This is a genomic window from Lysinibacillus sp. FSL M8-0134 (assembly GCF_038069745.1).
GTDB classification, from domain to species: Bacteria; Bacillota; Bacilli; order Bacillales_A; family Planococcaceae; genus Lysinibacillus; species Lysinibacillus irui.
On the sequence record NZ_JBBPAJ010000001.1, the window covers coordinates 3,224,303 to 3,281,973 of the forward strand.

50 protein-coding genes, 1 riboswitch and 1 other annotated feature (2 of these 52 running past the window's edge) are annotated in these 57,671 nt (G+C 37.7%); of the genes, 18 read left to right on the forward strand and 32 right to left on the reverse strand.

Annotated features, from left to right (window positions below; all coding sequences use genetic code 11):
• A protein-coding gene (citZ, locus tag MKY49_RS16430; protein WP_274794067.1) for a citrate synthase crosses the window boundary here: on the reverse strand, window positions 1-195 show its 5' end (the start). The gene continues 921 nt to the left of window position 1, outside the view; only the first 195 of its 1,116 coding nucleotides appear in the window; it begins with the start codon at window positions 193-195; the stop codon falls past the left edge of the window.
• 249 nt (window positions 196-444) lie between these two features.
• Between citZ and MKY49_RS16435 the strand changes: the two genes are divergently transcribed.
• A complete protein-coding gene (locus MKY49_RS16435; protein WP_274797366.1) occupies window positions 445-1,410 on the forward strand; it encodes an AI-2E family transporter in 966 nt (321 codons plus the stop codon).
• Here MKY49_RS16435 and MKY49_RS16440 read toward each other — a convergent pair.
• The 8 genes from MKY49_RS16440 to MKY49_RS16475 all read right to left on the reverse strand — a co-directional run bounded on the left by MKY49_RS16440 (window position 1,394) and on the right by MKY49_RS16475 (window position 11,722).
• The gene (locus tag MKY49_RS16440; protein ID WP_274794068.1) at window positions 1,394-1,783 is read right to left on the reverse strand and encodes an FxsA family protein; all 390 of its coding nucleotides are present in this window, start codon (window positions 1,781-1,783) and stop codon (window positions 1,394-1,396) included. The genes MKY49_RS16435 and MKY49_RS16440 overlap by 17 nt on opposite strands.
• A gap of 216 nt (window positions 1,784-1,999) precedes the next feature.
• The gene (gene pyk / locus MKY49_RS16445) at window positions 2,000-3,760 is read right to left on the reverse strand and encodes a pyruvate kinase (protein WP_274794069.1); all 1,761 of its coding nucleotides are present in this window, start codon (window positions 3,758-3,760) and stop codon (window positions 2,000-2,002) included.
• A 26-nt stretch (window positions 3,761-3,786) separates the two neighbouring features.
• Window positions 3,787-4,746, reverse strand: a complete 960-nt coding sequence (gene pfkA / locus MKY49_RS16450) for a 6-phosphofructokinase (RefSeq protein WP_312506602.1) — start codon at window positions 4,744-4,746, stop codon at window positions 3,787-3,789.
• 322 nt (window positions 4,747-5,068) lie between these two features.
• The gene (locus MKY49_RS16455; protein WP_274794071.1) at window positions 5,069-6,025 is read right to left on the reverse strand and encodes an acetyl-CoA carboxylase carboxyltransferase subunit alpha; all 957 of its coding nucleotides are present in this window, start codon (window positions 6,023-6,025) and stop codon (window positions 5,069-5,071) included.
• Complete coding sequence (gene accD / locus MKY49_RS16460) at window positions 6,018-6,875, reverse strand: acetyl-CoA carboxylase, carboxyltransferase subunit beta (protein ID WP_274794072.1); 858 nt, start codon at window positions 6,873-6,875, stop codon at window positions 6,018-6,020. The genes MKY49_RS16455 and accD overlap by 8 nt, the downstream gene beginning before the upstream one ends.
• 24 nt (window positions 6,876-6,899) lie before the next feature.
• The gene (locus tag MKY49_RS16465) at window positions 6,900-7,541 is read right to left on the reverse strand and encodes a FadR/GntR family transcriptional regulator (RefSeq protein ID WP_274794073.1); all 642 of its coding nucleotides are present in this window, start codon (window positions 7,539-7,541) and stop codon (window positions 6,900-6,902) included.
• A gap of 130 nt (window positions 7,542-7,671) precedes the next feature.
• On the reverse strand, window positions 7,672-10,755 hold the full coding sequence (gene dnaE / locus MKY49_RS16470; RefSeq protein ID WP_341386688.1) for a DNA polymerase III subunit alpha: 3,084 nt from the start codon (window positions 10,753-10,755) through the stop codon (window positions 7,672-7,674).
• Between the two features lie 22 nt (window positions 10,756-10,777).
• Complete coding sequence (locus tag MKY49_RS16475) at window positions 10,778-11,722, reverse strand: DHH family phosphoesterase (RefSeq protein WP_274797367.1); 945 nt, start codon at window positions 11,720-11,722, stop codon at window positions 10,778-10,780.
• 90 nt (window positions 11,723-11,812) lie between these two features.
• Here MKY49_RS16475 and MKY49_RS16480 point away from each other — a divergent pair, with 90 nt between their 5' ends.
• Entirely contained in the window at window positions 11,813-12,118 is a 306-nt protein-coding gene (locus MKY49_RS16480; RefSeq protein WP_274794075.1) for a YtpI family protein, read from the forward strand.
• Window positions 12,119-12,172: 54 nt separating this feature from the next.
• Here the strand turns inward: MKY49_RS16480 and MKY49_RS16485 are convergent, their stop codons facing one another.
• Complete coding sequence (locus tag MKY49_RS16485) at window positions 12,173-13,480, reverse strand: DRTGG domain-containing protein (RefSeq protein WP_274794076.1); 1,308 nt, start codon at window positions 13,478-13,480, stop codon at window positions 12,173-12,175.
• A 150-nt stretch (window positions 13,481-13,630) separates the two neighbouring features.
• Window positions 13,631-14,314 carry a metal-dependent hydrolase gene (locus MKY49_RS16490; protein WP_274794077.1) on the reverse strand — a complete coding sequence of 228 codons (684 nt, stop codon included), beginning with the start codon at window positions 14,312-14,314 and terminating at the stop codon, window positions 13,631-13,633.
• Between the two features lie 226 nt (window positions 14,315-14,540).
• Here MKY49_RS16490 and MKY49_RS16495 point away from each other — a divergent pair, with 226 nt between their 5' ends.
• A complete protein-coding gene (locus MKY49_RS16495; protein ID WP_341386689.1) occupies window positions 14,541-15,629 on the forward strand; it encodes a M24 family metallopeptidase in 1,089 nt (362 codons plus the stop codon).
• 46 nt (window positions 15,630-15,675) lie between these two features.
• On the opposite strand, the gene ald is transcribed toward MKY49_RS16495, so the two are convergent.
• Window positions 15,676-16,791 carry an alanine dehydrogenase gene (gene ald / locus MKY49_RS16500; RefSeq protein ID WP_274794079.1) on the reverse strand — a complete coding sequence of 372 codons (1,116 nt, stop codon included), beginning with the start codon at window positions 16,789-16,791 and terminating at the stop codon, window positions 15,676-15,678.
• A 423-nt stretch (window positions 16,792-17,214) separates the two neighbouring features.
• Between ald and MKY49_RS16505 the strand changes: the two genes are divergently transcribed.
• The gene (locus tag MKY49_RS16505) at window positions 17,215-17,664 is read left to right on the forward strand and encodes a universal stress protein (RefSeq protein ID WP_274794080.1); all 450 of its coding nucleotides are present in this window, start codon (window positions 17,215-17,217) and stop codon (window positions 17,662-17,664) included.
• A gap of 65 nt (window positions 17,665-17,729) precedes the next feature.
• Here the strand turns inward: MKY49_RS16505 and MKY49_RS16510 are convergent, their stop codons facing one another.
• The 5 genes from MKY49_RS16510 to mbcS all read right to left on the reverse strand — a co-directional run bounded on the left by MKY49_RS16510 (window position 17,730) and on the right by mbcS (window position 22,811).
• Window positions 17,730-18,659, reverse strand: a complete 930-nt coding sequence (locus tag MKY49_RS16510) for a class I SAM-dependent methyltransferase (protein WP_322611809.1) — start codon at window positions 18,657-18,659, stop codon at window positions 17,730-17,732.
• 88 nt (window positions 18,660-18,747) lie between these two features.
• Window positions 18,748-19,251, reverse strand: a complete 504-nt coding sequence (tpx, locus tag MKY49_RS16515) for a thiol peroxidase (RefSeq protein ID WP_274794082.1) — start codon at window positions 19,249-19,251, stop codon at window positions 18,748-18,750.
• A gap of 142 nt (window positions 19,252-19,393) precedes the next feature.
• Window positions 19,394-20,017 carry an RDD family protein gene (locus MKY49_RS16520; RefSeq protein WP_274794083.1) on the reverse strand — a complete coding sequence of 208 codons (624 nt, stop codon included), beginning with the start codon at window positions 20,015-20,017 and terminating at the stop codon, window positions 19,394-19,396.
• 12 nt (window positions 20,018-20,029) lie between these two features.
• On the reverse strand, window positions 20,030-21,043 hold the full coding sequence (gene sppA, locus MKY49_RS16525) for a signal peptide peptidase SppA (RefSeq protein ID WP_341386690.1): 1,014 nt from the start codon (window positions 21,041-21,043) through the stop codon (window positions 20,030-20,032).
• 187 nt (window positions 21,044-21,230) lie between these two features.
• Window positions 21,231-22,811, reverse strand: a complete 1,581-nt coding sequence (mbcS, locus tag MKY49_RS16530) for an acyl-CoA synthetase MbcS (RefSeq protein WP_322611807.1) — start codon at window positions 22,809-22,811, stop codon at window positions 21,231-21,233.
• Window positions 22,812-23,001: 190 nt separating this feature from the next.
• A riboswitch (TPP riboswitch) is annotated at window positions 23,002-23,100 on the forward strand.
• A gap of 81 nt (window positions 23,101-23,181) precedes the next feature.
• On the opposite strand from mbcS, the gene thiM reads away from it, so the two are divergent.
• The 3 genes from thiM to thiE are packed head-to-tail and all read left to right on the forward strand — an operon-like array spanning window position 23,182 to window position 25,392.
• Window positions 23,182-23,949, forward strand: coding sequence for a hydroxyethylthiazole kinase (gene thiM, locus MKY49_RS16535; RefSeq protein WP_312506607.1), 768 nt, complete (start codon window positions 23,182-23,184; stop codon window positions 23,947-23,949).
• A complete protein-coding gene (gene thiD, locus MKY49_RS16540) occupies window positions 23,937-24,761 on the forward strand; it encodes a bifunctional hydroxymethylpyrimidine kinase/phosphomethylpyrimidine kinase (RefSeq protein ID WP_274794087.1) in 825 nt (274 codons plus the stop codon). Before thiM ends, thiD begins: the two co-directional genes overlap by 13 nt.
• Window positions 24,751-25,392 carry a thiamine phosphate synthase gene (gene thiE / locus MKY49_RS16545; RefSeq protein ID WP_274794088.1) on the forward strand — a complete coding sequence of 214 codons (642 nt, stop codon included), beginning with the start codon at window positions 24,751-24,753 and terminating at the stop codon, window positions 25,390-25,392. The genes thiD and thiE overlap by 11 nt, the downstream gene beginning before the upstream one ends.
• A 71-nt stretch (window positions 25,393-25,463) precedes the next feature.
• Here thiE and MKY49_RS16550 read toward each other — a convergent pair whose 3' ends face one another.
• The 5 genes from MKY49_RS16550 to ezrA form a co-directional block, all read right to left on the reverse strand.
• Entirely contained in the window at window positions 25,464-25,682 is a 219-nt protein-coding gene (locus tag MKY49_RS16550) for an alpha/beta-type small acid-soluble spore protein (RefSeq protein WP_274794089.1), read from the reverse strand.
• Between the two features lie 145 nt (window positions 25,683-25,827).
• Entirely contained in the window at window positions 25,828-27,039 is a 1,212-nt protein-coding gene (thiI, locus tag MKY49_RS16555; protein WP_341386692.1) for a tRNA uracil 4-sulfurtransferase ThiI, read from the reverse strand.
• Complete coding sequence (locus MKY49_RS16560; protein WP_274794091.1) at window positions 27,039-28,193, reverse strand: cysteine desulfurase family protein; 1,155 nt, start codon at window positions 28,191-28,193, stop codon at window positions 27,039-27,041. Before MKY49_RS16560 ends, thiI begins: the two co-directional genes overlap by 1 nt.
• A gap of 106 nt (window positions 28,194-28,299) precedes the next feature.
• Entirely contained in the window at window positions 28,300-28,761 is a 462-nt protein-coding gene (locus MKY49_RS16565) for a GNAT family N-acetyltransferase (RefSeq protein ID WP_322606032.1), read from the reverse strand.
• Between the two features lie 89 nt (window positions 28,762-28,850).
• Window positions 28,851-30,551 carry a septation ring formation regulator EzrA gene (gene ezrA, locus MKY49_RS16570; protein WP_274794093.1) on the reverse strand — a complete coding sequence of 567 codons (1,701 nt, stop codon included), beginning with the start codon at window positions 30,549-30,551 and terminating at the stop codon, window positions 28,851-28,853.
• A gap of 163 nt (window positions 30,552-30,714) precedes the next feature.
• Between ezrA and hisJ the strand changes: the two genes are divergently transcribed.
• Window positions 30,715-31,509: a histidinol-phosphatase HisJ gene (hisJ, locus tag MKY49_RS16575; protein WP_274794094.1), complete on the forward strand. Its 795-nt coding sequence runs from the start codon at window positions 30,715-30,717 to the stop codon at window positions 31,507-31,509.
• A gap of 24 nt (window positions 31,510-31,533) precedes the next feature.
• A complete protein-coding gene (locus MKY49_RS16580) occupies window positions 31,534-32,013 on the forward strand; it encodes a GAF domain-containing protein (RefSeq protein ID WP_274794095.1) in 480 nt (159 codons plus the stop codon).
• Window positions 32,014-32,097: 84 nt separating this feature from the next.
• Here MKY49_RS16580 and MKY49_RS16585 read toward each other — a convergent pair whose 3' ends face one another.
• Window positions 32,098-33,981, reverse strand: coding sequence for a sensor domain-containing diguanylate cyclase (locus MKY49_RS16585; protein ID WP_274794096.1), 1,884 nt, complete (start codon window positions 33,979-33,981; stop codon window positions 32,098-32,100).
• A gap of 473 nt (window positions 33,982-34,454) precedes the next feature.
• Between MKY49_RS16585 and rpsD the strand changes: the two genes are divergently transcribed.
• On the forward strand, window positions 34,455-35,057 hold the full coding sequence (rpsD, locus tag MKY49_RS16590) for a 30S ribosomal protein S4 (RefSeq protein ID WP_274794097.1): 603 nt from the start codon (window positions 34,455-34,457) through the stop codon (window positions 35,055-35,057).
• 282 nt (window positions 35,058-35,339) lie between these two features.
• Here rpsD and MKY49_RS16595 read toward each other — a convergent pair whose 3' ends face one another.
• Window positions 35,340-35,513, reverse strand: a complete 174-nt coding sequence (locus MKY49_RS16595; RefSeq protein ID WP_274794098.1) for a hypothetical protein — start codon at window positions 35,511-35,513, stop codon at window positions 35,340-35,342.
• Window positions 35,514-36,340: 827 nt separating this feature from the next.
• On the opposite strand from MKY49_RS16595, the gene MKY49_RS16600 reads away from it, so the two are divergent.
• Window positions 36,341-37,546 carry an iron-containing alcohol dehydrogenase gene (locus MKY49_RS16600; RefSeq protein WP_274794099.1) on the forward strand — a complete coding sequence of 402 codons (1,206 nt, stop codon included), beginning with the start codon at window positions 36,341-36,343 and terminating at the stop codon, window positions 37,544-37,546.
• A 122-nt stretch (window positions 37,547-37,668) separates the two neighbouring features.
• The gene (locus MKY49_RS16605) at window positions 37,669-38,472 is read left to right on the forward strand and encodes a cobalamin-binding protein (protein WP_274794100.1); all 804 of its coding nucleotides are present in this window, start codon (window positions 37,669-37,671) and stop codon (window positions 38,470-38,472) included.
• Window positions 38,473-38,526: 54 nt separating this feature from the next.
• On the opposite strand, the gene tyrS is transcribed toward MKY49_RS16605, so the two are convergent.
• The gene (tyrS, locus tag MKY49_RS16610) at window positions 38,527-39,795 is read right to left on the reverse strand and encodes a tyrosine--tRNA ligase (RefSeq protein WP_274794101.1); all 1,269 of its coding nucleotides are present in this window, start codon (window positions 39,793-39,795) and stop codon (window positions 38,527-38,529) included.
• An 84-nt stretch (window positions 39,796-39,879) separates the two neighbouring features.
• Window positions 39,880-40,088, reverse strand: a binding site (T-box leader).
• A 102-nt stretch (window positions 40,089-40,190) separates the two neighbouring features.
• Here tyrS and MKY49_RS16615 point away from each other — a divergent pair.
• Both MKY49_RS16615 and MKY49_RS16620 read left to right on the forward strand, forming a co-directional pair.
• Window positions 40,191-43,232 carry a transglycosylase domain-containing protein gene (locus MKY49_RS16615; RefSeq protein ID WP_274794102.1) on the forward strand — a complete coding sequence of 1,014 codons (3,042 nt, stop codon included), beginning with the start codon at window positions 40,191-40,193 and terminating at the stop codon, window positions 43,230-43,232.
• 153 nt (window positions 43,233-43,385) lie between these two features.
• The gene (locus MKY49_RS16620; RefSeq protein WP_274794103.1) at window positions 43,386-44,267 is read left to right on the forward strand and encodes an NAD-dependent epimerase/dehydratase family protein; all 882 of its coding nucleotides are present in this window, start codon (window positions 43,386-43,388) and stop codon (window positions 44,265-44,267) included.
• 47 nt (window positions 44,268-44,314) lie between these two features.
• On the opposite strand, the gene MKY49_RS16625 is transcribed toward MKY49_RS16620, so the two are convergent.
• From MKY49_RS16625 to acsA, 5 genes are all read right to left on the reverse strand, one after another.
• Entirely contained in the window at window positions 44,315-45,445 is a 1,131-nt protein-coding gene (locus tag MKY49_RS16625) for an acetylornithine transaminase (protein WP_274794104.1), read from the reverse strand.
• Between the two features lie 73 nt (window positions 45,446-45,518).
• The gene (gene argB / locus MKY49_RS16630) at window positions 45,519-46,304 is read right to left on the reverse strand and encodes an acetylglutamate kinase (protein ID WP_274794105.1); all 786 of its coding nucleotides are present in this window, start codon (window positions 46,302-46,304) and stop codon (window positions 45,519-45,521) included.
• Complete coding sequence (gene argJ / locus MKY49_RS16635) at window positions 46,267-47,499, reverse strand: bifunctional glutamate N-acetyltransferase/amino-acid acetyltransferase ArgJ (protein ID WP_322606028.1); 1,233 nt, start codon at window positions 47,497-47,499, stop codon at window positions 46,267-46,269. The genes argB and argJ overlap by 38 nt, the downstream gene beginning before the upstream one ends.
• Before the next feature lie 39 nt (window positions 47,500-47,538).
• Entirely contained in the window at window positions 47,539-48,573 is a 1,035-nt protein-coding gene (gene argC, locus MKY49_RS16640; RefSeq protein ID WP_322606027.1) for an N-acetyl-gamma-glutamyl-phosphate reductase, read from the reverse strand.
• Between the two features lie 238 nt (window positions 48,574-48,811).
• The gene (gene acsA / locus MKY49_RS16645) at window positions 48,812-50,539 is read right to left on the reverse strand and encodes an acetate--CoA ligase (RefSeq protein ID WP_445928407.1); all 1,728 of its coding nucleotides are present in this window, start codon (window positions 50,537-50,539) and stop codon (window positions 48,812-48,814) included.
• A gap of 323 nt (window positions 50,540-50,862) precedes the next feature.
• Between acsA and MKY49_RS16650 the strand changes: the two genes are divergently transcribed.
• From MKY49_RS16650 to MKY49_RS16660, 3 genes are read left to right on the forward strand one after another with little or no spacing between them, the layout of a single operon-like run.
• Entirely contained in the window at window positions 50,863-51,495 is a 633-nt protein-coding gene (locus MKY49_RS16650; RefSeq protein ID WP_274794108.1) for a GNAT family N-acetyltransferase, read from the forward strand.
• Window positions 51,496-51,519: 24 nt separating this feature from the next.
• On the forward strand, window positions 51,520-52,167 hold the full coding sequence (locus tag MKY49_RS16655) for an acetoin utilization AcuB family protein (protein WP_274794109.1): 648 nt from the start codon (window positions 51,520-51,522) through the stop codon (window positions 52,165-52,167).
• A complete protein-coding gene (locus tag MKY49_RS16660; RefSeq protein ID WP_274794110.1) occupies window positions 52,167-53,327 on the forward strand; it encodes an acetoin utilization protein AcuC in 1,161 nt (386 codons plus the stop codon). Before MKY49_RS16655 ends, MKY49_RS16660 begins: the two co-directional genes overlap by 1 nt.
• Window positions 53,328-53,464: 137 nt before the next feature.
• On the opposite strand, the gene ccpA is transcribed toward MKY49_RS16660, so the two are convergent.
• Both ccpA and MKY49_RS16670 read right to left on the reverse strand, forming a co-directional pair.
• Window positions 53,465-54,469 carry a catabolite control protein A gene (gene ccpA / locus MKY49_RS16665; RefSeq protein ID WP_274794111.1) on the reverse strand — a complete coding sequence of 335 codons (1,005 nt, stop codon included), beginning with the start codon at window positions 54,467-54,469 and terminating at the stop codon, window positions 53,465-53,467.
• A gap of 173 nt (window positions 54,470-54,642) precedes the next feature.
• Window positions 54,643-55,728: a bifunctional 3-deoxy-7-phosphoheptulonate synthase/chorismate mutase gene (locus MKY49_RS16670; protein WP_274794112.1), complete on the reverse strand. Its 1,086-nt coding sequence runs from the start codon at window positions 55,726-55,728 to the stop codon at window positions 54,643-54,645.
• A gap of 174 nt (window positions 55,729-55,902) precedes the next feature.
• Between MKY49_RS16670 and pilM the strand changes: the two genes are divergently transcribed.
• A protein-coding gene (gene pilM / locus MKY49_RS16675) for a pilus assembly protein PilM (protein ID WP_341386693.1) crosses the window boundary here: on the forward strand, window positions 55,903-57,671 show its 5' portion. The gene runs 385 nt beyond the window's last position; only the first 1,769 of its 2,154 coding nucleotides appear in the window; the start codon lies at window positions 55,903-55,905; its stop codon lies off the right edge, out of view.

Consider the following 57,671-nt stretch of genomic DNA (forward strand, 5'->3'; position numbering starts at 1 on the left):
TTGTTGTTTTAATTCAGCTAGCTCGTCCTCTTTTGGTAAACGAGTATGCCATAACAAGTAAATTACCTCTTCGAATGACGCATTTTCTGCTAAATCATCAATGTTGTAACCAACATATGTAAGTGTGTCATCGATAATTGAACTGATTTTAGATTCCGCTGCTACGATACCTTCTAAACCTTTAGTTGCTGACATAAATTATCGCTCCCTCATATTTATATTTTGTTGCAAATGCGTTTTTTATCTTGCATTTGCGGATTTTGCTCATATGAACCATTAAGTAAATCGCTTACATTGCTATTATAATCATTTTTGACAGCTTTGTGAATGAAAATCCTCCAAATAAAGAAAAAGACGTCCGAACGACTATATATTTGTCCTAAAGAGGTTGTTTTGTATATTTTGACATTAATTTATCATTTAGTTTGGGGTGAATATGTAAAAATGAGGAATTTAAAGTATTTTTCATACGAAAGAACTACAAGTATTTTGCTTTTTATTTTTTATTTAGTAATACTTTGGTTTGTGTTACCTGTTTCTCTTGCTATTTTTTTATCATTTTCGACGTATCCTATTATAAAATTTCTGCATAAATATTGTAAGGTTGCCTATTGGATGGCAGCAATTATTGTGGAAGTATTAATATTAACTTGTATTTTTCTACTTGTCGTCATATCCATCAACAGTATTATTGTAATATTTCCTGAAATTAGAGAAACATTACTTAATTTCCCGCTTTTTAGTGAATATGAATCCATGTTTGTACAAGTGTTAAAGGAAAAATCACTGTCGATTTTTGATTCGATCATCGTCTACACAGCAGATCTTTTCCAATTATTGATGAAGCACGTCATTGAGGTATTTATCTTTTTAGTTGCTTATTATTTCGCTTTACTAGAAACACGTAAATCACGGTACTGGTTTTTCCGATATGTGCCCAAAAAATATCGTCAAGAATGGCAATCTCACTTCGCAAAAATGATGCAACTTTTTCATTACTTCTTATTTGTGGAGTTTCAATTATTCACAATTACTTTATTTATTCTTTGTGCTGGATTTATGATCCTTCAGTTTGAACAAGCCATCATTAAAGCTTTCATTGTAGCATTTGCAGATGTACTACCATTTTTCGGAATTGGTGTTTTCCTTGTACCAATGAGTATTTATTTTTATTTCAACGGCAATACATTTTTATGTGTAGCCATTTTACTATTATATTTATTTGTACAATTAACAAGGCAGCTAGCCGATTCAATGCTTTGGTCCAATACACTTCAACTACGTACGTTCCATACATTTTTCATCAGTGCTGCCTCTATTCTATTGTTTGGCTTTTATGGAATATTGCTTAGTCCTATCTTTTTATTCTTAGCCGTAAAGCTAAAGGAAAACTCTATCTTTGAACGATAATAAATTGACCTTTTTTCATTTTTTTACGCATCCAGTAATAGACAATTGGTTGGAACATTTTTCGTGAAAAAGGCATGAGAAGTAGTAATCCAACAAGATCTGTTAAAAACCCTGGTAGCGCTAAGAACAAACCACCACCAAATGTTAATAGTGTATCAACCAAAGCAGCTCCTGGTGCCTCTCCTCTGGCCATTGTATTTTTTACATTTTGAATAGAATTCATACCTTTATTTTTCATTACATATATTCCAATAACGCTTGTTGCAACAATCAGCATCAATGTACTAAATACACCAATATTTTGTCCAATGACTATTAATAACGCCAATTCGGCTAATGCGTAGACAACGACACCAAGAAAAATTTTTCGCATATTTTTCCCCTCTCTACTTGAAAAAGCTATACCTTTTATACGTTATTATAGCCCAATTAGTTTCATAAAAAAATGAATGCCCTCACTTAAATAGAAAACCTGCCGTAGTTAGTAAGAGAAAAATAGAAGTTTACGGTATAGAGTAAAAATAGAGAGTGTACAACCCTTAGAAAAAGCTCTAGTACAACAAATCGCACTAGAGCTTTTTGTTAACTGTTAAAGAACACTTGCATGTCCTTTGTAAATAACACCTGTTTCAGCGTCCATTGTAATTTCTTGGCCATGACGAATTAATGTTGTAGCTTCTTTAACGCCAACTATTACTGGAATACCAAGGCTTAGTCCAACCACTGCTGCGTGACTAGTTAGACCACCTTCTTCAGTAATCAAACCAATGCAATTCTCTAATGCAGGCATCATATCACGATCTGAACCAACTGTTACGAGAATGCATCCTTCCGTATCGTAGGCAAGTGCCTCAGCGGCATTTTTAGCAACAACCGTTTTACCTACGACAGATGCTTTTCCGATCCCTTGACCTCGAGCGAGTAAATCTCCAATAATGTGTACCTTCATTAAGTTAGTTGTACCCGCTTCACCTACTGGCACACCTGCTGTAATGACAACAGCGTCACCATGTGTAACGAAACCATGCTTCAAGCTTTCATCAACAGCTAGTTCTAAAATTTCATCTGTTGTTGACACTCGTTGACAAACAATTGGGTATACGCCCCATACTAATGTTAATGTATTGGCTGTATTTGTAGAGCCTGTTACGGCAACAATTTGCACACCTGGTCGATATTTTGCGATCATTCTTGCTGTATTACCACTTTCAGTTGGTGCTAATACGGCTTTCACACCTAAATTGATAGATGTATAAGCTACCGCTTGTGAAATAGCCTCTGTCATATTAGCCTCTTTTTCACGACTACGTGTTGAAACAATAGAGCGATAATCTAATGAATTTTCTGTACGCTGAGCGATTTTATTCATCGTTTGTACAGATTCTACTGGATAAAGACCCGCAGCAGTTTCACCAGATAACATGATAGCATCTGTTCCATCAATAATTGCGTTCGCTACGTCACTTGCTTCTGCACGTGTTGGACGTGGGTTACGCTGCATTGAATCTAACATTTGTGTTGCGGTAATAACAGGTTTCCCTACTTGGTTACATTTCAAGATTAATTTCTTTTGTACAAGTGGTACTTCTTCCGCTGGAATTTCTACACCAAGATCTCCACGCGCAACCATTAATCCATCAGACACTAGGATAATTTCGTCGATATTATCGACACCCTCTTGGTTTTCAATTTTAGGGATAATTTGAATATGACTACCACCGTTTTGTTCAAGCAATTCACGAATCTCTAGAACATCCTTTGCACGACGAACAAATGAAGCTGCAATAAAATCAACGCCTTGCTCTATACCAAACAAAATATCTTGCGCGTCTTTTTCTGTTATACCTGGTAGCTGTACAGAAACACCTGGAACGTTAACACCTTTTTTATTTTTTAGAACCCCAGCATTTTCAACAATCGTATGAATTAATCCTTTTTCCATATCTGTTGCTAATACACGTAATTGAATAAGACCATCATCAAGTAAAATAATTGAATTTTGTTCAACATCTTCAATTAAGCGCTCATACGTGACAGAAAAGCTTGTCTCAGTACCTTCTACTTCAGTCATTGAAATATCAATCACTTGACCTGCTGTTAAATGAAGCTCTCCATTTTTCATATTATGTGTACGAATTTCAGGACCTTTAGTATCAAGTAAAATCCCTACTGGTTTATTTAACTTTTGTGCTACTTCACGAATTAACTGAATACGTCCCGCATGTTCCTCATGTGATCCGTGTGAAAAATTCAAGCGGGCTACATTCATACCTGCTTCGATTAATTTTTCTAAAGTTTCTGGTGACTCACTTGCAGGTCCAATTGTACATACGATTTTTGTTTTTCTCATTTTTGCCCACTCCGTTTTATAACAAATTATATTGATAGTTCTTTCATTAGTGTATAAAGGCTTACATCTGCCTCATGATTCTTTTCGAAAGCCTCTGGCATATCATAGTCAATAACTTGATGATTGCGAATGCCTACTGCTCGGCCAGCCTTACCTTCCATTAGTAACTCAACTGCATGTGCTCCAAATTGACTTGCCAAGACGCGATCTCGAGCTGTAGGTGAACCACCACGCTGAATGTGACCTAATACTGAAACGCGTGTTTCCTTTCCAGTTTTTTCTTTCAACAGCTTTGCTAGCTCACTTCCAGACATAACACCTTCTGCAACAATAATAATACTGTGCTTTTTACCACGTGCTGCTCCACGATCTAAGCGTGCTACAATCTCATCTAAATTATAATCTTCTTCAGGAATTAACACTGTTTCAGCGCCAGCAGCAAGACCTGCCCATAAGGCAATATCACCTGCATCACGGCCCATGACTTCTACAATGAAGGAATTTTCATGAGATGTAGCTGTATCACGGATTTTATCAATGGATTCAACAACCGTATTGAGAGCCGTATCAAAGCCAATTGTATATTCCGTTCCTGGAATATCATTATCGATTGTCCCTGGCACACCCACAACAGGGAAGCCCTTTTTCACTAAATCCATAGCACCTCGATAAGACCCATCACCACCAATGACAACAAGTCCTTCAATACCAGCAGCTCGTAAATTTTCAATGCCCCGTTGCTGGACAGCATCTTCTTTAAATTCTGGGCATCTTGCAGAATTTAAATGTGTACCACCTCGCTGGATAATACCACCAACTGCACCTAAATCAAGGTCTTCCATATTCCCTTTTACTAAGCCTTCATAACCATGCTTAATTCCGACAACATCAACTCCATGAAATGCTGCCTTACGAACAACCGCGCGAATAGCTGCGTTCATTCCAGGCGCATCTCCACCACTTGTTAATACAGCAATTTTTTTCATTGTCGAACCTCCTGCAGTTACTATTATTATTCACATTAACATGAAAAAACAAACTATGTAAGGGTTCTGGGGATACAAAAACATAACTTTTACATAAAAAATGAAAAGAATGCGCTTTCACACACTCTTTCCATTCCAAAACATCCTAAATCTAACATTTTTTCAAGAAGTCTGGCGTTTATTTTGCGCTGCTATCTTCTTTCATCTTTATAGCTTTTTAATATGTTGAGATACAAATTCTGTCTCTTTACGAGCAAATTTATGCCCTTCGTTTTTTTATACACAATCAGATAAAACATTCATTTGTTCATCATAAACAAGATTACGCTTCTGTATATTGTCCAATTTTTTTAAATTTTTCATAGCGATCTTCAATTAATTGTTCTCCATTTAGAGAATTTAATGCATGAAGAGTCTCACTAATGCATTCTTTAATAGCGAGAGCCTGTTTTGCAACATTGCGATGTGCTCCACCAATAATTTCAGGAATAATACCATCAATTACACCAAGCTCTTTTAAATCAGGCGCTGTAATACGCATTGCTTCAGCTGCCTGCTTAGCAAGACTACCATCACGCCATAAAATAGATGCTGCACCTTCAGGAGAAATAACCGAATATGTTGAATTCTCTAGCATAAAGACACGATTTGCTACACCTAATGCTAGAGCACCACCACTTCCACCTTCACCAATAACGATACTAATAACCGGTACTGTTAAGCCTGCCATTTCAACAAGGTTTCTAGCAATCGCTTCACTTTGTCCTCTTTCTTCTGCAGCTTTACCAGGGTAAGCACCCTTTGTATCAATAAAACAAATAATTGGCCGTTTAAATTTTTCGGCTTGCTTCATCAAACGTAAAGCTTTTCGGTAGCCCTCTGGATGAGGCATACCAAAATTACGACGGATATTTTCCTTAGTAGATTTACCACGCTGATGTCCTATAATAGTTACAGGCTGCCCTTCAAAAGTGGCAATTCCACCAAGAATCGCAGCATCATCACCAAACGTACGGTCACCATGTAATTCAATAAAGTTTTCGCACATTGCTTCAATGTATTGTAACGTTGTAGGTCGCTCTGGATGTCTTGCAACTTGCACACGATCCCAAGGCTTCATATTTGCATAAATTGATTGCTCAAGCTGCGATAAGCGCGTTTCCAGCTTTTCAATTTCACCTGACATATCTACATCTGCTTCTGCAGCAATTGTTTTTAGTTCATCAATTTTCTCTCGTAATTGTACGACTGGTTCTTCAAATGCTAAATTTTTAGACATGTTGCACGCCGCCTTTCGTATGCATTTTTACAAGTAAGGAAACTTGTTTGCGTAAATCTTTGCGATGGAAGATTGCATCAAGCTGACCATGCTCTAATAAAAATTCTGCAGTTTGGAAATCGCTTGGCAGTTTTTCTCTTACAGTTTCTTCAATAACCCGACGTCCTGCAAAACCAATTAATGCTTGCGGCTCTGCAATATTTATATCACCAACGGAAGCAAAGCTTGCAGAAACTCCACCTGTTGTTGGATGCGTTAAAATAGAAATGAATAATAAACCTTGATCACTATGGCGTTTTAAGGCTACGCTCGTTTTCGCCATTTGCATTAATGATAGTACACCCTCTTGCATACGTGCCCCGCCACTAGCAGTAAAGATAATAAACGGCACACCTAGTTCTGTTGCTTTTTCCACAGCGCGTGTAATTTTTTCACCTACAACTGATCCCATTGAACCCATACGGAAATGTGAATCCATTATCGCTACGACAATTTCTTCTCCATCTAACGTACCGACTCCTGTTAGGACAGCCTCATTCAAGCCAGTTTTCTCTTGATCAGCAGAAATTTTTTCTACATACGCTGGGAAATTAAGGGGATTACTTGTTTGTAAATGATCATCCATAGATTCGAATGAACCTTCGTCTAAGAAATAGTCCACACGTTCTTGAGCAGTCATTTTGAAATGGTGACTACATTTTGTACATACTTTATGATTTTTTTCTAATTCCTTTGTTAGTTGAATGTGACGACATTCAGGACATTTCGTCATTAATCCTTCTGGAAATGAATTTTCTTGTCCGTCCTCTTTCTTTTTTCGATTACCACTAAATAAGCTGCGTATTGCCATGTTTGACTCCCCCTTTGTTGTTGTCTAAATGCTTTGTACAGTATTCATCCACTGCTCATAAGCTTTTAATGCTTCTTTTTCATAACCAAGCTGCATCGATTTCAACATTGTTTGAATGATTAATTTTTCATCTTCTGTTGAGTTTCGATCTAATCGGTCGCCATCATATGCTGCTAATTGAAACCAGATTTTTAATGAAAGACGATTACCTGACGTAATTAATAATTCTCTTAAAATATCTCGACAATTAACAGTTCCTTCAATTTCTAGTTTCACAAAAAAACTATCCCACACAGGTAGTGTGCGAAGAATCTCTGTACAACTTATTACGCGAATTGCTTCCATTTCATGAATTTGTCGCGTTAATTCGACATCCTTTTTGGATTTTTCATCTTCTAGTATAAACATCGACAGTATCTCTACTAACTGATGCTTATGTGTAGACGCAAGAAATGTTCCACCACCATGTCTCGTTTCTATTAGCCCCAGCAATTCTAAGCTTCGCAAAGCCTCTCTCACAGAGGATCGCCCGACACCTAGACGCTCTGATAGAACGCGCTCGGATGGTAACTTTTCACCTGCTTGTATTTTTTCCATTTTAATGAGTTGACGTAGTTGTTGGACGATTTCTAAAAACACTTTTTTTTGTTCGGTTTTTTGATCCATACGACTAACTCCCCTTATCAAAAAGTGGTCTGACCACTTTTAACGTTGCTTCTAGCTTACAAAATAACTGTTCAAAAGTAAAGAAAAAACTGCATAAAATTGAATGCAGTTTCTAATTTTTTGTTTTATTTCATACCTTTTTTGTCGTTTGCGCATGTTTTACTTTGATTTGCGGCTTACCAAAGCGTCTCTCGATTACACCTTCAACCCATAACATTTCGTCTTCCACTAACAATTCCTGAACAACTTGAAAAACTTGCGGGAATAAGGTAATCGAAACAGTACCATATTCGTCCTGTAGATGAACAAAAGCCATTTGCTCACCTTTTTTTGTGCGGATTTTTTTCACTTCTTCAATTATACCAATGATTTTTACTAAAGTTCCATCACGCATCTGCTTCAGCTCTCGGCAAGTACAGGTAATATCATTCCAAAAATGCCTTTCTTGTGCTACAGGATGTGTTGAAATGTAAAAGCCTAAGCTTTCCTTCTCATGCATTAATTTTTCCTTTTGAGGCATTTCATCTGCCTGCATATATTTTGGTTTACCAAAGTTAAACGCCATTGCCGTTGCCATGTCGATATCTTCAGTCGGCCGTAACAGTTCAGCATGTTTTAAGGCGGCATCTATGGTATTGACTAGAATAGCACGGTCTTTGTCGAGGTAATCTAGCGCACCAGCAAAAATGAGTGATTCCATGACTTTCGGTTTAAAATGCTGTGCACTTAAGGCAACAGCTAAATCAAAAAGATTATTCAACGCCTCTGGATTTGATTGACGTAAAGCAGTCACTTTTTCTATCAAAGTATGCGGTACTCCCTTAATTCCTGATAAGCTATAGCGAATACCTTCATTTTCTACAGTAAAATATTTCGTACTGTTTTTTAATGAGGGTGGATAAAAAAGGATACCTTTATCTTTTGCCTCAAGGACAAAATGTTGAATCTTCTCTATATTTCCTGTTGCATTTGATAATAACGCTGCATAAAAGCTTAAAGGAAAATGAGCTTTTAAATAGGCCATTTGATAAGAAATTATACTATAGGCCACAGCATGACTTTTAGGGAACCCATAATCCGCAAAGCGAACAATGAGTTCGTATACTTCTTCTGCTACATGTTGATCAAATCCTTGCTTTAATGCACCATTAACAAATGAAGCACGTTGCTCCTCTAAAACTTGACGATTTTTTTTACTTACTGCACGGCGTAGCAAATCTGCTTGTCCCATTGTAAAGCCCGCCAGAACAGATGCAATTTTTATAATTTGTTCTTGATAAACAATAACGCCAAATGTCTCTTGTAAGATAGGCTCTAATACAGGGTGGGGCATAACAACCATTTCTTTCCCAGCTTTTCGTCTAGCATAGACTGGGATAAAATCCATCGGACCTGGACGATAAAGTGCGTTTACCGCGACAATATCTGAAAAGCTCGAAGGTTGAATATCCCGTAAAGCTTGTTTCATTCCATCTGATTCTAATTGAAAGATACCTGATGTATCTCCACGTTGTAAAAGTTGAAACGTTGTTTCATCATGCATAGGGATGCGTTCAAATTCTATCCAGGGTCCTCCCGCTTTATAGATTGACCAACGTATTTGCTCTAAAATCGTAAGATTGCGCAAGCCTAAAAAGTCCATTTTAATGAGACCACACGCTTCAATATCCCCCATCGGCCATTGTGTACTATATATACCATCATGTCCTTCTTCAATAGGTACAGTGTTTACTAACGGAGATGGAGCGATGACAATACCCGCTGCATGTGTGGAGGAATTTCTCGGCAGTCCTTCTAATTTAAGTGCTACATCCAACCACTGCTGATGCTTTTCATTCTCCGCTAACCAGACTTGAAAGTCTTGTGATTCTGCCACAGCCCTTTGTAAAGTAATACCTGGCTTATTAGGAATCATTTTCGAGATTTTTTCTAACGTCTCTGCCTCAAAGCTAAAAACCCTCGCCACATCTCTAGCTACTGCTTTTGCAGACAATGTCCCAAATGTAATAATTTGCGCAACATTCGCTTTGCCATATTTTTGTGCAACATACTGAATAACCTGGTGCCTTTTACTATCGACAAAATCGATATCAATATCAGGTAAAGAAATTCTTTCAGGATTTAAAAATCGTTCAAATAATAAACCATAGGCTAGTGGATCTACTTGTGTTATGAATAGGCTATAGGCCACAAGCGAACCCGCGGAGGAACCACGACCAGGTCCAGTCAAAATACGATTTTCTTTCGCATAACGCATAAAGTCTGCAACAACTAAAAAATAGTCAGCAAAGCCCATTGAACAAATAACTTCCAGTTCATGTTGTAACCTTTCCTGATAGACAGTCGGAATTGCCATTTGATTCAAGCGTTTTTCCAATCCTGAAAATGCTTCACTAACCAAGAAACTTTCAGCTGTTTCACCTACAGGCAAAGGATATTTAGGCATTTGCACAGGCATTTCAGGGATACTAGCTGTGCAACTAGCAAGCATGTTTACGCTAGACTCCAACCACTCTGGTCGATCAGCAAACCAATTTTGCCATTCATATGCCGTAGGAGCAAAATAGCCTTGTAAGTCAGCCGTTAACAATGTACCACCCAGTTTTTCTCCCGTATCAATCGCTCTAGCCACCTCATAAGCAAAGTGATCTTCTGGACGTAAAAAATAACAACTTTGAGTGGCAACAAGTGGAATTGTCTGTTCCTCGCACCAAACAACTATATCTCCTTCATTAGGTGCTTTTACCCCTCCAGGTCGTGCAATTCCCATATAAAAATGATGGTTAAATAGCTGGACAAAAGCAGTAATTATTTCCTGCCAGTCCGTTAAGTCCACAAAATCACTTGTAGAAAGCATGGCGATACATCCTGCTGCATATCCCTCAAGCCACTTCCATGGCAATACTTCATCATGTCTAATTGAAATAGCACTACTAATCTTTAAAAGATGCTGATAGCCTTCTTGAGTCTGTGCATACAGTACAACGGGTATACGATGATCCTGCCACTGTACGATAACCGAAAGCCCTATGACCGCATGGATATTTGCTTGCTGCAACGCTTTACAAAAAGGCAAAAGCCCGTACAACTTCGTATTTACGATTGCACAGGCCTGTGTTTTTTGCTCTTGTAAAAAAGGAATCAATTGTTCAAGCCGAATTGTGCTTTTCAATAAATCCGCGCTCGTATGCATCTTTGTATATACATGTGTCAAATGAATCCCTTCCTTTTCTCTCTTAATGATATGCTTTACAAATTTCTTGTAATCTTGAAATAACGGCGTCTGCCTCCTCCCATGAATAAGCAGTAGCTCCAGAGGCTAGTGGATGCCCACCCCCGTTAAATTCCTTCGCTAATGTATTAATAATTGGACCCTTTGAACGTAGTCGTACTCGAATTTGATCTTCTTCTTCAATGAACACTACCCATGAGCATATTCCTTTTACACTGCCCAGACAGCCTACTAGTAAAGAAGCCTCTGATGGAACTGTCTCATACTGTGCTAGCAAATCCTTTGACAGCTTCACATAGGCAGCTCCATGCTCATCCATTACAAAATTTTGATAAATATAGCCTTGTAAATTAAGTAGCTTCTGATCCATTTCATACATGCCATCAAAAATTTCATTTCGATTAAAATCATATGTAATCAAATCTGCAGCAACTTTAAATGTTTTAGAGGTTGTACTTGGGAATTGAAATCTGCCTGTATCCCCTACAATACCTGCAAATAGTAATCGTGCTGCGGCATCTGATAATTTCCAGTCTGCAACTACCTTACCTTCTTCATACAATTCATAAATCATTTCACTGCAAGAGCTTGCTGTTGTGTCAACCCATAAAAGATCACCATAAGCATCATCATTTGGATGATGATCAATTTTAATTACCATTTTCCCTTTGGTATAGCGCTGGTCGTCGACGCGCTCTGTATTGGCAGTGTCTGTCACGATGACTAAGGCATTTTCATAAACATCATCTGCTATTTGATCAGGCTGTGCCATAAATGATAAAGAAGCATCATGGTCTCCTACAGCATAAACCTTTTTCTCAGGATAATTTGCTAAAATAATCTCTTTTAATCCTTGTTGTGAGCCGTAAGCATCCGGATCTGGACGTACATGACGATGAATTATGATTGTTTCATTGGCCTTAATTGTGTCGATGATTTGTCTTTTCACCATAAATTCCTCCAAAATGATAGTAAGAACCGTTAGCATTTTTCCAAAATAATCGTTACAATAATGTCTAGTTATGCTAGGAGGTTTACTATGCTCAATTTAATATTTGTGTTCACGATAATCATATCATTTGTCTTCTATTTTTATTTTAAAACAAAACAGTTTCGTTCTCCATTACCGATTGCCAAGAATTGGTACAAGAGTAAAGCGAATATAGGCTTTGGTTCCTTCCTAGTGTTTTTTGGATTAAATCAAGCCTATCTATTCCCTACCTTGTATACATTTATTATTGTAGCAATTCTAGTCGTGCTCGGCATCTTTGTCATTTTAGAAAATACAAAAAAAGCACGCCATTATGGGCAATTTGTTGAAGAGGAATTTCGTATAAATCAATAATTATGTAACAAAGGGATGACCAAGCAATTGCTCTAGGCCATCCCTTTTTAATCGTTAACGTTCCAATAATTGGAACATCATCATTGCCTTACCGACAAGCATTTGTTGATTATACACTTCAAAATCCATTTTCACAAACTTACGACTCATATCTAATATTCGAGGCTTAACTGTAAGTGTACTTTCCATCTGTACGGGTTTAATGAAATAAATCGTCATATTCTCGGCCACCGCATCTCCACGTTTGCGACGTTTTAATGCAAAAGAACCTACCTCAGCTAATAACGTTGTAAAAGCACCATATGAGATTGCTCCGTATTGATTGGTCATTTGTGGCGTGACTTTAAATTCGACAATAAGTTCCTCATCACCTAATACCTTCATTTCATTTTTCACTAAATCATCAATTGTTTCACCATGCTGCGGCTGTCTTTGTGCTAGTTGTAGTGCCTTTAGTACATCCTGACGACTAATGACACCTTGCAGAATATTATCATCATCCACAATAGGTAAGAGGTCAATCCCCTCCCAAATCATCCTATGCCCTGCAGAAGCAACACTCATTTTCATGGAGCCAGCAATCGGATTTTTCGTCATAACTTTTTCAATAAGCTCGTTTTCTTCACGTCCAATGACGTCTTTTACAGTAATCATCCCGACAAGTTTATTTTGATGAGTGACAACTGGAAATGCACCGTGTGTTGTACGTTCATTCAGCTTCTGGAAATGATGAATTGTTTCATCATTCTTTAACGCAGCCGTGTCAGTCATTGGTACATAAATGTCTTCGATAAACAAAATATCTTTTTTGATTAATTGGTCATAGATTGCTCGGTTAATCATCGTTGCAACTGTAAAGGTATCGTAACTTGTTGAAATAATTGGTAAATCTAATGAGTCTGCAAGCATCTTATTATCTTCTGTTGTATCAAAACCGCCAGTGATTAAAACCGCTGCACCTGCTCGTAGTGCATTTTCATGTGCTTTAATACGGTTCCCTACAATCAATAAGCTACCTGCATCTGTATAGCGCATCATGTCCTCTAGCTGCATTGCACCAATGACAAATTTCGTTAGCGTTTTATGTAGACCTGATTTTCCACCTAAAACTTGGCCATCGATAATATTGACAATTTCTGCAAAAGTCAAACGCTCAATATTTTCTTTCTTTTTTTTCTCAATACGAATTGTTCCAACACGTTCTATCGAACTTACTAAGCGGCGATTTTCCGCTTCTTTTATGGCGCGGTAAGCAGTCCCTTCGCTCACTTGCATTTCCTTCGCAATTTGACGTACTGAAATTTTATCGCCCACGGGTAGTGATTCGATGTATTGTAAAATTTTCTCATGTTTTGTAGACAAAATATCACCTATTTCCTAAGCTTCAATTCTGCTCTTAGTGTACCATATTTTTTATAAAAATATTTAATATAAAGTGAGAAAAAGTTTAATATTGCCCATCATTTCAACTACCGTCGTGGTGTCAATTTATTAGTACAGCAACCTCAAGGATTAGAAACAGTTTACTTTTTCACCCGCTTTTAAAATCTGAACCTCAGAATTTTGCACTAAATCTGCAAAAATTTGTGGATCTTGCTCGATTGGTGGGAATGTATTGTAATGAATCGGTACAACTATTTTCGGCTTCAAGAATGAAACTGCACAAGCTGCATCCTCTGGTCCCATTGTAAAATTATCTCCAATTGGTAAGAAGGCAATATCGATTGGATGTCGTTCACCGATTAACTTCATATCTCCAAATAGGGCCGTATCGCCTGCATGATAGATTGTTAATCCTTCAATAAATAATAAAATCCCCGCTGGCATGCCCATATAAATAATTTCATTATTATCTGTTACATAAGATGATCCATGAAAGGCTTGAGTAAACTTCACTTTACCAAAGTCAAATTCTTTAGCACCCCCGATATGCATTGGGTGTACTTTAACACCTTGCCAAGATAGCCAATTCGCTAATTCATTTGGAGCAATGACTAACGCATCTTTTTTCTTCGCTAGTTCCACCGTGTCTCCAACATGATCATTATGTCCATGTGTCAGTAAAATAATATCTGGTGTCTCCTCAGCAACGTTTAAATCTGTTTGTCCATTGCCATTAATGAAAGGGTCAATTAAAATTGTTTTCCCATTTGTTTGAATTTTGACAACTGAATGTCCATGATAACTGATTTCCATTTTTAAAATCCTCCCCGAATTATAAATTACAGTCCATCATTTTAATTCGCTACTCATGCGTATTTTCCCTTTTTTTGATATGCTTGTACAGAGAATAATCGTAGACTTCTCTAATAGACTTATACCCTGTTAGAGCACCATTATTCAGTACTAAGAAAGGCATCGACATTTTTTGTCGAAACCTTTTAACGTATCATTTCCCATGTAATAAAAGGAGGACATATTTATGTCAAAGGTTAAAGAAATCCAAAGTTATTTGCAGCAAAATCACATTGATGCAGCATTCGTAACAACACCTGACAATGTTTTTTACGTATCAGGCTTTAAAAGTAATCCACATGAAAGATTACTAGGGGTTATGATTTTTAAAAATGCTGAGCCTTTTCTAATTTGTCCACAAATGGAGATTCCAGATGCGAAGGCTGCAGGTTGGAATTACGAGGTTATTGGTCATCAAGATACAGAAAATTCGATGGACGTTCTTGCCCAAGCTATCACATCACGTCAAGTTAACCCAACTACGTTTGCCATTGAAAAAGCGCAACTAATCGTGGAACGTTTAGAAGCTTTACAACAATCATTCCCTCAAGCTAATTTTGTGCGCCTTGATGAAAAGATTAATGCCATGCGTGTAATCAAGGATGAAAGTGAATTAGAAAAATTACGTAAGGCTGCAGAATTAGCTGATTATGCAATTGAAGTTGGTTGCAAGGAAATCGCTGAAGGCAAAACAGAAATGGAAATTCTAACTGCGATTGAAAGTGCTATTCAAGATAAAGGGTGCAAAATGTCCTTTGAAACAATGGTATTAAGCGGTCCAAAAACTGCATCTCCACACGGGAAACCAGGAGCACGTAAAATTGAAAAAGGTGATATGGTACTATTTGACCTTGGGGTAATTTACGATGGCTATTGCTCAGATATTACGCGCACAGTTGCCTTCGGTGAACCTACTGAAGCACAAAAAGAAATTTATAATACTGTTTTAGCTGCCAACCAAAATGCAGTGGCAGCCGTCAAGCCTGGTATTCGTGCTATGGACTTAGATAAAATTGCTCGTGATACAATTACTGAAGCAGGTTATGGTGAATATTTCACACATCGCCTTGGGCATGGTCTCGGCATTTCTGTACACGAATTCCCATCCGTTACAGGCGCTAATGAAATGACAATGGAAGAGGGCATGGTCTTTACAATTGAGCCTGGCATTTATAAATCAGATGTAACAGGCGTACGTGTCGAGGATGACGTTGTCGTAACAAAAGATGGCGTGGAGGTACTAACAAAGTTTCCGAAAGATTTAATCATTCTATAAGGAATACAAAAAAGGAAGCAACCTGTGTGCTTCCTTTTTCAATGATTTATTGAATTAATTCATCTACATTTACAAATGGCAGTCCTTGTGAATCTGCTACTGCTTTATACACAAGTTGTCCATCTAATGTATTGACACCTTTTTTAAGTGCCTCATTATCGAGACAAGCCTGCTTATAGCCTTTATTGGCAATTTGAAGTGCGTATGGAATAGTATTATTCGTTAAGGCAATAGTTGATGTACGAGGTACTGCACCTGGCATATTGGCTACTGCATAGTGTACTACACCATGTTTTACATATGTTGGATCATCATGCGTTGTCACACGATCAGATGTTGCAAAAATACCACCTTGGTCAATCGCGATATCTACCACTACTGAACCAGCTTGCATTGACTGAATCATTTCTTCAGATACAAGCTTAGGTGCTTTTGCTCCTGGAATTAAAACTGCACCAATGACTAAATCTGAATTTTTCACTGATTCTGCAATATTATAAGGATTTGAGATTAGTGTTTGAACCTCGCGACCAAACAAATCTTCTAATTGGCGTAGGCGTTCTGGGCTTAAATCAATAACTGTCACATCTGCCCCCATACCAACAGCGATTTTTGCAGCATTTGTTCCTGCGATACCCCCACCAATTACTGTCACTTTACCGCGTTGTACACCTGATACGCCTCCAAGTAAAATACCTTTACCAGCATGGTTTCTTTCCAAGAACTGCGCACCGATTTGCGTAGCCATTTTACCAGCTACTTCACTCATTGGTGTTAACAAAGGTAATGAGCCATTTGCTAATTGCACAGTTTCATAGGCAATCCCTACAACCTTTTTATTTAAAAGTGCCTGAGTTAATTCAACCTCTGGCGCTAAGTGTAAATACGTGAATAAAATTTGACCTTCATAAAAATAATCATACTCTGAAGCAACAGGTTCTTTCACCTTCATGATCATTTCTTGTGACCATGCTTCTTTAGCTGTTTGAACGATATGAGCACCAGCTGCAATGTAATCAGCATCCGTAAAGCTTGATCCTAAACCTGCTCCTGTTTCAATGTACACCTCATGACCTGCATGTGTTAAAGTAACAACTCCCGCAGGTGTCATTGCTACACGATTTTCATTGTTTTTAATTTCCTTTGGAATACCAATCTTCATTGTTTCCTATCCCCTTCCATAACTTAAGAAATAAGCATCATATATGTAACTATGAATTGATGCACCCCTTGCAATTCCATATTACCAAACAAATGCAAAAAAAGCTTTAACTAAAGCAAATACAAATAAAATTTATAACATTTCCAAAATACAAAATATTTAAACGATGAATTGGTTGAAAAACATTATATTTAGATAGCAAATTAATGAAACGAAAGGAACGTTAAAGAAGGCTATAGCTAATGCAAATTTAACTAGCAAAAAGACGTTTACACGCTGTAAATAGTGGGAATTAAGTAAGTAAATTTATTTGACATTTCTTCATGAAATGCCTTCACTTTTTCATAATTTTATTCCGGAAAGTATTTCCTTTAGAAAATCATTTGGTATAATCAACATATACAAATCAGGGAGGTTTTTCAAATGGCTAATCATTATAAAAGCATTGTTGTTGCAGTAGACGGTTCAAAAGAAGCTGAATACGCATTTCGTAAATCAATTGATGTTGCAAAACGAAACGAAGGTGCTGTATTAAATCTAGTAAATGTAATCGACACTCGTTCATTCGCTGCTATTGAGGCATATGATCGTTCTATTGCGGAACGTGCTCAAGCATTTTCTGAAGAACTATTAAATGGTTACAAAAAGCAAGCTGAAGATGAAGGCTTAACAAATGTGAATCTTATCATTGAGTATGGCTCACCAAAAAATATCATTACAAAAGAACTTTCTAAAATTGTAGATGCAGATTTAATTATTTGTGGTGCAACTGGTTTAAATGCCGTTGAACGTTTCTTAATTGGCTCTGTATCCGAAGCCATTGTACGTTCAGCTAAATGTGACGTACTTGTTATCCGTACACCAGAAAACTAATTCGCAATACATAAAAAGGTATCCTTCTAAAGGATACCTTTTTACTTCTATTGGAATCGTCAGGCTTACTTGCCCTCTTTCCACATTTTCACTTTTTCAAAGAATAATGCCAGAGCCTGTTTATTCTGCATATTTGGTACTTTTGCTAGTAGGACTTCTTTTGGCGCTTTTAATTCTTTCGCTTGCTTTTGTAAAATCACAATGCTTTTTTCTAATGTTTTATTGGCAAACATAGAGTCAGGTAATTGAATGATCGCCTGAATCCAAGCATGCTTTTGAATATATTTGTGTAGTTGCTTAGATTGTTCCGAATCGAAAAGATGAGAGGGCGCAAGGAAAAATAAATAGCCACCATCTTTTGTATAATTCATCGATTGTTCAATAAATAAATGGTGTGCATAACTCATTCCCTCAGACGGACATAGTTCATAGTTGAGTGCCACTTCTTCATTTGGATAATAGCCTACAGGTAAATCACAAACAACTGCATCAACTGGGTTTACCAATAAATCCTCTAAGGCATCTTGACGGTATAAAGAAATAGGCTGCTCTATTAAGTCAGCAGTGGCCGCAGCAAGGCGAATAAGTAGTTCGTCCACTTCAACACCAGTCGCTTCCACTTTGCCATCTAATAGATTCATGACCGTCAGTAGTAAATTACCTGTACCTACTGCTGGATCCATGATTGAAATCTTTTCATTTTCAAGACGCTCTACAAAAATTTGTTCCACAAAATAGCCAACGAGTAAACCTAATGTATCTGGTGTCATTTGATGATTTGGCTGCGAACCTTTACGCATTCCTTTTAAAATGGCGATTTGAATAGCTTTACGAATATCCTCTTTTGTCGCACCCTGTTGTGAAAAATCAACTTCACCATCGAGCCATGCTTCTAGACCATCTAGTAACCCCTCTAACAGTGTTATATTGTGTTCTTTTTCGATTTTTTCGGCATGCTCATTAAGCAAACCAAATAATTTCTCGATATTTTCCATAGATAACTTCCTTTCACACAGAAAAGAGCCGTGACAAAACACGTCACAGCCCATTTGTCTAGTATTATCTTAGCCTAAAAGCAGCTCATTATGCTAGTGCTTTAACAGCTGCAACGGCCGCTTCATAGTTTGGATGATCTGTAGCTTCAGGTACATACTCAACATATGTCACTTTATTATTTGCATCCACAACGAAAACTGCACGTGTCAGAAGACGTAATTCTTGAATGTACACGCCATATGCTTCACCAAATGAAAGGTCGCGGTGATCAGAAACAGTTTGAACTGCATCAATACCTGCTGCCCCACACCAACGCTTCTGAGCAAATGGAAGATCTACGGATACTGTATAAATGACTACATTATCGCCTAAATTAGCTGCTTCTTCATTGAAACGGCGTGTTTGCGCATCACATACACCAGTATCTAATGATGGTACAACACTAAATAAACGAATTTTTCCTTCTGAATCTTTTAATGTTACAGGTGATAGGTCATTCGCTAATACTGTAAAATCAGGAGCTTGATCGCCCACCTTTACTTCATTTCCTACTAGTGTTACAGGACCATTTTTAAATGTTACTTGTGCCATATAAACGCCTCCTAATCATCATATGTACATAATATTACTAAATGAAGGGAATTAATTGCAACTAAGTTAGCTTACTTTATTAGAATGTGCTATTTAATAGGAAAGACTGCCTCACTATTATTTCGAGACAGCCTCTTGCTTACTATTCATTTTTTTCTTCTAGCTTGGCTAGTTCAGGTTTTTCCTCTTGCACTTGATTTTCTATCATCTCTTCTTGATTCAAAGAAGCTATAGGTACGACATCCTTTTCAATAAAGACTTTTTCGTGTACCACGGTTGTATCTGCAAAATAATCATGTAAACCCTGGTTTTCTGGTAGAATGACGACCAAAATATAAAGTGGCATAAAAACATTATTAATAATGCGGCCAATCCAATCACGGAATAACACATCTGACCATGTTAGCTTATCATGTTTTAATGAAATAACACGTAATCCAAAAACCATTTTCCCTAATGTTTGCCCAAAGAACTTTGTCATTAGCACAAAATAGCTATAATAGAGAATTGCCGTGATGAGAGAAATCGGCGCATACCAAACGGTGTCTGATAAGGACCAATCCATTAGATAAAAGATAGGATTGAAGAGTATTCCACCTACAGCAGATATTATGAAACCATCTAATAAAAATGCCCAAAATCGAATCCAAAAGCCAGCGGTTTTTAACGCATAGTTTGTAGGCTTTGCCGATTTTTCTGAGGTGTTGATAAGAAAGCCATTTTCCATAGAGGGTGAGCCCTGCATAACAATTTCATTGTTTGTCATTGTACTTCCCCCTTAGTATTCCCCATATAAATACATCATTTTAGGCGCACTGTAGTCCGTCATAATTTTCATTAGCATCTTTTCTTCCGCAGAGGGACCAAATATGGAGCCTATTTTCATACCAACATACGATTGCCAGCCTCCCATATCATATGCATACTCAAATAATGCAGCATCTTCAAGGCCATAATCTGCTCTTAACGCTGCGATAGCTGCTTCTTCATCCCCAATTTCATCAATTAAGCCTGCCTCAAGCGCTTTTGTACCACCAAGAATACGACCATCTGCCACTTTCTTCACGTCTGCTTCAGACATATTACGACCTTGCTCTACTATGTCCACAAATTCTTCATATGTTTCATTAATCATATCTTGCATCATGGCACGTTCCTCTGCTGTCACTTCACGCATTGGACTTAGCATATCCTTATGTTCACCTGATTTAAACGTTTCAAATTTCACACCAACTTTTTCAGCTAATGCTTGGTAGTTAATAGATTGCATAATAACACCAATCGATCCTGTAATTGTATCACGATGCGCAAATATTTTATCTGCAGGTGCTGAAATATAATATCCACCTGATGCAGCCATAGAATCCATAGATACATAAATTGGAATTTGACGTTCTTCTTTAATCTTTAAGAGCTTTTTATAAATATCTGCTGATTCTTTGACGCCACCACCTGGTGAATTGACACTTAAAACAATGCCTTGTACTGAATCATCATACAAAATATTATCCAATTGCTCTAGGAAAAATTGATGATCATAGGCAACTGGTTGCCATAATGTACTTGAGCCGATATCTTGAATTGTTCCATCTACCTTTAAATAAGCGATCCGCTTATCAAAATTATCTCCTTCAATTACATTTTCATATACATCTAAATTATTTCCTGCCATTAAACTATCAAAATTACCTAGGAAATCTGCTTTAAATAGAGCAAAAATGGTGTTAATCCCCAATGAAAATAATAAAAGAACACCTGCGATTACTAAAGCAACCCACCTTTTAACATTCATGTCTTTCCGCCTCCTTAACACGTAATACGAATGACTAGCTTTTTTGTTTCATTTTTTTGCAATCATATGCAAAAAGATTTATACTATTTATTTCCTCATAATACCTTACCTAAAAAAACAAAAAAAATCAAAGTCCATTGCCATTCTTGAACTTTGATTTTCGACATTATTTCCTAGGAAATGATAATTAGTGTAGTTGTTTTGCTTCTTGCTGTCTTAATTCAACACGTCGAATTTTCCCCGAGGATGTTTTCGGTAGCTCTTCCACAAATTCAATAGCACGCGGATATTTATAAGGTGCTGTCAATAGTTTCACATGATCTTGAAGAGTTCGAATAAGTGCTTCATCACCATTTTCAGCATTTCGAAGTACAACAAAAGCTTTAACAATATTTCCCCGAACTTTATCTGGGCTCGCAATAACAGCCGCTTCTTTTACAGCTGGGTGCTTCATCAAAGCATCTTCTACCTCAAATGGCCCAATTGTGTAGCCAGAGGATATAATGACATCATCTCCACGACCCTCAAACCAAAAGTAACCATCTTGATCTTTATAAGCACGATCACCTGTAATATACCACTCTCCACGGAATTGTAAATTTGTTCGTTCCGGGTCATTTAAATATTTTTTAAACAGTGCGGGAGTGGTGCGATGAACAGCAATATCGCCAACTTCTCCAACAGCAACAGGGTTACCGAAATCGTCTATAATTTCAACCTTATTGCCAGGAGTTGGTTTTCCCATAGAACCAATTCTAGCTTCCATTCCAACCATTGTGCCAACAAGTAATGTGTTTTCCGTCTGACCGTAGCCATCTCGGACTTGCAAATCGAAAGTCTTCGAAAATACGTTAATGACCTCGCTATTCAAAGGCTCTCCTGCTGATACAGCTTGACGAAGTGCCGTTAAATCGAATTCATGTAAATGTTCTAGTGCTGCCATAAAACGATATTCTGTAGGTGTGCAACATAAAACATTTATTTTAAATTTTTCGAGTAACCTTAGATAGGTAGATGCATCAAATTTCCCCTTATATACAAATGCAGTAGCACCACTCCCTAATGTTGCTAGAAACGGACTCCAAATCCATTTTTGCCAACCTGGTGCTGCTGTCGCCCAAACAATATCATCTTCTTGCACACCTAACCAGTGTGGTGCTGTTGTTCGTAAATGTGCATAGCCCCAGCTATGAGTATGTACAGCTGCTTTTGGGTTTCCTGTTGTACCACTTGTATAAGCTAAGAATGCAGTATCTGTACTTTTTGTTGGAGAAGAACTTATGTAAGTTGTAGGTTGAATGCGCATTTTTTCTAAAAGTGGTTGCCAAGGTTCATGGGCCTTCCCTATAACAAATTGTTGCATTCCTTGTAAATTGTTCACCTGATCAAATTGATCAATATAAGGCTCGTAAGCAACAATTCCTTTAGCATTCGCATGCTTGATGCGATATTCAATGTCTTTAGTTCTTAGCATTTCTGAGCTCGGAATAATAGTTAATCCAGCTTTCAATGCTGCAATATATACAATATATGCTTCCACTGAACGAGGTACCATCACTAAAATCACATCACCTTTTGATAAACCTTGCATCGTGAATACGTGTGCAGCTTGATTTGCCCTTTCAAGTAAATATGCATATGTAATAAATTGTACATCCTTATTTTCCTCGTAAATAATTAATGCATTTTTTGTTGTATCTTGAGCATATTTTTCAATTTCATCTGTTATGTTATACCATTCTGGTGCAACTAAATCTTGTCTCTTCATGGCAAATGCCCCCTTTTGCTATGACACATTATAAAACTCTTTTTTCAGCATTTTCAATGGTTTGCGCTTAATTTTGGAAAAGTCATGACAACTATCATACTCTGCTATATGGCATCGGTCACATTTTGTCGATAGGTAAACTTGCTATTGAATACAATTGAAAAGTATGGTACATTTTGGTCAACTAAAAGCAAGATTGCAGGGGGACTCGTCAAGAGTTGAGAAGGTAAAACCTGACCCTTTGAACCTGTTAGTTAATACTGACGTAGGGAGCAATAAACATCTATTGATGAAAGGCTCTTTTTCGTGCATTTTTACACAAAAAGAGCCTTTTTTGCATGCTTACGTCCATCCATAAAGGAGGACTACGATGATATTTCAAACAATTCGTCAACAGCAACCACTGATTCATTGTATTACAAATTATGTGGTAGCAAATTTCCAAGCAAATGGTTTATTAGCAATAGGCGCTTCCCCGGTTATGGCCGATGATAGCCGTGAGGTAGAGGAAATGGTAGCACTCGCTCAAGCCTTGTTAATTAACATCGGTACACTCAATGATCGAACTAAAGAATCAATGTTGTTAGCAGGCAAAATGGCCAATAAACTTGGAATTCCAGTCATTTTAGATCCTGTCGGTGCTGGTGCCACTACTTATCGAAAAGAAACGGTACGATACTTGCTTGAGGAAGTACATTTTTCGGTCATTCGTTGTAATGTTGGGGAACTAGCAGCAATAGCCAATGTTGACTGGCAACAAAAAGGTGTCGATAGTGGGAATGGCTCCATTGCTTTAGAAGAAGAGGCGATTTTATTAGCCCAACATTATCAATGCATTGTTATCATAACAGGAGAACGAGATTTTATAACAGATGGTGTGGATAGCCAATGGATAAATGGCGGGAATATGCAAATGACCGAGGTAACAGGGACAGGCTGTTTACTTAGTGCTATTTGCGGTGCCGCCTATATTGCAGGCCATAATCCATACAGACAATTAGCGGACACATTAACTTACTATAAAAAAGCTGCGGTACTGGCGTCAGCGTTTACATCAGATATTGGTGATTTCCAAATAGCTTTACTAAATGCTCTTTATCGCCTATCGAAGGATGGTGAAGCTTCATGCATATTGTAACGACGATTGCAGGCTCAGATAGTGGTGGCGGTGCAGGCATACAGGCTGATTTAAAAACATTTCAGGAATTAGGGGTGTTTGGTACTTCAGTAATTACAGCTTTGACAGCACAAAATACAATGGGTGTGTCAGGAGTTTTCCCTATTGATCACTCCTTTGTTGAAAAACAATTTCAAGCTTTAATCGAAGATTTTTCAATTGCTGCAATTAAAACAGGGATGCTTTATTCCTCTGATATTATTAAAGCTATCGCACATATGATTCATAATCAAAACATCCCACTAATTGTTGATCCAGTAATGATTGCAAAGGGTGGAGAAAGCTTATTACTGCAAGAAGCTATTGAAGCAATGCGCTCTTCTCTACTACCACTTGCTACGATCGTTACCCCCAATATCCCTGAAGCAGAGGCTCTGACAGGGAGAAAAATACATGATGTTTCAGATATACGTGAAGTAGCTCAAGGTTTTTTTCAATTAGGTGTACATTGCGTCATTCTTAAAGGTGGCCATTTAGCAGATCCAAATTTTGCTATTGATTATGTATTTTTTCAAAACGGTAAATCTTTTTCTATGCAAACTCCACGTATCCAAACGTCCAATACCCATGGCACAGGTTGCACATTTTCAGCAGCAATCACTGCTTTTCTTGGTCAAGGTTTTGCGATGGATAAGGCAATTATCGAAGCTAAAAAATTTATTCAATTAGCAATTTTACATGATTTATCTATTGGTCATGGTTATGGACCAACAAATCATTTTGCTTATCAACTGCATAAGGATTCCTGTGAGGTGTTGATTTATGAAACGTGAGGATTTACAACTTTATTTTATTATGGGCACAAGCAATGTTAGTCATCAGAATCCCCTTCATGTACTAGAGAGAGCGTTGCAAGCTGGAATTACCATGTTTCAATTTCGAGAAAAAGGTTCCCATGCATTAACTGGATTTGCCTATGAACAATTTGCACGTCAATGTCAAAAACTATGTCAACAATATAACGTTCCTTTTATTGTCAATGATGATGTCGAACTTGCATTACGACTTGGTGCGGACGGTGTTCATATCGGACAAGATGATTTACATGTTAGCATAGCACGTAAAAAAATTGGTAATATGATTCTTGGTGTTTCTGTGCATTCCCAGGACGAACTAGAAACAGCCATTATCCATCAAGCAGATTATGTAGGTATTGGTCCGATTTTTGCAACAACTTCAAAACGGGATGCACAATCACCATGTGGTACAAATTTTTTGCAGCAAGCTCACAATTTCTATCCTGAATTACCAATTGTAGCGATTGGTGGAATTAACCCTACCAATGCATACGCCGTATTTCAAGCTGGGGCAGATGGTATTGCTGTTATTTCAGCTATCTGTGAAAGTATAGATATTAAGCATACAGTAAATACGTTAAGGTCTGTGACACGCATAAATGGTTGATTTTTAAACAAACTAAAACCAGTGCCTTTTTACGGTCACTGGTTTTAAGTTTATAAATGCTTAGTCAGCATTTATTGGTTGTTGTTTGGCATACCTTTTAATTGAGATTCTGCCATTTGTACAAGACGTTTAGTGATTTCACCACCAACGGAACCGTTGGCACGAGCTGAAGCTTCAGCTCCTAATTGAACACCAAATTCTTGTGCAATTTCGTATTTCATTTGATCAAGTGCTTGTTGTGCACCAGGCACTGCAAGCTGGTTTGAACTGCGGTTGTTGTTTGAAGCCATGTCTCTCACCTCCTTGTGAATATAGAATGTGCGATATTAGATTTTTAATACAAAAATTTTAGAGGTAAATTGTACCTCTAATGGCATAGATAAAATAACATAAAAAAGCCGTCTCAAAATTGACTTTGAAACGGCTGTAGATACCTTATAATAGATCTGCAAACTTATCTTGTTGCTGTTCTTCTTTTTTAGGGAAAATGTAGACCTCTCGATTTTTTACTGCTCGCTCGATGAGTTCATCAAAATCAGAGAAGCTTTCATAATGCTCTACCTTTTCAAGCTTTGGCTTTGTTTTTGGGCTGGCAGGTGTAAATATTGTACAGCAGTCTTCAAATGGCTGAATAGATGTTTCATAAGTGCCAATTTTTTCTGCAATATCGATAATTTCTAATTTATCTGTTGAAATCAATGGTCGTAAAATAGGCGTATTCGTTACAGCATTGATAGCCGTCAAGCTTTCTAGCGTTTGACTTGCTACTTGTCCCAGACTTTCCCCTGTCACAATTGCAAGAGCGCCTATCTCTTCACGTACTTGATCAGCCACCTTTAACATCATACGACGTGTTGTTGTCATCGAAACATTAGAAGGTACTTTTTCTTTAATAAGTACTTGAATTTCAGTAAAAGGAATGACATGTAATCGAATACTAGCACCAAATTTCGTTAGTTCGTTTGCAAGTACCTTTACTTTTTCTAATGAGTTTTGACTTGTATATGGTGGACTAAAGAAGTGAATAGCTTCTAAACGTACGCCACGCTTCATCATTAAATAACCTGCGACAGGACTATCAATTCCACCAGATAGCATTAATAACGATTTTCCATTCGATCCTACAGGCATCCCACCCGCACCTTGAATGACCTGCGCCATCATATACGTTGCATCATGACGTACTTCTACGCGCAGCTCAATATCAGGCTGCTTTACTTTGACAGATAAATTTTGAAATTGTGGTAAAACATAGCCACCAATTTCACGTTGGATAGCATGCGATTCTAAAGGAAATGTTTTATCAGTTCGTTTCACTTCTACCTTAAAAGTATGTTGCTCATCTTTAAATGTCTCCATTATTGTAATAGCAAGCTGCTTCATACTTTCCATATCTTTTTCACATGCAGCAACAGGGCTAAATGATTGAATACCAAAAATTTTAGGTAATCCAGTAATTAGCGTCTGCATTTGTTCTTCACTTTCAATAGCAATAAACATACGGTCACGTTCTGTACGAATATGAAGGTGTCCTAAATCCGCAAAAGCATGACGAATGTTCTCACGCAATCTACGGATAAAATCCATTTTATTACGACCTTTTGTTGAAAGCTCGCCATATCTAATTAGTATTTCTTTCCAAATCATTACATTATTTCTCCTTTAAGTTCCATTATTACTTCTGCTAATACTTGTTTCAATTGTTCTATATCTTCAACTGTGTTATGTGCTCCAAAACTAATACGAATGACACCCTTTTTATAATGCTCATCCAGGTGTAGAGCTTCTACCACATGACTTGTTTTCGTTTGCTTAGATGAACAAGCACTTGAGGTTGACACAATGATGCCACGTTTTTGCATGGCATTAATAATGACTTCCCCTTTTAAATCACGAACACTAAACGATAAAATATGTGCAGCTCCCTGTGGAGTCGATAAAATATGCACCGCTTCGCCGTATCCTTCTAGCTGAGCACGAATTTCATTCTGCCATTGTCGGTATTTAGTAGCTCGATCTTTCATCGTCTCAACAGCTAATCGAGCCGCTTTTGCTAAAGCGACTGCTTGCGGAACAGCTACAGTTCCACTACGCAATCCAAATTCCTGACCTCCGCCAAGGGCATATGGCTGCCATTTTAATTTTTTACGGAACGCTAATACACCTGAGCCTTTAAAGCCGTGAATTTTATGTCCAGAGATGGAAATACAGTCTGGTCCTTCTTCTCCTTTGAAGGAAACCGCTAATTTTCCAAAGCTTTGAACTGCATCCACATGAAGGAATGCCCGACTCATTTCATGAATTATTTTAGCTGCTTCATAAATAGGTTGGACAGCACCCATTTCATTATTTACATGCATGATGCTAACTAGTATAGTATCTTTGCGTATTTTAGTACGTAGATCATCTAATGAAATGACACCATCTTGATTAACGTGAAGGTATTCAACATCATAACCCTCTTTTTCGAGTTGTTTAACTGTTTCCAAGACAGATGGATGTTCGATTTCAGTCGTTAAAATATGCTTTCCTATATGCGTATTACTATGTGCTATTCCAAAAATAGCTGCATTATTTGACTCTGTACCACCTGAAGTAAATAGCACATTTTTTGCCTCTGTTTGCAAAATATCTGCTACTTGCTCCCGCGCACGCATTAATAAATCATTTGATTCAACTCCCATGGCATGGATAGATGCTGGGTTGGCATAATACTGCTCATTCACAGTCATAAATGCCTGCATAACCTCTTTTAAAGGTTTTGTTGTAGCACTATTATCTAAATAAATTGTATTAACCATAATTTTTCACACACTTTCAAAACGTTGATTTAACGGTATTTATCATAACGCAATCTTTGGCGATTGACTACTAACTTTAACGATTCTTCCATTTTTAATTGGTACTTCACTCTTTTTTCAACATCGTGACAAAAGCTATGGGTGTGCAAAATTCCATATCTTTGACAAAACCGAATTTCTCATAAAGATGGATTGCTCGCTTATTAAATTCGGCAACAGTTAAACGAAGTGGGTGATGATGTTCTTGTTGTATGGTACTTAAAATAAACGCAAAAAATGCTGTACCAAATCCTTGACCGGTTAGATTAGGATTCAAACCGATCCCTATATCTATATAATCTTCTATATATGCTTTAAACTCATGTCCTTTTGGAACTTGTGCCGCGGTACCAATACAATAGAAACCGATTATTTCCTCTAGCTCATTCACAATAGCATAGTACGGATTTTCAAGCATTTCTTGTAAAGATTCCTCAGTTAAGTCATTATTATAAAAATCGTATGGGGATTCATAATGCCAGTTTAAAATTTCAATTGCATACTTTTCATTCATTTCTTGTATTAACATTTTCAACCGTACCACACCTTTTCTCTATACTAAAAAGAAAGCTGTCTAAAAAGTAATCGCTATACTTTTTAGACAGCTCAAATGTTGAATTATTTTGACATAGTCTCTTCTGCTACCAATTCTTGAATACGTTTTAAAGCTCCTGGCTCCATTTCTTCCACAGCTGTTCCTGCATCTTCTAATGCTTTCGCATAACGGAATTGATGAAACGCCTCTTCCGCTTCTTTTAATCGCATATTTAATTTTGGATTTGTTGCACGATGTCGATTACCGTACTGAATGATGCGCTCAATTAGCATGACATTTTCTATTAATTCATGTGCCTTTACTTTAACTTCCTCTACACAAAGAGTTGCCGCGTTTAAATTATTATGAACTGTACCCATATTCAATGGTACTTCTTGTAGGCTTTGCATGACAACATAGATGTGCTCTGCTGCCTCATCAAGACGTGCATCCATCTCCTCAGGAATTCCTGGGATATTAGCCTTGTTTAATAAACGATCTGTATCTTGTAAGATTTTCTTCAAGTTCTCAACTTGAGCACGGGCTTTATTTTCATCAATTCGAAGTTTCTTCATTGTATTCGATAGATGTTCTTGTTCCTCGTGAATTCGTTCAAGCTCTTCACTAATTTCGATTAATTCTTCCTGCAAACTTGAATAGGCCGATTTTTCCTCTCTCACACGCATAGCTAATAAATCGTAGCGACGTTGTAGTGCTTCTAATTGCTTTAATGCCGCTTTCGGAATTTCAGCATCTTTTTCGTTTAAATGATAGCTTTGCTGTACATAAGTCGCTTCATCACTAACTAACTTTGTTGAAGAGATAACATTGGTGATTGAACTTAATAAACGATCGCAATTTTGATCAACATAATTTTTAGCAATAACCTCTTTTTCAAGTAAATCATAAAAGTGATCGATTTCTTCATTTATTTCTGTCACACGAGGTTTTACCACTGTTAGATTAAGATCCGCTAAATCATTTTTTAATGTATCAAACTCTTTTTCATACTTATTTAATGCATCTGTTAATTCTAGATGTTGTAGATAGTAGGATTGTTCTTCCATTTCACGTTGACCATTACGTAATTCTTGAACCGCTCCTGGAAGCTTAACTTGTAATTCAGTCAAAATGGTTGGAACATCATTAATAAATTCGAATGTTTGCTGTGATTCTTGATTTAAACTAATAACAATTTCTCGCGCTTGCAAGTAATTCCCTTCATTTGTCAGCACATCAAATTCTTCAAACTTTTCAACAAAAGCCTCAAGCTTTTTCTCAAGTGCAGGTAACGCTACACCAAATGAGTGTTGATGAGCAAGCAATGTCTTTCTTGCAGAGCGATAGTATTCCTTTAATTGTTCAATTTCAATTCGATTTTTTTCTTCGCTGCCAATTAATTCATTCAATTCTTCTAAAATATTATTTTTATCTTGGTCGCATTTTTCAATGTAATCCTCAATTTCACGTTCTATTAACGTCGCCTTTTTAAAGCGCAGTCGATTTATTTGATCCTCAGCATCAAATAGAAGTGAATCAATTTTAGTCATATGTACATCGATGACCTCATCCCACGTATTGCGCCATCGTTCAAACATTTCTTCCGTTTCACCGTTCATGTTTAAAGATTTTACTTTTGAAATTTCTTCATTTATAGGATTATGTTGAATTTGTAATTTTTCATTTTCAAGTTTTGCAATAATTGCAACGTGTTTTCTTCGCATCATAAACCCTACTATGGCTAAAATTAATAGTAGGATAATCGGAATGATGATATACTCCATCGTAAGCCTCCTATTCTACAATAAACGAATTGGCTAGTTGTATTTATTATATACTATGTTTTCGCCTTTTGTACTAAAATTTAAGTGTTTTTCAGAAAACTGTATTTTCGCTATTGTGAAATATATAAATAGCGTATCTATAGAGCTAAAGGAGTGGTAAATTATGAAACGTGATGGGCATATACATAGTCCTTTTTGTCCACATGGCAGTTCGGACACTTTCGTGCAATATATTGAAAAAGCAATTTCTCACCGATTCACAGATATAACATTTACAGAACACGCCCCATTACCCAACAATTTTGTCGATCCTACTCCGCAAAAAGATAGTGGGATGAAGCCAAATGATCTCATGCCATACATTGAGGAATTGCAGAGACTACAAAAACAATATGCACAAGATATTCGCATCCGAATTGGGCTAGAAGTTGATTATATCCCTGGCTTTGAACAAGAAACTCGTGAGTTCCTTAATACATATGGACATTTTTTAGATGATGCCATTTTATCAGTCCACTTTTTAAAATGGCAAGATTCCTTTGTATGTATCGACTTTTCTCCGGAATGCTTTATGGATTTTTCAAAAAAAGTTGGCTCTGTTGAACGGGTTTATGATTTATATTATGATACTGTCTTACAATCGATTATGGCTGACCTTGGCCCATTCAAGCCAAAACGGATTGGACATCCATCACTTATTCATAAATTCCAGCTGGCACATAACGAAAATATCGATGATGCTCCAAGAATCAAAGAAGTATTAGACAGCATGAAGTGTGAAGGCTATGAACTAGATGTAAATAGTGCAGGTTTAAGTAAACAATATTGTCAGGAACCTTATCCACCATTTGCCTTTATCAACTATAGTCAAGCTATTGGACTACCCTATGTATTTGGTTCGGATGCACATTGCGCCGAAGATTTACATCAACATCATAATGTTATATTACCAATATAAATAAATTTTAAACGAGGTGCTTATATGTTTACACAAATTAATTATGAAGGATCAATTACTGACCAATATCTTACATTATCAAAACAATTGGATGCACTACTAACTGGTGAAACTAATCAGATAGCCAATTTAAGTAATGCCTCTGCACTTTTAAATCAGTTTTTAACAAACATTAACTGGGTTGGCTTTTATGTGTTACAGGAAAATGAGCTTGTGCTTGGGCCATTCCAAGGTCTTCCTGCCTGTGTTAGAATTCCGATTGGTCGTGGGGTTTGTGGAACGGCTGTAGCAACAAGAGAAACAATCGTTGTTAAAGATGTCCATGATTTTCCTGGCCATATTGCCTGTGATGCTGCCTCACAATCAGAAATTGTAATACCACTGATCAAGCAAGGCGAAGTCATTGGTGTTCTTGATATTGATAGTCCTATCGTGAATCGTTTTTCAGCGGAAGACCGCGATGGCTTAGAGCAATTTGTCCAAACCCTACTTCTTCATCTATAAATATCAAAAATTACCCTGAAATGTTTTAAATTGTCATTTCAGGGTAAACTTTATTATAACCATTTACATTTTACTTTATCAACTTTATAGATTTGTTTGATAAGAACCATCATGAATGCAAAAGCGATTTTTCCCACTATTTTTCGCTTCATACAAGGCAGTATCAGCATGTAAGAAAACAGATTGGAATGCTGGTCGGTCTCGTTCATCCCATGTTATGAGACCCGCAGAAATAGTTACTTGAGGATCTGTGGCACTGGGGATGATCTCCACAATAGTTGATGCCAATTCTAAAGCTTCCTTCTCGTTAATATTAGGTACATAAACGGACATTTCTTCTCCGCCCCACCTTGCACAAATTCCACGACTACCAATAGTTTCTCTCAATTGGACTGCAATCTGCACAAGAATTTTATCCCCCACCTGGTGACCATACGTATCATTGATGCGCTTGAAATTATCAATATCAATTAACAAAAACATACCGGACTGATCGTATTCAAGCGATTTTTCTACAAATTGATCAAGGTAACTTCTAGCATAAAGTTTCGTGAGGTGATCCAAATCGACCATTTCCTGAAGCTGTGTGCGTAAAATAGAGTTCGCAATGGCTAAAGATGAGTGGTGAATTAACGATTGCATTAATTTAAAACTGTCGAATGAAAAGAAATATGGCTCTTTATGTAAGACAATACTAAAACCATTAATCTTTTCTTCCATTAAAATAGGAATCGCCATAATTGATCGATACTCAATTTGACGAGGAGTTAAACGGCTGAAATCGGCTATAAACAACGGGTCATTCGTTTGAGTAAAATGTTTTTCAACATGTTTGATATAAGTTCTACCCTCTTCCGAACTAAACAACGAGGTACTCGCACCCGTTACCTCAAATGTATCATTTTTTTTAAAAGCGAAACAAACTTCCATTGGTTGAAAAGATTTTAGTAATTGCTTTTGTAGGAATAATAACATTTCATGAATGTCAATCCTCATATTTAAACGATGTGAAGTTTCATTAATGAGTTGTAAGTCACTTACGAGGCGATGCGATTGATGATATAATTTTGCATTTTCAAGTGCATTGCCTGACGCCTGCGCGAGCATCCGTACAAAATCCTTTTCAGTCGTTGAAAATAGATACGTAGTGGGAGCACTTACTTGCAAAATACCATAGATGGCTTGCCTGCCTTTTATAGGTGCATTAAGCAATCGACAATTTAAATCACTCGCTAGCTCTGTCGTCAACTCTCCTGATACAAATGCTTCGATTGTAGCAGGCCTTTCTGATAAATAATCAAAAAGCTTAATATCGATAGTCGTGTGTCGGTCTTGATCATTCGATAAAATAAGCTCAACATTAAAATCCGGAAAATTATCCCTTATATTTTTTAAAACGTTTTCTAAAATTAAATCAATATCCATTGTTGAATGAAATAAATCAGTCATGTTATATAGTTTTCTATATTGATCTTCGTTTATTTTTACATCAAAATTATCTCTTATCATTTGAAGAACCTTTGAAAGTATTTCAATACATTCTTCACCGTATTCCGAGGTCATGAAGTCTGTCCAAGTCTCTGTCGCCTCGACAAGTAATACACCAATGGGATGTTTGCCCTCTACTTGAAAAAGCACCATATCTGTCATCTTTGAATAGGCCTGCCGTGCTTTTAATATATAAGGAATTTCCACTACTTTTTGTTGGTAAAAACTTGCTTCGATCATCAGCCATGACACAGCATTTAGCTTTGTTTCAATTGTTAATGAAGCCATCTCCTCAATAGGGATTAAAGAATTACCCTCAAAACTAAGAAAAGCAGCATTATCAATTTTCAAGTGCTTCTTTAGACACTGTTTTAATGAATAAAAATACCCATTATAACTAGTTTGTTCTTCATTCGAACTCACCCAAAAGCTCAAAACATCAGATTTTATATATTTTAGCATTTGTAAATGGTCTGTCATGAAATCACCTTTTCTATATAACGTCCAAATCAATTACTATTAACTTATAATATATTATACATAATTTGTGTCATTTTGACTATGTAATTCTCCCTTACTTTTACAATTTACATTACACAGCGCATCATTAACTATTTCCATTTCATTTAAAATCGTTAGTGAGGAATTTCCTACTATATTTTTTTGTTAGTAAAATTTTAAATGTTAATAATTGACGTCCTTGTCCTAAACAGTTACAATGGAGGTTGTGTAAAATAAACGCAGCAGTGGTATAAGCTTATGACTGTATTTTATTCCTCTATTTTCTTATGTACGACTACTTAGATTCTCAACAGTTGAAAATTAGATGGTGTATTGCGTAACCTAACGGCTGCATAGGCGAAAATACATGAAAATAAAATGCGCATAAGAATGGGTACTACTGGTTTTTGTTTTACAACAAAAAAACCAAATTTAAAGGAGGAGACAACAATATGTCTCGTTATACAGGTCCATCTTGGAAATTATCACGTCGTCTTGGTATCTCACTAAGCGGTACAGGTAAAGAAATCGAAAAACGCCCTTACGCACCAGGTCAACACGGTCCAAACCAACGTAAAAAATTATCAGAATACGGTTTACAACTTCAAGAGAAGCAAAAACTTCGTCATATGTATGGTATGAACGAACGTCAATTCCGTACTCTATTTGACCGCGCTGGTAAAATGAAAGGTGTTCACGGTGAAAACTTCATGATCCTTCTTGAAACTCGCCTTGACAACTTAGTTTACCGTTTAGGTTTAGCTCGTACTCGTCGTGGAGCTCGTCAATTAGTTAACCACGGTCACATCTTAGTAGATGGCAAACGCGTTGATATCCCATCATACAGCGTAAAACCAGGTCAAACGATTTCTCTTCGTGAAAAATCTCAAAACCTTGCTGTTGTTACAGAAGCAATCGAAGTAAACAACTTCGTACCTGACTACGTAACATTTGATGCTGACAAAAAAGAAGGTACATTCACTCGCCTTCCAGAGCGCTCTGAATTATCAGCTGAAATCAACGAAGCATTCATCGTAGAGTACTACTCTCGTTAATCTTTTTGATTTGTCAATCAACGATTTTATAAACCCCCGAAACGATTTGTTTCAGGGGGTTTTTTCGTTATTTAATTAAAAGTTGTTTGTACATGACTGATAAACTAGCACTATTGTATTTTTCAGCTACCCATTCACCTTGCTTTTGCACATTACTTCGCCTCAAAAAATCCATAACCCTTTTTAATGATCCATAATAGTTATTAAAGTTGATTGCGAAGTTCTTCTCATTAGTTGTTTTTTTCGTTTTATTCTCAGAAGCAGTTAGATAAAGAAATGTTGTTATGATCCCTGCTGTTGGGGAAACAAGAAATTTCTTCCCTTGCGCAACTTGGATATATCCTTAAAAATGAGTGGATTGACAAGTGCATCTTCTGTCGTATGCATAAGAACGATTGGCCAAATACTTTTCGTTAGTAGATAAATCTCTGTGTACATAACTGTCCAGAAAATCATCGTGACAATCCCTACTATCGCAAATAACCACCTGTTAACCGGAAGTACACTGATTATGAAGTGTCTCCCTTAGGTTGCCCTGGAATAAATCTGTCTACCAAAACACCCAACCAACCACATACAAGCACGATTGCTATAAAAATAATTATGTTTCTTTTAGCCCTCACTTACAATGGACCTCCTCATGATGAAGAATTGAAAGTGTATGGACCAAGGTGTTTGGGATGCAGAGCAAGATGTTAGGCTATTCCTTGGAAAGAATACCAACATGTTAAAGCTAGTGCACCTAAATGACATATACTTAACCTCACCCATTCATCGAAAATTTTTTCACTGAAATATTATTCAGCAAAATTTCAATTAACTCTGTTAAAAACAATTAAATTTTCACTATATAGCTGTATAAGCTTAAACAAATATTATTTTTCTCCAATTTGTAGTATCACCACAAAATGTGACAGCTTTATGTACTTTAAAATAGTATTACACCTTTCCAAAATAACATTATCACTACCATTATAATAAAAACAAAATATCAGTTATTTACTATTCTAACAACTCCTAAAATAGAACCGTTTTCCAAAAAATATATTTTATTTTTATAGTAAAATATTTATGAACAATATCAATTTCAATATTCTTATACAAAACACATCCAACATACTCTATAAACAAGTTAACTTTTTTGTAAAATAATAACATGAATAAAATTAACAATTTTAATAAAAATACGAGTTGAACTTTTACAAAAAATAGAATACGATGAATTCCGAAAGGTGGTACACCATCATTCAAGCAATAATAATTTTTAAAAAGGGGTTGGAAATATGTCAGACGTTCTAAAGCAATTTGTTATGCCGAAAACAAACTTATTTGGACCTGGAGCAATTCAAGAAGTTGGTAAACGCTTAAATGATTTAGAAGTGAAGAAGACATTAATCGTAACAGATGAGGGCTTGCACAAATTAGGTCTCTCTGAACAAATTGCAAATATCATTACAGCTGCTGGAATTGATGTAGCAATTTTCCCTAAAGCAGAACCAAATCCAACAGATCAAAACATTGAAGAGGGCGTTGCAGTGTATCATGCAGAAAGCTGTGATTCAATCGTTTCTCTTGGAGGAGGTAGCGCTCACGATGCAGCCAAAGGTATCGGACTTATTGCTTCGAATGGTGGACGCATTCACGATTATGAAGGCGTTGATCAATCACAAAATCCACTTGTGCCATTAATTGCGATTAATACAACTGCTGGTACTGCTAGTGAAATGACTCGTTTCACTATTATTACGGATACAGCAAGAAAAGTAAAAATGGCCATTGTTGATAAACATGTGACACCGTTACTTTCCATTAATGATCCTGAATTAATGATTGGTTTACCTCCTGCACTAACAGCAGCTACTGGGGTTGATGCACTAACACATGCTATTGAATCATTTGTTTCGACAAATGCAACCCCAATTACGGATGCTTGTGCAGAAAAGGTACTTCAACTTATCCCTGAATACCTTCCTCGTGCCTATGCAAATGGTGGCGACTTAGAAGCACGTGAGCAAATGGTTTATGCTCAATTTTTAGCTGGTATGGCCTTCAATAACGCTTCACTTGGGTATGTCCATGCAATTGCTCATCAGTTAGGCGGTTACTACAATCTACCTCATGGTGTATGTAATGCTATTTTATTGCCACATGTTTGCCGCTTCAATGTAACTGCACGTACTGAGCGATTTGCTCGTATTGCTGAGTTATTAGGTGAAAACGTGGATGGTTTAAGTAAACGTGATGCTGCTGAAAAAGCAATTACAGCCATCGAAAAACTATCAAAAGATTTAAATATTCCTAGCGGCTTCCGTGAATTAGGGGCAAAAGATGAAGATATTGAAATCTTGGCTAAAAATGCAATGTTAGATGTTTGTGCTGAGACAAATCCTCGTAAAGCAACATTAGAGGATATTAAACAAATCATCACAAATGCAATGGGGCCTGTAGCGAAAAAAGAGGAGTCCCTCGAAGCAATCGCACTTTCTTAATGAGGGAATCAAGGTGGAGAAACATTGTTTTCTCCACCTTTTTTTTATGAGTTTGGCATACATGATATTGTCTACACTAAAAACTCTCGTTATACTTTTCTTAAAAAGAATAGGAGACCGTTATGCGATTAATTTCAATTTGTCCTAGCAATACAGAGCTTGTCGCCTATTTAGGACTGACTGACCAGCTTGTTGGAGTGGATGATTTCTCCGATTGGCCATCAACTGTAAAAGATTTACCACAACTTGGCCCAGATTTATCAATTCATATGGACTCTTTAGAGGCATTAGCACCCGATCTTGTCCTTGCTTCCTTAAGTGTGCCTGGTATGGAAAAAAATATCGAGGAATTACAAAAAAGAAATATCCCTCATATTGTTTTTAATGCCAACTCATTAGAGGAAATCGCACAGGATCTACTGACCCTTGGGAGAGCCTGTGATGTAGAAGAACGCGCCAAAGTAATCATGGATGAATACTTACAATCGATTAAAGAGATGCGCTCTATTGCACAAACGATTGCCAAGAAACCTAGCGTCTATTGGGAATGGTGGCCTAACCCTATTTTTACACCTGGAAAAATAAATTGGCTAACAGAAATTAGTGCAATTGCTGGAGGAGTCAATCTATTCCAAGATGTAGAGTTAGCCAGTGTTCAAACAAATTGGGCTGATATCATTAAGCGAAATCCCGACTACATTATGATGGCTTGGGTAGGTGTAGCTTTTGAACGGATACAACCAGCCATTTTATTAAAACGTCCACATGCCCAAGAGCTACATGCCATTCAAATGGAACGTCTTCATGTGATGGAAGAATGGCTTTATTGTCGCCCATCTCCTCGTCTTATTGAAGGTGCTATAAAGCTTGCTAAAATGCTACACCCTCAAGAATATGAGCATATAGAACATCCAAGTTTTTTATAGGAAGAAAAAACAACATCCCCTCTATTTACAGGGATGTTGTTTTAGACAATAAAATTATACGAATTTCACCATATGATATTTTTTCTTACCACGACGGACAATACTGAATGCATCCTCTAGACGATCCTTCGCCTCAAAAACGTACTCTAAATCAGTCACTTTTTCACCATTCACACTAATCGCACCATTCGATACGTCCTCACGTGCTTGACGTTTTGAAGATGAAATACCTGCCTCTACAAGAAGGTCCACAATATTTTTGTCCTCTTTCGCCATTTCAATAGAAGGAACATCTTTAAAAGCATCCTTCATTTCATCGGCCGATAGTGCTTTTAAATCTCCTGAGAATAAAGCTGCCGTAATACGGATGGCTTGTTCCAATGCCTCTTGACCATGAATTAAACGAGTCATTTCTTCGGCAAGTGCTTTTTGTGCCTTACGTAAATGTGGCTCTTCCTCTACTGAAACTGCTAAAGCTTCAATTTCTTCGCGAGATAGGAATGTAAAGATTTTTAAGTATTTGATCACATCTGCATCCGCAGCATTGATCCAAAATTGGTAGAATTCATAAGGAGATGTTTTCTTGGCATCTAACCATACAGCACCACCTGCTGTTTTACCAAATTTTGTACCATCTGCTTTTGTTACTAAAGGAATCGTAATACCGAAGGCTTTTGTTTCTTCCTCATGTGTTTTACGAATAACCTCTAAACCTGTAGTAATATTCCCCCACTGGTCAGATCCACCTACTTGGATTCGGCAATTGTAGTGATTGTATAAATGGTTATAATCAATACCTTGAATTAACGTATACGCAAATTCTGTGAAAGAAATTCCTGTGTCAAGACGAGAAGCAATTGTATCTTTCGCTAACATGTAGTTCACGTTAATTAATTTTCCGTAATCACGTAAAAATTCAATTGTGTTGATATTGCCAATCCAATCACGATTGTTCACAAGCTGTGCACCATTGCCATCTTCCGCAAAATCAAAAATACGTTCTAATTGGCTTCTGATCCCTTGGACATTTTGATCGATTTGCTCAACTGTTTGTAATTGACGCTCTTCTGAACGGCCAGATGGGTCACCAATCATTCCTGTCGCACCACCAACAAGTAAAATTGGACGGTGACCAGCTTTTTGGAAGCGACGAAGTGTTAAAAGTGGCACAATATGGCCAATATGCATAGAGTCAGCAGTTGGATCTACACCACAATATAAAGATACAGATTGTTCATCTAACAGTTTTGCCATGCCTTCAGCATCTGTTTGTTGGTATAGTAAACCACGCCATTCTAAATCTTGTAATAATTCATTTGTCATGTTGATTCCTCCTAAAATGGTTGAAATTCATTACGTGCATGGACATTATTCGATAAAAAAAGTCCCTACACGCAAACAATTGCATGCAGGGACGTTAAGTTGCAAACTAACGCGGTACCACCCGGCTTGAAGATGTCATCCACCTTCCACTTCATTCAATCGCCTTTATCGCAGGCGCGCACGTCTAAGCTCCAAGTACGTAATTCGTCTCTACATTATGACCAGTTTTCACCAACCACTGGCTCTCTAAACAGGGAATATAGACACTACTGCAAACTCTTCCTCACTAGAAAACTATAAATATAATTCTATACGAATCTTTTTCATTGTCAATAACTATGTTCGCTCTAAAACAATATGTGCTATAATAAACAAGATTTTAGGAGGTCGATACATTGAAAGATTGGATTGAAAAAATCAATGCAAAGATCGATGAATTACTAGAACAAAAATGGATGAAGAAATTACGTATTTCAGGTAGTGTTACCTGGAACTTATTTTTACTATTTTTAGTCTTTGCATTGCTTGGCACTGTATTTGTCGGTTCAGTAGGAGCTGGTTATTTTGCTTCTCTTGTAAAAGAAGAGCCATTGCGCTCTAAAGAAGAATTACGAAATCAGATTTTTAGCTATGAAGAAACCAGTGAAATTTATTTTGCCAACGATATTTATATCGGGAAATTACGAACAGATTTAGATCGACGTGAAACCTCACTCAGCAATGTTGCCCCAGATGTAATTAACGCTGTTCTCGCAACAGAGGATGAGTATTTCCGTGAACATAACGGCATCGTACCAAAAGCTGTTATTCGTGGGTTATTACAGGATGTCACTAACTCTGCAACACAAACTGGTGGATCTACCCTTACTCAACAACTTATAAAAAACCAAGTATTAACAAATGAAGTATCCTATGAACGTAAAGCAAAAGAAATTTTACTTGCTATGCGCTTAGAACATTTTATGACGAAGGAAGAAATATTAGAGGCTTATTTAAATATTATTCCGTATGGTCGTAACTCTTCAGGACGAAATATCGCAGGTGTTGAAACAGCTGCTGAAGGAATTTTTGGAGTAAAAGCGAAAGAATTGTCACTTCCACAAGCTGCGTACATAGCTGGTATTCCACAGGCCCCATTTGCCTATACACCATTTACGAATACTGGGGAGCTAAAAAGTGAGGAAGCTTTAAAACCAGGTATTGATCGTATGAAAACAGTACTATATCGTATGAAAGAAGCTGGTTATATTGACGATGCACAGTACAAAGAAGCGTTAGACTATGATATCGCTGCAGATTTCCGCGGACCTGAAATGCGTGCCGAGGATCGATATCCATGGCTAACATATGAACTTGAAGCTCGTGCAAAAGAAATTATTGCTGAAAAACTAGCAAAAGAAGATGGGGTTGACCCAGAACGATTAAAGACAGAGAAAAAAATAAAGGATAAATATATGATTTTAGCCGATCGAGATGTTCGTTCGAAGGGATACCGTATTTATTCAACGATTAATAAAGATATGTATGATTCGATGCAAAAAGCAGCGAAGGACTTCCAGTACTATGGCCATACGTACACAGGTAAAGGGAAAGATCCTGTAACGGGTGAAGAAATTGATGTTGAGATGCCCGTTCAAGTTGGAAGTATTTTAATAGAAAACTCAACAGGTCGTATTTTAAGCTTTGTCGGTGGTCGAGATTTTAAAACAACTCAGCTAAATCACGCAACACAAGCTTATCGTTCTAACGGTTCAACGATGAAACCATTACTTGTTTATGGTCCAGCCATAGAATATGGGGTTATCGGTGCAGGTAGCCCATTAGTTGACGTGAAATTCTCTATAGGTATATGGAGCCCAAGCAACTATATTACGAGTGATGAGCGAGGACTTATTCCTGCACGTGAGGCTTTAGCAGACTCTCAAAACATATCAGCGCTACGTTTATATAATGATATTATTAATAGACGCCCCGCTGAACTGTTAGTAAAAATGGGATTCACAAAATTACACCCAGATGACTTCACTAACCTAGCAACTGGTATTGGTGCTTTAAGTGAAGGGACTACTGTAGAAGAAAATACAAATGCTTTTGCAACTTTTGCAAATGGTGGTCAATTCGTTGACGCCTATATGATTGATCGAATCGAAGATCAAGAAGGAAATATTATTTACCAGCATGAGGTGGAACCAGTACAAGTATTTAGTCCAGAAACGTCTTATATCGTGACAGATATGATGCGTGATGTCCTAACTAAAGGAACTGGTACGATGGCACGTAATACATTAAAATTTTCTTCTGATTTCGCTGCAAAAACAGGGACATCTCAAGATTATAAAGATGTTTGGTTAGTTGGTTATAACCCAAATGTTTCTCTAGGTGTTTGGATGGGATACGATCAACCTCGTCCACTTAATGTATTTAATAACACGTATTTACAACCAAGTGTTCGTGTGAATAAACTATGGGGAACTTTAATGAATGCCGTTTATGATGCGGATCCTCAGTTAATTGATCCTCCTACAAGCTTTAAGGCACCTAAAAATGTTGTCACTGCTTCATTCTGTGGTATTTCAGGTATGGCTCCTTCTACGGCTTGTGCGAATGCGGGTCTTGTGCGTTCTGATTTATTTAATGCGAAAGTATTTTTACCATCACAACCAGATGATAGCTTAGCCTCTTCAAGTGTTGTGACGATTAAAGGAAAAACCTATAATGCTCTACCAAATACACCAGCAGAATTTGTTAAATCAGGTGGTGCAGGCATTAATCAAGCCTTTATTAAACGAATGTTAGGTAGACTTGGCGGAAACCCTGCTAGTCTTTTACCAAAAAATTCAACATTATCAAATTCATCGGTATCAGCAGTTGATTTCCCAGCGGATGGTAGTCCTCCAGCAGCGGTATCAGCTTCAGTAAATGGTTCTACTTTATCTTGGTCAGGGTCATCAAACGATGTTGTCGGTTATCGTATCTATAACGTTACGAACGGTGGTAACACACTTGTAACATCTGTGTTAGAGTCAACGCAAAGTATTACTGTTGCTAGTGGACAAGCTTATGTGGTGGTCGCTGTAGATATTACAGGATTAACATCACCACAATCTAATGTTGTTTCTACTGGAGGTAGTGAGGATAAACCTGACCCAGAGGAAAACAACGATCAAGAGCAAATACCACCAACAACGCCACCTACTAATGGCAATGGCTCCAACAACGGTAATGGGTCGGGTAATAACGGAAACGGTTCAAATAACGGCAATGGCTCCGGGAACAATGGTAATGGATCAACTAATGGCGATGGTTCTGACAACAATGGTAACGGCTCAAATAGCGGCAATGGTTCTGGTGGCGATGGTGGCTCAGGTCATCCTGGAGATGGCACAAACGGAGGAGACAGTGGCAATACGACTCCTACCGAAACATCAAAACGATAATCAAGTCGGCGTCTTGTTATTATGAGACAGAATTTTTGATAGCGTTCAGCTATTTCAACATAAACAGACTTATTACACTTCATTTTTGATTTGTAGTAAGTCTGTTTTTTTGTCATTATAAAGAGGACTACTATTTTAAAGGGGTGGAAGAAAATGAATATATTAGTTTTAGGCGGGACACGCTTTTTTGGTAAAAAGCTAGTGGATCTTTGTATTGAAAATGGTCATGATGTAACGATTTTAACACGCGGTCAAAGTGGTAATCCCTTTGGTCCCAATGTTAAGCAGTTAGTAGCAAATCGAAATGATCAGGAAGCTTTAGCACAAGTCTTATCTGATAAAAAGTGGGATATTGTCTATGATAATATTTGCTATTCTCCTAATGAAGCACAAGTAATTTGCGATTTATTGAAGGGAAAAACCCAAAAGCTCGTCTTTACATCTACTCTTTCAACCTATGAAATAGATGGCAAGATGAAGAAGGAAGAAGACTTCGATCCATATCATTATCAAATTCGCATGGGACACAAAGAGGAATTTTCTTATGGGGAAGGAAAACGACAAGCAGAGGCTGTTCTATTTAAAGAGGCTTCGTTCCCTGTTGTTGCCGTCCGCTTTCCAATTGTTATGGGTGAACATGATTATACGCGCCGTCTACATTTTCATATCGAACGTATTTTACAGAATCAACCGATCACATTACCGAACATTGATGCTAAGATGAGTTATATTACTGATGAGGAAGCCGCTGCATTTTTATATTTTGCTGGCGTTACCCCTATTGAAGGTCCATACAATGCGACAGCATCTGGTACTATATCGCTCAAAGATTTAATAACGCTTATTGAAGAAGTGAGTGGTAAACATGCAAAAATATCGCTTGTTGGCGGTGATGAAACATCAAGATCACCATATGGGGTACCCGCCGATTGGTACATGTCGAATGCAAAAGCAGAGACAGCAGGATTTACATTTAGCCAGCTTGAAGATTGGCTACCAAAACTGGTGATAACATTAGTAAAACAGCTCCAATAAACAATACAAAGAATCTGCTGTCATCTAGCAGATTCTTTGTCATTAGATTAATGTAAAATGGTCTTTAAAATAGCAACTGCTTTGTCAATCTCTTCCTTCGATACAGTTAATGGTGGTAGGAGACGAATGACATTCGGTCCCGCTCCGACTAACAAAAGCCCCTTCTCCTCTGCTGCTGCAATATAGGACGCTACCTCTATGTCACCACAACCAATTCCTAATAGTAGGCCCTGTCCTTGAATTGTATAGCTAGAAGGTAAATGAGCTTTTAGTTGTGCCACAAAATAGGCTGATGCTTCCTGTACCTGCTGAAGAAATACTGGCTCGAAAACATGATCTAAAACAGCCTGTGCTACATTCATTGCAAGAGGGTTTCCACCAAATGTTGTACCATGTGTTCCAGGACTAAATGTAGCATGAAGCTCGGTAGTCCCTAACATGGCACCTACAGGGAAACCGCCTCCTAACCCTTTTGCCAATGTCATAATATGTGGCTTTAATATAGTTTGTTCATAGGCATAGCGAGTCCCTGTTCGCCCAATACCAGTTTGTACTTCATCAACAATTAGAAGTATTCCTTTGTCAGCGCAGGCTTTTGCAATAGCTGCAGCGAATTCTGCTGATACACAATTGACACCGCCTTCTCCTTGAATCATCTCTAGCATAATAGCAGCCACCGAATCATCAATGGCAGCTTCAAGTGCAGCCACATCATTGAATGGCAAAATCGTAAATTTTTCTACAAGTGGTCCAAAGCCATTATGTATTTTGCCTTGACCTGTTGCAGACATTGCTCCAAAGGTACGACCATGGAAGGATTTTTCGAACGTAACAATATGATGTTTTCCTGTATGTTTCCGTGCTAATTTGATGGCCGCTTCATTTGCCTCTGCCCCACTATTACAGAAAAAAGCATGAGCGAAGTGGGTATTGGCGATTAATTTTTGCGCTACCTTCTCCTGTCCAGGTATTTCAAAAAGGTTCGATATATGCCATAGCTTTTCACTTTGCTCTTGTAATGCCTGCACAATGGCCGGATGGGCATGACCAAGACTTGCTACAGCAATGCCACTTGTAAAATCTAAATATTGTTTGCCTGCAGAATCTTCAACAACGGTCCCCTGTCCTTTGACAATTTGTGCACGACGTTTACCGTAGTTCCCGAATAAAGCACTCATGTTATCATCTCCACTATCATTTGAAATAGTCTTCTTTTAACAACTATACTTCTGGTAATATTTTATTAGAACACTAGGAAGATTGAATTTTAATTGAAGCGACAATCGTTGTACCGATTAATGCTTCATCCACTATTTGTACAGATGGTATACCAGCGTGTAAACAGTCGATAGCTCCTTGTACTTTTGGAATCATCCCACCATATATATGGCCTTGTTCTATCCATTGGTCGATGAGAGAAGGTGTAGCGATTGTTTGATATTCATGATGAATACGAATACCACTCACATCCGTTACTAATAATAAACTATCTGCTCCTACTGCTAACGCTATGTCACTTGCTACTGTATCACCATTAATATTAAGAGCCTGGCCTGAATCAGTAGCTCCTACACAAGCAATAACAGGCACAATTCCTATATCCAGAAAAGTTTCAAGTAAGGCTGCATTAACCGTTTTGATTGCTCCAACATAGCCATAAACATCTTGATCTAAAAAATCAGCGACCATTATCTGACCATCAAAGCCGTTTAATCCAACAGCTGCGATACCTGCATTTGTTAATTCATGAACTAAGGCTGGATTTACCTGACCTATTAGAGTTGATTGTACAACCTTCATTGCAGCCTCATTTGTGACGCGTATTCCATTTAATGAATGCGATGATATGCCTTGAGCAGTAAGTTCTCGGTTAATGGCTGGACCACCACCATGGGTAATAATAAGCTCTACTCCGCTTTCTCGAAGTTTTTTAAAGTTGTCAAAGAAAGCTTCATTTAACCCCTCCAGCGTACTGCCTCCAAGCTTGATCACCATACGTTTACGAGCGGTACGATGCATTGATTTGGACGTAGTCATACGTTAAGTCACATCCCCAAGCATGCCCCTTGCCGTCACCAACCCCAAGGGACACATAGATTTTTACTTCATGCATTTTTAATATTTGAATTAGCTCGTCTTCAGAAAAAGGAATAGGCTCTCCATTTTCAACCATTGTTGCACCACCGATTTGAATAGTAATTTTATCTGGGTCAACCGTTGCCCCACTATAACCAACCGCAGCAATAATACGTCCCCAGTTAGCATCACAGCCAAAGACAGCAGTTTTCACAAGTGGTGAACCGACAACAGTTTTAGCAATTTTACGTGCCTCCTCATCTGAAATGGCCCCAACAACTTCCACTTCAATAAGCTTCGTAGCTCCCTCTCCATCTTTTGCAATCATTTTTGCCAAATCTTCAGCTACTGTTTTCAATGTGTAATAGAAGTTTTGCCAATCTGGATGCTCTGGTGATAGAGGATTATTTTCTGCTAAGCCATTAGCTAATACAACCACTGTGTCGTTGGTTGATGTATCCCCATCAACTGTAATGGCGTTAAATGTTAAATTAGTAATAGTTGATAAAGCTGCTTGTAATACTTCAGATTCAATATTGGCATCTGTTGTAATAAAACCTAGCATTGTTGCCATATTTGGTTCAATCATACCTGAACCCTTTGCAACACCAGCAATAATGACCTCCTTACCATCTACAATGGTGCTATAGCACGTATTTTTCATAACAGTATCTGTCGTCAAAATAGCCTGAGCAAAGTCAATGGCACTTTCTAAATTGTCCTTTGGCTCTAATTGTTGGATGCCGTTAGCTACAGGCTCCAGTTTCAGCATTTCACCAATAACACCTGTAGAGCAAACTCCTACCAAGTTCGATGAAATCCCTAATTTTTCTGCAGCTAGCGCTTGCATCGTTTGAGCATCCTTTATACCTTGTTTTCCAGTACAAGCATTTGCGTTACCAGAATTAACAATCATCGCTTGCATTTTCTTCGTTGTATAAACAACTTCCTTTGTCACTTTTAATGGTGCTGCTTGAACAGCATTTGTGGTAAAAACACCTGCTACACTTGCTGGTACTTCACTTACTAACAGCGCTAAATCCTTTTTCTTATGCTTCAAACCACAGTGTAGTCCCGCCGCTTTAAAGCCTTTTGGTGAAACAATATTTTTACTGGATAATTTTTTCATTACAGTCGTTGAAGTAGTAACTGTCATCCTTCATTCCTCCTTAGAAATTAAGATTCTTCCTTGCTATTAAATAAAGAACGGTACGACATCTAATCCTGTCGTTTGCGGTAAATCAAATTGTACATTCATATTTTGGATTGCTTGCCCTGCTGCTCCTTTGACAAGATTATCGATGACACTGACGATGGTTGCCCGATTTGTACGAGCATCTACATTTACTAAAATATCGCAATAGTTCGATCCCTTTACGCGATTTGTTCCTAAACTATTAGCATCCGTCACAATTCGTACAAATGGATGTTTTTCATAGGCTGTCTTTAAACAAGCAATTAGCTGGGCCTCCGTAATACCAGGCATAACAGAAGCATAGGATGTTGCCAAAATTCCTCGTGTCATTGGAATTAAATGTGTATTAAAAGTAATGGTCGTATCGACATGAGCAAACATGGAAAGTGCCTGTTCTATTTCGGGTATATGCTGATGTGTATTAACTTTGTAAATAGAAAGGTTCTCATTCGCCTCACTGAAATGGGTCGTTTGTGACGGCTTATTACCGGCTCCTGAAATTCCACTCTTAGCATCAATGACTAAAAAGCTTGGATCAATTAATCGCTCTTTGATGAGTGGCAATAAAGATAGTAATACGGCTGTAGGGTAACAACCCGGATTAGCAATAAGTGTTGCTTGCCGTATACGTTCTGTATTCCATTCGGTTAAACCATATACACTTTGCTGAACACTATTAGCTGGCGCAGCCTTTTTGCCATACCATGCTTCATAACTTGCTAAATCTTTTAATCTGAAATCGCCAGACAAATCTATTAATTTTGGTCCTTTGCCAACCAAAGGCGGTAAAAGCTCACTTGTCACGCCTGAGGGTGTACTAGTAAAGACAACATCAAATTTTTCTAACGCGTCATAAGCTATTTTTTTTAACGGTGTATCGACTATCGTAACAAGATGACCAAATTTTGAAGAAAAAAGAACTCCCTCTTCCGAAGAAGTAAATAATTCAATTCGATCAACAGCTGGATGATTATGTAAAAACCGAATAAGCTCTAACCCACCATATCCAGTTGCTCCCACAATACCTACTTTCAATGCACTCACCTCTGAAATAAGTTAAAAATAGTATACGATTGCATAAATATTAAGTCAACTGAATTTTTATTTATTTAGATGTTTTTTTCTTCTTAGGATATTTCAATTTTCTAAAGCTTTTGTAGCATTGTCAATTCATAAAAAAGAAGGCAAGAATCCTTTCGTCCATTAAATGAATTCTTGCCTTCCTTTTATGCAAATACTGTATAAATATCAATTATTGTCTTAGGACACCTCATTAGTCTTCCATTGTCGATAAGTCACCAGTTGGCAAATTTAACTCCCACGCTTTTAACACACGACGCATAATTTTCCCACTACGTGTTTTAGGCAATTTATCCTTAAATTCGATTTCTCGTGGGGCTGCATGAGCCGACAAACCTTTCTTCACAAATTCACGAATATCTTCAATCATTGCAGTAGAAGGCTCTACTCCTTCTCGCAAGGATACAAAGGCCTTAATGATTTCTCCACGTACTGGATCAGGTTTCCCGATCACACCTGCTTCGATGATATCTGGATGCTCAAGTAGTTTGCTTTCTACTTCAAATGGCCCAACACGCTCTCCAGCAGTCATGATAACATCATCCACTCGACCTTGGAACCAGAAGTAACCATCATCATCCATAAATGCAGAATCTCCAGATACATACCATTCTCCTTTTAAGAAATAAGATTCATAGCGTTCTGGATTACCCCAAATTTGGCGCATCATGGCTGGCCATCCCCGTCGAATAGCTAGATTTCCCATTGTAAAAGGTGGTACTTCATTGCCAGCGTCATCGACAATCGTTGCATGAATACCAGGAAGAGGTTTTCCCATTGAACCTGGCTTAATATCCATCGAAGGATAGTTGCAAATCATATGAGCTCCTGTCTCTGTCATCCACCATGTGTCATGTATACGATGTCCTAATTCCTCCATTCCCCAACGAATAACTTCGGGATTCAATGGTTCCCCAACTGATAATACATGGCGTAAAGAAGTAAGATCATACATTTCAAGCAAGCCACTACCTGCACCCATCAGCATACGAAATGCAGTTGGTGCACTATACCATACTGTTACACTATAATCCTCAATGGCTTGATACCATGCCTGTGGAGAAAATCTTCCACCTACAATTAGCATCGTGACACCGTTTAACCAAGGACCAAAAATACCATAGGCTGTCCCTGTCACCCATCCAGGATCAGCTGTACACCAATAAATATCATCTTCACGTAAATCTAGTACCCATTGTGTTGATTGAAATTGTTGAATCATAGCATTATGGACATGCAATACACCCTTTGGTGCGCCAGTTGAGCCAGAGGTATAGTGAAGAATCATCCCATCTTCTCTGTCAACCCATACGATATCAAAAATGGCCGAAGCTTCTTTTAAATGTTTATTAAAGTCAAGAATTTGAGCTGATTCCTCTATTTCCTCACCGACTAAAAAGACATGCTCCAATTTAGGTAATTTGTCTAAAGGTACACGTTCAAGTAATGCTGGTGTAGTGACTAATACTTTCGCCTCACTATCTGCTAGCCGATCATATACAGCACCTTCCATAAAAGCTTCAAACAAAGGGCCTACAATAACACCCATTTTCAGCGCACCTAATATTGAAAAGTAAAGCTCAGGTGAACGTGGCATAAAAATAAATAAGCGATCACCTTTTTGCAAATTAGTAGCTGTTTTAAAAACATTTGCTGCCTTGTTTGTTAACCTTTTCATTTCATTAAAAGAATATGCTTCTTTTCGTTTACCATTATTAAAATAAAGCGCTACCTTATTTTTACGATGTGTTTCTGTATGGCGATCTATAGCCTCATACGCCATATTTACTAATCCTGTTTCGAACCAGTTAAATGCTTTTTCGGTGTTAGCCCAGTTGTGTGATTTTGCCACTTCCTCATAATTCATTAAATAATGCTGACCAGGTAAAGCCCTTAACTTCTCCTTCATTTTCATCCCCATGAAAACTACCCCTTTCTTTGCTTTTGCTTTTGACTATATTTCCAACAATCCCCCTGTTGAAATATAAAAAATTATGACAAAAGCAAAATGAATATGCAGCTATTGTTATATAACAGATTAACGTCATAATAATGATAAAATCCCTAATCACACTACTTTTATCTGTTAAATAACAGAAGCAATATAATTCTATTTTACACGAATTTCAATAGATTGTCTTAATATTTTCACTTTTCCAAAAATACAGGTATATTTTGCAAAAATAAGCGTTTTTCCGCAAGAAATCAGCTATAATGGAATTATTAAACTCAGGTGGTGTAATTATGGAACATAAAAAAACTTTTTTTTCTGTCACAAAGGAAACAAAGCATGGTACGGTGTATGTGGAAGGACCTGTACCTCCAGAAAAATTAGCTACATATTCATTCCATGAAGGCTTGGTTGCCTTCAGACCTCCAAAACAGCAGCAACAAGCCATTATAGAGATTGCAGGACTTCCAGAGGGCCGAATTATTATTATTCGAAACGAAGATATTATCGTAGGCTATGTTACCTATCTTTATCCTGATCCACTTGAACGATGGGCAGAAGATCGAATTGAAGACATGATTGAATTAGGCGCCATTGAAGTCATTCCAGACTATCGGGGTACTGGTGCAGGGAAGGCTTTGCTAGCCGTTTCATTTATGGGAGATGAAATGGAAGACTATCTTGTGATTACTACCGAGTATTATTGGCATTGGGACTTAAAAGGAACTGGTTTAAATGTTTGGGACTACCGCAAAATGATGGAGAAAATGATGAGCTCTGTCGGCTTCGAATATTTTGCCACGGATGATCCCGAAATTACATCACATCCAGCCAATTGCCTTATGGCACGTGAAGGGAAACGAGTGCCTCCTGAGACAATGGAAAGATTTGATAGGCTTCGTTTTAAAAATCGTTTCATGTATTAAAACCAACACAAAGGGGATGCGTATATGATCGTAGAAGAGATTATGAATGATGAGCCTTACACATTAGCTCCTACCAATACTGTACAAGAAGCATTAAAGCTAATGCGTGAAAAAAAAGTTCGTCATTTACCAGTTGTAGATGAGGAACGTCACGTATTAGGTGTGATTACGGAACGAGATATTAAAGAAGTCTTGCCATCATCTTTACAGGATGAGCCTAACTCTCCTGTTTTTAAGGCAAAAGTAGAGGACATTATGGTGAAGGACCCACTTATTGGTCATCCACTAGATTTTGTCGAAGAGGTTGCCCTTACATTTTATGAATCCAAAATAGGTTGTTTACCTATTGTTACTGGGGGAAAATTAGTAGGGATTGTGACGACAACCGATTTACTCTATACATATATAGAGCTAACTGGTGCTACGGAGCCCGGCTCAAAAATTGAGATTCGGGTATCCGATACACCAGGGGTTTTATTTGAAATTACAAAGATATTTCATCGACACCATGCCAATGTCCAAAGCGTCTTAGTTTATCCTGACTCTGAAAATACACAAAATAAAATTTTAAGTGTCCGAGTAAAAACACTGAATCCTTTAGCTATGATTGAAGAACTTCGTAAAGAAGGCTTTGATGTACTTTGGCCTAATTTACCAGGTGTTTCATTATAATGAAAAAGGCTGTATTCGTTTACTCGCCAGAACAACTCGGATATAAATTTTCAGATACCCACCCTTTTAATCATAAACGTTTGACGCTAACAATGGATTTATTAAAAAATATACATGCTCTCGATGATCTAGATATTGTACCTGCTCGTGTTGCAACAGATGAAGAGTTATTGCTAGCACATGATCCAAAATATATAGACATTGTAAAAAAAGCAGGACATGGTGAATTATCGGAAGCTCAATGTGAAAGCTATGGTATCGGCACGGAAGATACACCCATTTTTGAAAATATGCATGAAGCCAGTGCGCAGCTCGTTGGTGGAACGTTAACAGCAGTTGATTATGTAATGGAAGGGAAAGCTGGCCATGCCCTCAACCTTGGTGGAGGTTTACATCATGGCTTTCGTGGTCGAGCTTCCGGATTTTGTATTTACAACGATAGCACGGTAGCAATTCGCTATTTGCAGGAAAAGTATAATGCACGTGTACTTTATGTAGACACAGATGCTCATCATGGAGATGGTGTTCAATGGAGTTTTTATGAGGATCCCAATGTTTGTACTTTGTCTATTCACGAAACGGGTCGATACCTTTTCCCTGGAACAGGAAACATCACCGAGCGTGGCAATGGTCAGGGTTACGGGACCTCGTTTAATTTTCCCATGGATGCTTTTACAGAGGATGAAAGTTTCTTAGATATATATGAACAATCGATGCGAGAGATCTTTGAATTTTTTAAGCCTGATGTTGTCTTAACCCAAAATGGTGCTGATGCCCATTACTTTGATCCCTTAACCCATTTACATGGAACGATGAATATTTATCGTGAAATCCCAAAGCTTGCTCATCAATTAGCACATGAATATTGTGATGGAAAATGGATTGCTGTTGGTGGCGGTGGCTATGATATTTGGAGAGTAGTACCTCGAGCTTGGTCGATGCTATGGTTGGAAATGACTGACCAAAAATGTCCAACGGGGCCGCTCCCACAAGCATGGCTTGATCGCTGGCAGCCTGAAGCACCCGTACCTTTTATTCCAACGTGGGAGGACCCAATTCCTTTATATGAGCCCATCCCTCGAAAAGCTGAAATAGAAGAAAAGAATGCTCAAATGTTAGCCAAGGCGCTACATATTATTCGAAATGAAAAACGAGATTAACATTATTGCCTCACGATAAGCGTGAGGCTTTTTTATCTTAGTTCATTAGTTTTGTTTAATGCGTAGTTTCGACATTTTCATTGTTCTTTCTATCATAAAAAAACACGCAAACCTTGTAGGATTTACGTGTTCTCATTCTATTTGCTTTTGACAGATTGACGATGCTCAATACGATGCGGTAAAATGACTGCCTCATCCTCGACAGTCTCCTTGCTCATCAATTTAGTAAGCAAACGCATGGCAACAGCTCCAATATCGTAAAGTGGCAGCGCGACACTTGTTAACTGTGGACGAACCATTCGAGCTAGTTTCGAGTTCTCAAAACTAATCACTTCTATATCTTCTGGAACAATTTTACCAGCATCTTGCGCGCCATGAATTAAGCCGATTGCTAGCTCATCACTGCCTGCAAAATAAGCAGTTGGCGGATGTTCGAGTCCAGATAGGATGTCCCAAGCTTCTAAGCCCATGTCATAACTAGACTCTTCTGCGGCAATTAATGCCTCATCTATTGGTAAGCCAGCATCCTCTAATGCTTTCTTATAAGCTGCTAGCTTGAATTTTCCGTTAATTGTATAAGAGAGTGGTCCTGTCACGAAACCAATACGTGTATGTCCATTTTGAATAAGTAGAGAAATCGCTTCATATGCAGCTTGGAAGTAGTCAATATTCACCGTTGCGATTGTTTGTGATTCATCCACTGACCCTGCTAAAACAATTGGTACTGGAGAATGATCCATCGTTTGTTGCATTTTCTCTGTGACCTCATCACTCATCATCACAATACCATCTACCTGTTTCCCAAGCATAGTATCCAGAAGCTGTAGCTCTTTATCTTCATGTTGATCCGAGTTGGCTAAAATAATATTATATCGATACATCGTGGCAATATCCTCTACACCACGAGCCAGCTCGGCGTAAACATTGTTTGCAATATCTGGGATAATCACGCCAACTGTTGTTGTTTTCTTACTTGCTAGTCCTCGTGCTACTGCATTCGGACGGTATTCTAATCGTTCAATTACTTCTAATACTTTTTTTCGTGTTGCCGGTTTTACGTTTTGATTGCCATTGACTACACGAGAGACCGTTGCCATAGAAACATTTGCTTCTCTTGCAACATCATAAATTGTAACAGTCATCGTACGTGCCTCCCTTTTTCCTATTATAGCCTTATCATACGATAATTTTCATATTATTTTCAAGAAGAACTACGTAAAAACCAAGTACTAATAGTCCTATTCTAGACATTAATTTGTCACGATATAACAAACACCGCCTGCTAAAATAAGCAAGCGGTGTTCACCGTTAACAATTAAGCATGGATTTCATGATTTTTCATGAATTTTTGAAGTGTTTCATAGAATGCGTCAAATGTTGGAATGTCCATTTGTTGCTGTGAATCAGACAATGCAACAGATGGATCTGGATGCACTTCTGCCATAACACCATCAGCGCCAATCGCGATAGCTGCTTTTGCACATGGTAATAATAAATCACGACGACCTGTTGAGTGTGTAACATCTACGAATACTGGTAAATGCGTTTCTTGTTTTAAGATTGGCACGGCTGAAATATCTAGTGTATTACGCGTTGCTTTTTCATAAGTACGAATACCACGTTCACAAAGAATAATGTTTTCATTTCCTTTTGACATGATGTACTCCGCTGCATGTATAAATTCATCAATTGTGGCAGCTAAGCCTCGTTTTAATAGGACAGGCTTATTTGTCGCCCCTGCTGCTTTTAATAATTCAAAGTTTTGCATATTACGTGCACCGATTTGGATAACATCGATATAATCTAGTGCTTCCTCTAAATGACCTGGTGTTACTATTTCTGTAATAACACCTAAACCAAATTCCTCAGATACACGTTTTAAAATTTTAAGTCCTTCTAATCCAAGTCCTTGGAAGTCATATGGAGAAGTACGTGGTTTATAAGCACCACCACGAATTAACTTTTCTCCTTTTGCTTTAATAGAAGCTGCAACAGCTGCTACTTGCTCATATGACTCAACTGCACAAGGACCAAATACGAAAGATGGTTTCCCTTGTCCAATTAATTCACCATTGATATTAATAACTGTATCTTCTGATTTCTTTTTACGAGATACAAGTAGCTCTTTCTTCTTATCAGCTTCTAATTGTTTTAAAGCTGTTTTAAAGATTTGCTTAAATATATAGTCAACCGTCATTTGGTTTAACGGACCTTGATTGTGTTCTTTAATAAGATCAAGCATGTGTCTTTCACGTAATGGATCATAGCGATTCACACCTTGCTTTTCTTTAATTTTACCGATTTCATCAACTACAGCTGCACGTTCGTTAATTAGACGAAGAATTTCTAAGTTTAATCCGTCAATTTGACTTCGTAAGCTTTCTAAATCTTTTTGGCTCATGCTTTCTTGCTCCTCTCCTCATGACAGACACTTCCAGAACTCTGAAATGTATGTTACATTTTTAGATAATAGCATTATTATAATCAATGTTGTTCAGAATGTCACGCATTTTTAATTTAGCGCTTCAACTCGCTAAATTATTTTTCAAGTATGACGCGAAAGGAAGCGATTACATTGAGTTCTAAATTATTTGCACTTGATATTGGTACACGCTCAGTGGTCGGGATCATCCTACAAGAAGAAAATGACCATTTTCATGTGGAAGATATTTTAGTGAAAGAGCATAAAGAACGTGCCATGGTAGATGGTCAAATACATAATGTCATGTATGTGGCAGATTTAATTAATGAAATAAAAAGCGAACTTCAAGAGAAACACGGTCCACTCACAAAGGTAAGTGTTGCTGCAGCAGGTCGATCTTTAAAAACTGAGCAAGCTAGCGTGACCATCAATATACGTAATCGGCCTATTTTTACTGAAGAAGATATTAGTCGCCTAGAACTTCAGGCTGTCCAACAAGCGCAGCAACAACTTTTGCAACAGAAAGAGGATGCAAAAATTAGCCACTATTATTGTGTAGGCTATTCTGTTCTTTATTATCGTTTGGATGGCGAGGAAATAGGAAGCCTACTTGATCAACAAGGTGATGAGGCGCAAATTGAAGTGATTGCCACTTTCTTACCTCGGGTTGTAGTGGAATCACTTATTGCAGCTCTTAAACGGGCTAATTTAGAGATGGAAGCATTAACACTAGAACCTATTGCTGCCATTAATGTGCTCATACCGCCAACGATGAGACGCTTAAACGTAGCACTTGTTGATATAGGGGCTGGAACATCTGATATAGCAATTACAGATAAAAGTACAGTTGTCGCCTATGGTATGGTCCCAACAGCTGGCGATGAAATAACAGAAGCTTTAAGCGACCATTACTTACTAGACTTTCCTATTGCCGAACAGGCTAAACGCCAGCTCCAAACAGCGGACGAGATATTGATTCAAGATATTCTAGGCTTTGATCAATCTTATCCAAAGGAAGAGGTATTATTAGCTATTGAACCAGCAGTGAAGCAGCTAGCTAAGTCCATCGGTGAAGAAATTTTACGCCTTAATAACCGTGTTGCTCCAAAAGCTGTAATGTTAGTTGGTGGTGGTAGCTTAACACCGAACCTAACAACTGAACTTGGCCATGTACTTGACCTACCAGCAAATCGAATAGCTGTTCGAGGTATTGATGCCATCCAAAACCTAACTAAGGAAGAACATATTAAAGCCTCACCAGAGTTAGTTACACCAATAGGGATTGCAATTGCTGCTAAAAAAATGCCTATTCAATACATGAGCCTAACCGTCAATAATCAAGTAGTTCGTCTTTTTGAATTAAAGGAAATGACTGTGGCAGATGCTTTTTTAGCAGCGAATATTCGTGCAAAACAATTGTACGGAAAGCCAGGTCATGGGTTATCTGTTAGCGTCAATGGACAGGACATTTTCATTCCAGGTGGTCATGGTCAACCAGCAGAAATACTTGTGAACGGACAACAGGCATCTACAAAAACATTGATTAAAACAGGCGATGCCATTCAACTAATCGAAGGGAAAGATGGGCTTCCAGCTACTGCAACAGTGAGGGAGCTTATTGATGATGCAGCGATAAAGACAATTACTATCCAAAATACTAAGTATGTGATTGAGCCCAAAATGACCCTCAATAATTCACCTGCATCACTTGATACTCAATTAAACGATCGTGATATAGTGTCTTTTGACATAGCTGAGACTATTGAAGATGTATTTAAAATCACAAATAATCAAGATTTTTTAAAGCAATTTGAATCCTACACAATTCAAGTTAACGGTCAGCCTTTATATTTACCGGGATTCTCCTCACAGCTTATGATTAATGGCAAATTAGCTAAATTGAGCTATGCTGTTCAAGATGG

Bases quoted from the DNA above. Each gene is read 5' to 3' on its own strand.
- MKY49_RS16495 (WP_341386689.1), top strand. From the start codon at position 14,541: ATGTCAAAGGTTAAAGAAATCCAAAGTTATTTGCAGCAAAATCACATT.
- sppA (WP_341386690.1), bottom strand. From the start codon at position 21,043: ATGAATGTTAAAAGGTGGGTTGCTTTAGTAATCGCAGGTGTTCTTTTA.
- accD (WP_274794072.1), bottom strand. From the start codon at position 6,875: ATGGCAATACGCAGCTTATTTAGTGGTAATCGAAAAAAGAAAGAGGAC.
- MKY49_RS16580 (WP_274794095.1), top strand. From the start codon at position 31,534: ATGTTTACACAAATTAATTATGAAGGATCAATTACTGACCAATATCTT.
- MKY49_RS16435 (WP_274797366.1), top strand. From the start codon at position 445: ATGAGGAATTTAAAGTATTTTTCATACGAAAGAACTACAAGTATTTTG.
- MKY49_RS16595 (WP_274794098.1), bottom strand. From the start codon at position 35,513: ATGATTTTCTGGACAGTTATGTACACAGAGATTTATCTACTAACGAAA.
- MKY49_RS16655 (WP_274794109.1), top strand. From the start codon at position 51,520: ATGATCGTAGAAGAGATTATGAATGATGAGCCTTACACATTAGCTCCT.
- rpsD (WP_274794097.1), top strand. From the start codon at position 34,455: ATGTCTCGTTATACAGGTCCATCTTGGAAATTATCACGTCGTCTTGGT.
- thiE (WP_274794088.1), top strand. From the start codon at position 24,751: ATGAAACGTGAGGATTTACAACTTTATTTTATTATGGGCACAAGCAAT.
- MKY49_RS16660 (WP_274794110.1), top strand. From the start codon at position 52,167: ATGAAAAAGGCTGTATTCGTTTACTCGCCAGAACAACTCGGATATAAA.
- MKY49_RS16670 (WP_274794112.1), bottom strand. From the start codon at position 55,728: ATGAGCCAAAAAGATTTAGAAAGCTTACGAAGTCAAATTGACGGATTA.
- MKY49_RS16550 (WP_274794089.1), bottom strand. From the start codon at position 25,682: ATGGCTTCAAACAACAACCGCAGTTCAAACCAGCTTGCAGTGCCTGGT.
- MKY49_RS16625 (WP_274794104.1), bottom strand. From the start codon at position 45,445: ATGAGTGCTTTATTCGGGAACTACGGTAAACGTCGTGCACAAATTGTC.
- MKY49_RS16620 (WP_274794103.1), top strand. From the start codon at position 43,386: ATGAATATATTAGTTTTAGGCGGGACACGCTTTTTTGGTAAAAAGCTA.
- MKY49_RS16465 (WP_274794073.1), bottom strand. From the start codon at position 7,541: ATGGATCAAAAAACCGAACAAAAAAAAGTGTTTTTAGAAATCGTCCAA.
- ccpA (WP_274794111.1), bottom strand. From the start codon at position 54,469: ATGACTGTTACAATTTATGATGTTGCAAGAGAAGCAAATGTTTCTATG.
- MKY49_RS16510 (WP_322611809.1), bottom strand. From the start codon at position 18,659: ATGGAAAATATCGAGAAATTATTTGGTTTGCTTAATGAGCATGCCGAA.
- MKY49_RS16520 (WP_274794083.1), bottom strand. From the start codon at position 20,017: ATGACAAACAATGAAATTGTTATGCAGGGCTCACCCTCTATGGAAAAT.
- thiD (WP_274794087.1), top strand. From the start codon at position 23,937: ATGCATATTGTAACGACGATTGCAGGCTCAGATAGTGGTGGCGGTGCA.
- pfkA (WP_312506602.1), bottom strand. From the start codon at position 4,746: ATGAAAAAAATTGCTGTATTAACAAGTGGTGGAGATGCGCCTGGAATG.
- argB (WP_274794105.1), bottom strand. From the start codon at position 46,304: ATGACTACGTCCAAATCAATGCATCGTACCGCTCGTAAACGTATGGTG.
- thiM (WP_312506607.1), top strand. From the start codon at position 23,182: ATGATATTTCAAACAATTCGTCAACAGCAACCACTGATTCATTGTATT.
- MKY49_RS16585 (WP_274794096.1), bottom strand. From the start codon at position 33,981: ATGACAGACCATTTACAAATGCTAAAATATATAAAATCTGATGTTTTG.
- ald (WP_274794079.1), bottom strand. From the start codon at position 16,791: ATGAAGATTGGTATTCCAAAGGAAATTAAAAACAATGAAAATCGTGTA.
- MKY49_RS16565 (WP_322606032.1), bottom strand. From the start codon at position 28,761: ATGTTAATACAAGAAATGAATGAAAAGTATGCAATTGAAATTTTAAAC.
- MKY49_RS16455 (WP_274794071.1), bottom strand. From the start codon at position 6,025: ATGTCTAAAAATTTAGCATTTGAAGAACCAGTCGTACAATTACGAGAG.
- MKY49_RS16505 (WP_274794080.1), top strand. From the start codon at position 17,215: ATGGCTAATCATTATAAAAGCATTGTTGTTGCAGTAGACGGTTCAAAA.
- MKY49_RS16440 (WP_274794068.1), bottom strand. From the start codon at position 1,783: ATGCGAAAAATTTTTCTTGGTGTCGTTGTCTACGCATTAGCCGAATTG.
- MKY49_RS16490 (WP_274794077.1), bottom strand. From the start codon at position 14,314: ATGGAAATCAGTTATCATGGACATTCAGTTGTCAAAATTCAAACAAAT.
- ezrA (WP_274794093.1), bottom strand. From the start codon at position 30,551: ATGGAGTATATCATCATTCCGATTATCCTACTATTAATTTTAGCCATA.
- thiI (WP_341386692.1), bottom strand. From the start codon at position 27,039: ATGATTTGGAAAGAAATACTAATTAGATATGGCGAGCTTTCAACAAAA.
- MKY49_RS16650 (WP_274794108.1), top strand. From the start codon at position 50,863: ATGGAACATAAAAAAACTTTTTTTTCTGTCACAAAGGAAACAAAGCAT.
- argJ (WP_322606028.1), bottom strand. From the start codon at position 47,499: ATGACAGTTACTACTTCAACGACTGTAATGAAAAAATTATCCAGTAAA.
- MKY49_RS16480 (WP_274794075.1), top strand. From the start codon at position 11,813: ATGCTCAATTTAATATTTGTGTTCACGATAATCATATCATTTGTCTTC.
- hisJ (WP_274794094.1), top strand. From the start codon at position 30,715: ATGAAACGTGATGGGCATATACATAGTCCTTTTTGTCCACATGGCAGT.
- MKY49_RS16560 (WP_274794091.1), bottom strand. From the start codon at position 28,193: ATGGTTAATACAATTTATTTAGATAATAGTGCTACAACAAAACCTTTA.
- pyk (WP_274794069.1), bottom strand. From the start codon at position 3,760: ATGAGAAAAACAAAAATCGTATGTACAATTGGACCTGCAAGTGAGTCA.
- mbcS (WP_322611807.1), bottom strand. From the start codon at position 22,811: ATGAAGAGACAAGATTTAGTTGCACCAGAATGGTATAACATAACAGAT.
- MKY49_RS16600 (WP_274794099.1), top strand. From the start codon at position 36,341: ATGTCAGACGTTCTAAAGCAATTTGTTATGCCGAAAACAAACTTATTT.
- tyrS (WP_274794101.1), bottom strand. From the start codon at position 39,795: ATGACAAATGAATTATTACAAGATTTAGAATGGCGTGGTTTACTATAC.
- acsA (WP_445928407.1), bottom strand. From the start codon at position 50,539: ATGGGGATGAAAATGAAGGAGAAGTTAAGGGCTTTACCTGGTCAGCAT.
- tpx (WP_274794082.1), bottom strand. From the start codon at position 19,251: ATGGCACAAGTAACATTTAAAAATGGTCCTGTAACACTAGTAGGAAAT.
- MKY49_RS16605 (WP_274794100.1), top strand. From the start codon at position 37,669: ATGCGATTAATTTCAATTTGTCCTAGCAATACAGAGCTTGTCGCCTAT.